Origin of the sequence: Serratia sp. MMO-28 (assembly GCF_037199905.1) — a bacterium.
Classification (GTDB): domain Bacteria; phylum Pseudomonadota; class Gammaproteobacteria; order Enterobacterales; family Enterobacteriaceae; genus Chania; species Chania oryzae.
Window position 1 is genome coordinate 57,147 of record NZ_JBBCVB010000022.1, and the last position, 47,198, is coordinate 104,344.

The following is a 47,198-nucleotide window of genomic DNA, read 5'->3' on the forward strand; positions in this document are numbered from 1 at the left end:
GTTGCCTGAGCCGATAATGGCGGTAGAAATCTGTGCGCTGTGGTTCATTGTGCGCCTCCTGCGGCCTGTGTAAAGCGAGCGCTGACCTGGCCAACACCCTCAATGCGTGCGGTAAACACCTCTCCTGCGCTGGCAGCCACCATCGGCCCCAGCGCACCGGTGAGAATAATATCGCCAGCCCGCAGGGCATCACCGCGCTGTGCCAGCGTATTCGCCAGCCATAGCGCAGCGCGCAGCGGGTTGCCCAGGCAGGCGGCACCGGCACCCACAGAAACCGGTTCACCTGCGCGCTCCAGCACCATGCCGCAACCGAGCAGGTCCACGTCTTTCAACCGCACCGGGCGGTTACCCAGCACGAACAGGCCACAGGAGGCGTTATCGGCAATGGTATCGGCCAATGAGATATCCCAATGGGCAATGCGGCTGTCGACAACTTCGATGGCAGGCAGCAGATAGGCGGTGGCGCGGATCAGATCGGCGAGGGTGTTTTTTTCGTGGGGCAGATCCTGTTCAAGCACCAGCACGATCTCGGCTTCCACCTTGGGCTGGATCAGGCGGCCAGCGGCAATTTCCTCTCCGTCACACAGCGCCATATCGGCGAACAACCGGCCAAAATCCGGTTGGTCGACACCCAGTTGCTTTTGCACCGCAGGCGAGGTGAGGCCGATTTTGCTGCCAACCAGGCGGCGGCCTTGCTTGATCTGGTGGTCGTTATTCAAGCGCTGCACCGCATAGGCAGCATCGATATCGTTGCAACCAATCAGGTTGCGCACCGGCGCACAGGGCTGGCCGCTGCTGGCCGCCTGCCTGAGCATGTTGGCGGCTTCATAATATTCAGGCTTCAGTGAGTTTGACACATGGCTCTCCTGTTTGTGTACCACGGCTCACTCCAGGTGGCCGTGGGCGATATTCCTTGCTGATTTGCAATAGCCGGGTGTTGGGCATAGTGGCAGTCTAACCAGCCTGGCAATAAGCGAAAATGAATAAAGGGGCTTTTGCTATTCCCTAAAGTTATGCCATAGTCGCCGAGTGCACTGTTTGGGTTAGACGACTTTCAGGAGTAAACAGCAATGACTGAACGCGCCCCTTTTACCGTCAGCGACATGATCCTCAACCGCCTCAAGCTGCGCCCGCTGCTGATTTTTGACCGGGTATTGCGTAATCAATCCATTGCGCGCGCGGCGCGGGAACTGAATCTGACGCAGCCCGCGGTGACCAAAGCGATCCGCGAGCTGGAACAGCAGTTGGATACGGTGCTGTTTGATCGTAACAACCGCGGCGTGACGCCCACCGACTGTGGGGTGCTGTTGGGGGAACGGGTGAAATCGGTGATTGCCGAGCTGCGTTACCTGACCGATGAGCTGAATACCTTTAAAGGCGGCGTGGTGGGCCATGTGGTGGTCGGAACCCAGATCTCCGCCAGTGCCCGTTTGCTGCCGCGCGCCATCCTGCTGTTGAAAGCGCGTGCGCCGAAAATCCTGGTAACGGTGCGGGAAGGGCCGCAGGATTATCTGTTCCCTGCGCTGGCCAGCGGTGAGTTGGATGTGGTGGTCGGGCGCTTGCCGGAGCCTGATGCGCCGCTGATCGCCAGAATGGCCTTGAGCCACCGAGCGCTGTATCGCAACAGCCTGTGTGTGGTTGCCGGTGGCCACCATCCGTTGCTCAATCAAAGCGATCTCAACCTGCATCACCTCGCCGAATGGCCGTGGATCCTGCCGCCGCTGGATTCGCCCGCCCGGCGGGTGGCCGATCATTTCTTCAAAGAGTCTGGGTTACCCGCTCCGGAAAATATCGTCGAATCCCTGTCGCTGCTGACCAACGTCAACCTGCTGGTGGATTCCTCGTTTCTTGGGCTGATGCCCACGGCGGCGGCGCGGCGTTTTATTGCCGCGGGCCTGTTGAGCCAACTGCCGTTGGGGGACGTGGGCCCACCGACTGAAGTGGGCTTTTCAATCCGCCAGGATAAACCGTTGACCCCGGCGAGTCGGCAACTGATCGAATGCCTTAAGCTGGCGGTGCAGGAAGATCCGGTGCTGCCTGGCTATAACTAAACAGAATAGCAAAGCCCGCTTTATTCATTTTCAACTTATTTCAACGGCTCCTTACACTGCGTAACGATACCTAGCCGAAGGTTCCTGCAACGGCGTTGCATTCAGACGCGAATGGAAGGTTCCTTCGTGCTGATTTGTAACTCAGGAGGAACAGTGCCATGACAAATTATCAATCCGCATCAGATTTACCCTTGTATATCGACGGGCAGTTTGTCGATGGGATTCGGCAGTTCGACAATATCAGCCCGGTTGACGGGCATCTGGTTTCACGCGTTGCCGAAGCCAGTGAGGCGCAGGTCGCCGCAGCGGTAAAGGCCGCACAGGTGGCGCTATCTGGGCCTTGGGGGCAGCTGAGCGTGCCTGCGCGTGCCGCGCTGATGCATCGGGTAGCCGATGGCATCGAAGCCCGTTTTGAGGAGTTTGTCGCGGCCGAAGTGGCCGATACCGGGCGGCCAGAAAACCTGGCGCGCACGCTGGATGTGCCACGTGCTATTGCCAACTTCCGCACCTTTGCCGATTTGGCGGCCACGTCGGTCAGCGAATGCTGCGAAACCCCGCAGGCGGACGGCGGCCTGCTGTTCAACTATACGGTGCGCAAACCCCTTGGCGTTGTCGCCGTGATTTCCCCTTGGAACCTGCCGCTGCTGTTACTGACCTGGAAACTCGGGCCAGCGCTGGCGATGGGGAACACTGTGGTGTGCAAACCCTCGGAAGAAACCCCGTCTTCGGCCACCTTGTTGGCAGAAGTGATACACGCGGTTGGCCTGCCCGCTGGGGTATTTAACCTGATCCACGGTTTTGGCCCCGGTTCGGCGGGGGAGTTTCTCACCCGTCAGCCGGAGATCGCCGCCGTCTCCTTTACCGGTGAATCCCGTACCGGTAGCGCGATCATGAAAGCGGTGGCGGACGGTGTCAAAGAGGTTTCCTTCGAGCTGGGCGGGAAAAACGCGGCGGTGGTGTTTGCCGATGCCGATTTTGACGCCGCCGTGGCAGGCGTGGCGCGCTCCTCGTTCTTTAATACCGGGCAGGTGTGCCTGTGCTCTGAGCGGGTGTATGTCGAACGGCCGATCTTCGATCGCTTTGTGGCAGCGCTGAAGGAGCGAGCCGAAGCTTTGAAGATCGGTTATCCCAATGAAGCTGGGGTGGAGCTTGGCCCGCTGGTGTCACAAAAACACCGGGATAAAGTGCTTTCCTATTTTGCGCTGGCGCGAACCGAAGGCGCTAACCTGATCACCGGCGGTGATGTACCGCTATTCGGCGATGCCCGTGATAACGGCTCTTGGGTACGTCCTACCATCTGGACCGGGTTGGGTGACGATGCGCGCTGCGTGCGGGAAGAGATCTTCGGGCCGGTGTGCCATATCGCGCCTTTCGATGATGAAGAAGAGGTGCTGGCGCGGGTTAACGACAGCCAATACGGCCTGGCCTGCGCGCTGTGGACCAGCCAGGTGGGGCGCGCTCATCGTCTGGCGCGGCGTATTCACACCGGGATTGTCTGGGTTAACAGTTGGTACGCCCGCGATCTGCGCACCCCGTTTGGCGGCAGCAAGCTGTCGGGGATGGGGCGTGAAGGTGGCCGCCATTCACTCGATTTTTACTCTGATATCAGCAATATCTGCATAAAACTATAATCGACCACCGGCCGCTGCCAAGCCGGTTAGCGGCCCGCTGAGTCTGGCCCTCGGTCCCACATAAGGCGAGCTGCAGGAACACCTGCCGCTTGACGTATGACGGGCATCGCTGACAGGAGCTTTACCTCATGGCTAACCCTACATCGCTGGATATTGAAGCTTTTATCGATCGCACCAGATTCTCTCCGTTCCAATGGTTACTGCTGTTACTGTGTTTTTTAGTGATTTTCATGGACGGCTACGACATGGCCGCCATTGCCTATGTGGCCCCTTCGCTGCTGGATGAATGGGGGGTGCAGAAGGCAGAGCTTGGCCCGGCGATGAGCGCCGCGCTGTTCGGGCTGGCTTTTGGCTCACTGCTGTCTGGGCCGCTGGCGGACCGGATTGGCCGCAAACCGGCGGTGATCTTTTCCGTGCTGCTGTTTGGCGCGTTCAGCCTGGCGACGGCCTGGTCTTCGTCGGTCGGTTCACTGACCGTGCTGCGTTTTGTCACTGGATTGGGGCTGGGAGCGGCGATGCCTAATGCCATCACGCTGCTGGCGGAATACTGCCCCAGCAAGCGCCGCACCATGATCGTCAGCGCCATGCTGTGCGGCTTCCCGCTGGGCGCTGCCGCCGGTGGTTTATTGGCAGGCTACCTGATCCCGGCGTTTGGCTGGCGTTCGGTGCTGGTGGTGGGGGGCGTGGTGCCGATCCTGCTGTGTGGCCTGTTACCCTGGGTGCTGCCGGAATCGGTGCGCTATATGGTGCTGAAGGGCTATCCCAATGCCAGCATCCGCGCCATTCTTCGGCGGGTGAAAAGCGAAGGCATGGAACAGGTAGAACACTTTGTGATCGCGGAAAAAATTGCCGATGGCCATTCCGCCATTCGTGCCATTTTAACTGCGCCGCATCGCACCATTACCGCTCTGCTCTGGTTAAGCTGTTTTATGAGTATGCTGGTGTTTTATATGATCGTCAGTTGGATGCCGCTGTTGCTGAAAGAGGCGGGGCTGACGGTGCAGCAATTCTCCCACATCAGCGCGCTATTTCCGTTGGGCGGCGGGGTCGGCTCAATCCTGCTCGGCTGGGCGATGGATCGTCGTGAACCGAACAAGGTGCTGGCTTTCACCTATCTGCTGGCCGGGTTGCTGGCTTATGGCGTGGGGCTGGCGGTGGGTAACGTCAGCCAGACTCTGATCTTGGGCTCGCTGGTGTTCTTTATGGGATTTGCTTCCGGTGGCGGGCAGTCTGCGCTGGCTTCGCTGGCGGCGTCCTACTATCCCACCCGTTGCCGAGCGACCGGGGTGGGCAGCATGTACGGCGTAGGGCGCTTTGGCGCCATTTCCGGTGTGCTGGCCGGTGCTGAACTGCTGCGCTACCAGTTCCCTGTCACCACTATTTTCAACCTGTTGCTGATCCCTGCCTGGGTGGTTTGCTTAGCGTTGCTGCTGAAATACTACAGCGGACGGCAGCGTGAACCTTTGTTGGCCCGCGTGCAGGATAAATATTGAGAGCGTCACCCGCCGTAATGGCGGGTGGCATGGCTCCCTTAAACGGGCGGCCAGCTATAGCCTTGGGCTTTGCCCTGTTCGGCAAGCACCCCGTCAGCCAGCCGAAGGGTGCGAGGGAAATGTTGTTTCACAAAAGCAGCATCATGGCTGATCGCCAGCACCGTGCAGCCTTGCGTGCGGCAAATATCCAACCAGCGGGTAAAGATGCCCAACCAGTGATCGTCAAAATCGCGGCTGGGTTCGTCCAGCAGGAGCAGCGGCGGTGCAACGGCGGCGAGGCTGGCCACGGCCACCATACGCCGCTGCCCGGCATGGAGATCCAGCGGATGGGCTTCTGCAACATCCGTTAACGCGCAAAGCGCTAGCGTCTGCGCGATACGCTGTTCCAGGTGGTTACCGCGGATCCCCTGATGACGTAATCCAAAAGCAATTTCATCGCGCACCCGATGGCGAAAGATCTGCCGTTCCGCCTCCTGAAATAGTACGCCTAACAGCGGTGCTCTCTGCGCTGCTTTCAGGGCGGCAATATTCTGCCCCTGCACGGCGATCAGCCCGCCTGTGGGCTTTAATAACCCGGCGATCAGGCGTAATAGCGTGGATTTCCCGGCTCCGTTATCCCCTGTCAAGGCAACCCACTCCCCCGTTTCCAGGGTCAGATTTAAACCGCTAATAAGCGGTTTGGCCGCGCCAGGCCACTGATAATCCAGCGACGAAATCGTTAGCATAAGGAGAGTTTACCCTGCGTGAGTTCCCAGGTTTGCTGGCAATATGCCGCAATAGGGGTAAGCGCCCGTTCGAAAAGGATAATCACGCAACGCTGTTGGTTTGCATAGGCAACCAGTTGCTGTAACAGCGTGGTGGTGGCTTCCGGCGTCAGGCGGCTAAAGGCTTCATCCAGTAATAACAGTTTGGGGCGCATTGCCAGCGCGCAGGCGATCACCACCCGTTGGGCTTCTCCGCCGGAAAGTGTTGCAGGGTGGCGGTGGCGCAAGGCGTGGCAGTGAGTGAAGGCTAGCACCTGTTCGAGCCGCTCCAGGATTTCTGCTTCACTCAGGCAAAGGTTTTCTGGCCCGAAAGCGATTTCCTCTTCCACCGTGAAGGTACAGCCAGAGAGCTGTAATTGTGGCGCCTGTTGAATGAGCTGCACCTGCTGCGCCATTTCGACCAGCGGCCGTGAGCCAATTTCATCACCAAGTACCCGCCCGGCCCCCCGTAAGCTGCCGGGCAAAAAAACGGGGAAACAGCCCGCCAGCAGCTGTGCGAGGGTGGTTTTTCCGCTGCCATTGCCCCCGCGAATGCCATACAAACCTGGTGCCGCGCAATGTAGATTGATGTTTTCCAATTGCCAGTGGGGGCAGCCTTGAGGCGTAAAGCTCAGCGCGTTCAGTGCCACAACCATAGCCAGGCTCCTATTTCCAGCGTGGCCAACAGCAGCAAGCCATAGCGCACCCTGCGTTGCTGTAGGGTGTCTTTCGGCGCCCACAGCGTGGTGCGTTTCGCGTGCAGCCGGAACGCGCGCATATCCAGCGCAGTGCTGCGTGCGGTTAACTCATTCAATGCACTGTGAGTTAAGGGGATTACCAGCGCCGGAATATAGCGTAACCGCTGATACCAGAAGCCATCCAGCGGCACGCCGCGCGCCAGCTGTGCCTGGTAAATCGCCGCAAGCTGCGTTCGCAATTGCTCGACGATCAACAGCGGGCCTGCAAACAGATAGGCCAGCCCCGGCGGTAAACGGCTGGCAAACAGGGCGCGAATCATGCGCTGCGGTGGCACATAGTGCAGCCAGATCTGCCCGCTGCACAGCAAAGCCAGCAGGCGTAACCACAGGGCAGCCGCCTGTAACAAATCGCTATCGTCACGCACTTCGCCCCGTAACCACCACGCCAGCCAACCGCTGTGTACCAGCCATAAGCCGCATGCCATAGGGAGCATGATCAACGCGACATAGCGCCAGCGATGTCGGGTGCTTTTCAGCAGGAGCAGTAGCAGAACGCTCGCCAGGCTATAGGCCAGCAGCGGATAGCCCAACGGCATCAGTAAACTGCTGGTGCCAAGCACCGCCCACATCGTCAGGGAGGTAAAAGGATGCATTAACGCACGGCCGCCATGGCCGGGAAATTGCGTAACGTACGCTGTGACATAGTGCGCACCAGTAGCCAGACGATAACCGCCGCCAGCACTTTATCGATCAGATTAACCCCCAACACGGTCATCGCCACAGATTCAATCAGATTGTTGCCGACTGAATGGATATACGCGACAAAGAAGTCTGCGCCGCTGCCGGTCACCCCGGCAAACAGGTAGGTACGGATGGGGACGGCCACCACCGTTACCGCCAGGGTAATCACCACCCCGCTGAGAAGCACCTTCGGTAGGGAACGGAACCAGCCAATGCGAGCCAATAATCCGGCGACTAAACCAATCACCATCGCGACAGGGGCAAATGCCGTCGCGATAGGGCCGGTGAGCAAGCCCCAGATCAGGTTGGTCAACAAACCGGTCAACATGCCGATGATCGGCCCGGCAAGTATGGCGCTCAGCAGGGTGCCAATAGAGTCGAGGAAAATAGGTAACTTCAACATCGACACCAACTGCCCACCCATCATGTTGATCGCAATTGAGATAACAATCAAAACCAGCGTCTGGCTCGACAATCTTTTAGCTGTCATAACAACCCTCGATGAAATTGCAGGAACATTAACGTGGCTTGACGTTTAATTCGTCATAACCTGAGAGCGTACAAGGTTGTCGGCTAAACACGGCATCATTGAGTTCCCCAATCACCAGTTCAAGCGTGGTGCGCACAGTGCAGCCTTCCATCACGTGGCCGCCGGTCATATGACCATTTTCATCTGCGACGGCCATATGCAGATGCTCCCCGCCAGCCTCTAACGTGCCAATCAGCGAGACCACTTCAAACTTTCCACTTAATAAAGCGGTGCCTTCACGCCCGGCATAACGCAAAGCCACGTCGCTCAAACTACCGACACAGCCACTTATCCAGGCGGCATGAAGCCCATTCAGCCGGATAAAGTGACGTAAAGCAGTCAGGAGTTCCTGCTGTGGCAAGAGGCGTAAAGCGTAGAAGCGCGCTGTTGAGGGGGTTGCTGTCTGCACGTTGAGGTCCTTTAACTCAGATAAAAAAGCATAGAATTAAATGGCGTCGGGAAGGCAGGGCGCTGCATGGGGACGTTGATTGTTTCCAGAAAACTCCGAACCTCGGACGTTACGCAATATCATAATAGAGCGTTAGGGCGAATGTATGTGACATGGGACAGTATGTTGGAAGATCCCCGCGAATATCAGGAGGGGGCAGGCGCGGTAGGGGGAACAACGCAGCATGTGTCCATACATATATGAAAAAACGAATGCATTGTTGACTTCGCTCACCTGCGCACTAAGATAACCTGATTATTCAGCCTTGGAGTTTTCATGATCGTCCTCACGCCGTTGCAGTTGTTTAAAAATCTGTCAGACGAAACCCGTCTGAATATCATTTTGCTGCTGCGGGAAAGCGGGGAGCTGTGCGTTTGTGAGCTTTGCAACGTGCTGGGTGAGTCTCAGCCCAAGATCTCCAGGCATTTGGCGATGTTAAGAGAATCAGGGCTGCTGCTGGATCGCCGTGCAGGCAAGTGGATCCACTATCGTTTGTCACCGCATATTCCTGCCTGGGCCGCCAGCGTGATTGAGCAGGCTTATCTCAGCCAACGTGACGAAATTGCTGCGTTGGCACGAGGGAATATGATAGCGGGCGGTAAGGCTGGCTGCCTGTGAGAGATTAAAAAATTTTACTCTTTCATATCTGATTTTTCATATTTAAATGGGCAATGAGGCAGTTTGATTCACGGGAAGAGGGCCTGAACCCTCTGACCGAGGGTATTTAACTTATACATACTTACAGGGCAAGGAGCCTTTCGGGGGCGTTATGTTGTTGGCAGGGGCAATTTTTGTTTTGACCATTGTGTTGGTGATCTGGCAACCCAAAGGGTTGGGCATTGGTTGGAGCGCCACGCTTGGCGCGATACTGGCGCTCGTGAGCGGTGTGGTTCACCTCGGCGATATTCCGGTGGTCTGGCAGATTGTCTGGAATGCCACCGCGACCTTTATTGCCGTGATCATCATCAGCCTGTTACTCGACGAGTCGGGCTTCTTTGAATGGGCCGCTCTGCATGTGGCACGCTGGGGCAATGGCCGTGGCCGTTTATTGTTTACCTACATTATTTTGCTGGGGGCGGCGGTAGCGGCGCTGTTTGCCAACGATGGTGCGGCGCTGATCCTGACGCCGATCGTGATTGCCATGCTGCTGGCGCTGGGTTTCAGCCGTGGCGCGACCTTGGCCTTTGTGATGGCGGCGGGCTTTATTGCCGATACTGCCAGCCTGCCGCTTATCGTGTCGAACCTGGTGAATATTGTCTCGGCGGATTTCTTTAACCTCGGGTTCACGGAATATGCGGCGGTGATGGTGCCGGTTAACCTGGCGGCGATTGCCGCCACGCTGGTGATGCTGCACCTGTTTTTCCGCAAAGAGATCCCGGCTGTTTACGATCTGTCCCTGCTGAAAGCGCCGAAAGAAGCCATTCGCGACCTGAATACCTTCAAAACCGGGTGGCTGGTGCTGGTTCTGCTGCTGGTTGGCTTCTTTGCCCTGGAGCCGCGCGGCGTGCCCGTTAGCCTGGTTGCTGCCGTGGGGGCGTTGATTTTGTTTGCCGTTGCCAAGCAAGGGCAGGCCATTAATACCGGCAAAGTTCTGCGCGGTGCTCCTTGGCAAATCGTGGTGTTCTCGCTGGGCATGTACCTGGTGGTGTACGGCCTGCGTAATGCCGGGCTGACTCACTATCTTTCCACTTTGCTGGATCAGTTTGCCGCGCAAGGGCTATGGGCGGCCACGCTGGGCACAGGGTTCCTGACGGCGTTTCTGTCTTCCATCATGAATAACATGCCTACCGTGCTGGTAGGGGCACTCTCTATTGATGGCAGCGCTGCCAGCGGTGTGATCAAAGAGGCGATGATTTATGCCAACGTGATCGGCAGCGATCTGGGGCCGAAAATCACGCCAATAGGCAGCTTGGCCACCTTATTGTGGCTGCATGTGTTAGCACAAAAGAATATGACCATTACCTGGGGATATTACTTCCGGGTGGGCATTGTCATGACGATCCCGGTGCTGTTCGTTACGCTGGCGGCGTTGGCCCTGCGATTATCTATTTCCCTGTAAAACCACCGCGCCAGCGGGCATAACCGGCTGGCGTTTGCATGAGAGATCACCACGATGAGTAATGTGACTATTTATCATAACCCGGCCTGCGGAACATCGCGCAACACGCTGGAATTAATCCGTAACAGTGGTACTGAACCGACGGTGATTCTGTATCTGGAAACACCCCCCAGCCGTGAGGTGCTGGTGAAGCTGATCGCGGATATGGGGATCGCGGTGCGGGCGTTATTACGCAAGAATGTTGAGCCTTACGAGCAGCTAGGATTGGCAGAGGATAACTTCAGTGATGAGCAACTGATTGATTTTATGCTGCAGTATCCGATCCTGATCAATCGGCCGATTGTGGTGACGCCGCTGGGGACAAAATTGTGCCGGCCTTCTGAAGTGGTGCTGGATATTTTGCCCGATGCGCAACGCGGTGCTTTCAGCAAGGAAGACGGTGAGCGCGTAGTGGATGCCCAGGGGAAACGGGTAGAAAAATAAACGTGGCTGCCTGCTGGGAGTATGGTCAACTCCCAGCCGTTACTCACTGTTTCGCTCCGTGCAATGCACAGTCTTGACCCATGACAAGGCGCCGCAGGCATCTGCCTCTTTATAATCAGACCTGTTTGTCTTCTCACAGGTGTGAAAGTATGGCTTATCAACTGAACCTTAACTGGCCCGAGTTTTTAGAAAAATACTGGCAAAAACAACCGGTTGTACTGAGGAATGCCTTCCCTGACTTCGTCGATCCTATCACGCCGGACGAGCTGGCGGGTTTGGCAATGGAAGCGGAGGTGGATAGCCGCTTGGTGAGCCAGGAAAATGGCCTGTGGCAGGCCAGCAACGGGCCGTTTGAGCATTTTGATAATCTGGGTGAAACCGGCTGGTCGCTGCTGGCGCAGGCGGTTAACCACTGGCATGCCCCCTCCGCCGAATTGGTAAGCCCGTTCCACGTGCTGCCGGACTGGCGTTTAGATGACCTGATGATCTCCTTTTCCGTGCCGGGTGGCGGCGTCGGGCCGCATATCGATCAGTACGATGTGTTTATCATCCAAGGAATGGGCAGCCGCCGCTGGCGCGTTGGCGATAAATTGCCTCTTAAACAGTTTTGCCCGCATCCGGCGCTGCTGCACGTAGAACCCTTCACGCCGATCATCGATGAAGATCTCGCTCCGGGGGATATTCTGTATATTCCGCCGGGCTTCCCGCACGATGGTTTCACCCACCAAACCGCGCTTAATTACTCCGTCGGCTTCCGTGGGCCTAATGGCCGGGATTTGATCAGCAGCTTCGCTGACTATGCGTTGGAAAACGATCTCGGCGGTGAGCACTACAGCGATCCCGATCTCACCTGCCGTGAACATCCAGGCAAGGTTGAAGATTACGAGCTCGATCGCCTGCGCCAGATGATGTTCGACATGATTAATCAGCCTGAGGATTTTAAACAGTGGTTCGGCCGTTTTGTGACCACGCCGCGCCACGAGCTGGATATCGCTCCCGCGCAACCGCCTTACGAACCGGATGAGATTGTCGGTGCGCTGATGGACGGTGAAAAGCTGACGCGCCTGAGTGGGTTACGGGTGCTTCGCGTGGGTGATAGCTTCTTTATCAACAGCGAACGGTTGGAAACGGTGGAGCCTAAAGCGGCGGATGCCCTGTGCCGTTATACCTTGATCGGTAAAAAAGAGCTGGGTGAGGCGCTGCGTAATCCGGCGTTCGTTGTTGAGCTAACCGGGTTGGTTAATCTAGGCTACTGGTTCTTCGACGAATAACGGTATGACTCATAACGGCTTCCAGGGGGGTATATAGTCATGCGCCTGGAGGCTGTGTTTTTGTGGCTTCCGATCCCGTTCTCTTTTAACCAGAACTCCATGTCATTTCCCGCTGGCGGCTGCATGTTTGAGACACGCGATCTGCATCTATTGATAATGCAATAATTGATTCATCAGTTCTTGCTTGTTACCGTTCATTAACAAGTCGTGTAGCGAGTGCACACCGAGCTTTTGTAATGCTGACTGTTTATGGTGGCTCACTTTTTTGTAATGAATACACAGCTTGCTGGCAACCTCATTAGACGATTTCCCCTTCAGTAGGAAACTCAGCACACTGAGCTCCTGATATGTTAAGGGGGGAACTGATGATTGAACGGGATAAGATTGACAGTCTTTCGCTAGCATTATAATTTGCGTTAAATAGAGCTGCATTTCCTGTAATGTTATCCCATTATCCAGCACTGCACAGATATTATTTAGCTGAGAGAGATAATCCTTTAAACGCCCAAGCTTGTTAAGCTGTGTCATAATAACCACTTTGGCTTCAGGATAGAATACGGGAAGTGTCTTTATGATAAAGGAAAGTATCTCGCATAAATTATTGCCATGACTTTGTAGTTCAAAAATAAAAACATCAATATTTTGATTGTTCATCAACCACTTTATGTTGGGTTGTAATCTACCTTGATCGGCAACCAGATTGATAGGCGTTATACTCTCCAACTCGGATAACAGTGATTTTATACCTTCTCGAGTGTAGTTACATGTGTGCTGCAAGAATATATTGCTTGTGTTTTCCATGAACATTTCCTCCTGAAATGTATTTATGCAGAGATAACTTCGTCTTGCATGCACGGGTGATACTATCGTCGGCAGGCAAAAATTTAACTCATTTACGCGTATTTCATCCTATGACGATGTTAAAGCGATCAATAGTAGTTAATAGTAAAGGTCACTTTCCCATCAGCACGACCGGGTGTTACCTGTTGGCTGGTCTGGATATAGCGCGCGACTAAGGGAACGCGAACGGTATTAACCCCACTATTAGGCAGTGTGTAGCGTTTCTCTTGGTTGAAGGGAACGGCTGCTGCGGTGCCGCTTTCTCCCTGCCAGAGTTGAATCCCCACACCAGTCGCTGCGCTTCCCGTGGTTGAAGAACTGACCGCCATAATGGCATTGGCTGAGTTTATTACCGTATTGTTCGGTGTCAGAATTAACCCAAACTGGTTGTTATTCGCAGCCCCTACGGAGAAAGTTGAATTGCTACGAGAATAAGCCCCTGCATTATTTGAATTATAATAGCCGTAAAAGGTTGGGCAATTGGTTAATGTAATCGATGAGTCCACCCAGGGGGTTGCGGAGTTAACGCCAGTAAAGGTGTTTGAGATATCGTAAGTACCCAAATCCACATTGACATCTGGTGTGGTACAGGTCTGTGTATTAACTGCCAGTTGCCCTGTAAATGCCCACTGCTCAGTCTGAGACGTTGAGAAAGTGGCACTCCCATCTGATGAGGTCAAATACTGGATCACCGTAGGCAGTAATGACGTGGATAAATTATAGGTGCCTGGTGTTATTGAACCTATTTTAATCAGCTGAATACGGAAGTAGTTCAAGCCGATACCGCATGAGTTTTGTGGACTCTGATTCGGGTCAAAATTACATGTTACGGTATTCCATGCATAAGGTGATGTCAGAGTGAAGGATTTCCCTAAGTGAAATTTTACGCCAACACCTGGTATGTCTGTAGTATAAACATCTGTTGCATAGTTGGATATTGGCAGAGGGGCAACGGAGAGTGCTAAAACTTCACTGTAATTATAGCTATAGGCACCAGGTTCGCTTGATGTGCAGTTAATAGAGAAGCCCGATGTTTGAATATTCGCTTCATAGATCACGGTGCCATTAGGCATATCCTGTCCCGCCGAGATATTTGCAGGTGCCAGGGGGACAACATTGTTTTTTACTGGCGATGTTATCGCACAAGTAACAACGGCATAGGACTGGCTGCTAAACAGCGCTATTAGCACAGTGCATAACAAGAGAAGCGGTTTAATAATGTCTGATATTATCAGGTGGCGTGGATTGCGCTCTTTCATGATGTTCAATCTCGTTAAATTTTGGCCTCGTGGCCTGTTCCTGAATGGCTTCTTGCTTAATCAGGCTTCAATGGGTTAACTGACTGGCTCAGCGTTATCTGTGCCTGGTTGACACACAGAGTTAAATTGTTGTATTTGAATTTGTTTTTGCTCTTTTTTCACGGGCATCAGTATATAATTGACCCGACATTGCATCTCACTGGCCTCGCCCCATTTCACCCGCAGTTGCCCCTTGTCTTGCGCTACGCGGGCATAAAGTTGCCCACCTTGCCCCACCGAGCCCACATTGTTGTCTTTGCCGTCAAACACATCGGCGCCAAACGGCAGCGGGTTTCCCTGATAGGTGGCGTTGACCAGAATGGGGGTACCCTGCTTGGTGTTGTACTTCACCTTCACCACGGCCCCGGAGTACGGCGCCACTTTCTGGCTGGTATTGTCAAGTTCTACATTGGCCGCGGTGCCTTTCGGATCGATGCTGATGTCATTCATCTGGTACGGATCCAGGTAAGGCACCAGCGCATAACCGCGTGAGTCCACTTTCACCCCGGGATAGGATGAGACGCTGGCCCCTGCCGCGCCTGCCGCTTCCACCAGCGCAAAGGTGTCGGAAGTGTAGGGGGTGAAAGTGACTCCCCCCGCGTGGGCAACCACGGTGCCGTTCACCCCGGCGGAGGCGCTCTGGTAGCCTTTGCCGGTGCTGTAGGTGCCGCTCAGCGCCGTGGCCGGCGTGCGATAGTTGCCACTCACCGAGCCGCTGGTGCCCATGCCCTGGTTGGCGTTCATCGCCGTGACGCCGTAGCTGAACTGGTTCTCTGCCCCGGCACTGCCGGAGACGGTCGCCTGCTGGCCGTAACGACCGGTGCTGTCGTGTGACAGGTCCATACGCAGTTGCGGCGTGTGGGTGTTGTCATCGCGCCCCAGGGGCAGGCTGACGCTCAGCAGATAGTTGGTTTGCGCGCTTCCCTGGCTGGAAAAACTGCGGTTGACACTCAAACCGTAAGAGAGGCTCTTGTAGCGGTTGTTGTATCCCATCTGGTACTGCTTGTCGTTGCCGTCTTTGTTCCAGTAGTTCTGCAATGAACCGCTGAGATACAACTGCCCCCAGTTGCCCGGTAACCCTTGGCTGGCGGTCGCCGTCAGGCGGTTTTTCGCCCTGGAGATGGTATCGGGCGACTCCCCCTGTGCGACGGCATGGCGGGTTTGCATCGCGGTCATAAAATCCATGTAGCCATCGGTGGAGAAGCGGTAGGCCGCCAGCGACAGGTTACTGTTGGTTTCGCTGATAAGCTTGCTGTAGCTCACCTGATAGCTCTGCCCGCTGAGGCGGGTACCCGGCTGGTGTTGGCCGTTGCTGTCGCTGCTGCGCCCCAGATGGGTGCGCGCCTGCGTCACGTCAAAGGCAATCGCCCCGATGGGCGTGCCCACGGCGGCACCCAGTTGCAGCGCATAATAGTCCGGATTGGCCTGCAGGCCGCCATAGCCGGTGAGGATGTTGGTCAGGCCACGCTGATAAGTGGCTTGGTACAGGGCCGGTTTTTCAGGCAGCGTATCGTTGCGCAATTCGCCCGCCGTGATGGAATACCGTGATGAGCCCGGGCGCAGCAGCTGCGTCACCGACGCATAAGGGACCCTGAAGGTCTGCTCGGTGCCGTCCGATTCGCGTACCGTCACATCCAGTTCACCACCGTAGCCGGTGGGGTACAGGTCGTTAATCAGAAACTCGCCCGGCGTGACCGTGGTTTCATACAGCACCTGCCCCCCCTGGCGCACGGTGACCCGGGCGTTGGTGCGGGCAATCCCGCGGATATCCGGCGCATAACCACGCAGGGATTCGGGCAACATCCGCTCGTCACTGGCCAGTTGAATACCGGAGAAGGGCAGCGTGTCAAACAGCTGGCCGGCGGTATTCGCCTGCCCGAGCAGGAGGCGGGCCTTGAGCAGGGGAATATCGCGCTGCAGATAGGTATTGAGATTGCTGTACTGGTTCGGCCCGTTATTCATCCGGGTATACGAGCCGTTATGTCGCAGGTACCAGGCCCCCACGTTCAGCCCGGCATTGACCCCGGCAAACAGGGAGTTGAAGGTGGTGCCGTGCGATTCGCTGGTGTAGCCATTGGCGTTATAGCCAAGCAACAGTGCCGGTACGCCGCTGTCCCATAACTCCGGGCTCACGGTGCCGCGGGCGGTGTTCAGCATATACGCCTGCGGGATAAGAATATCCAGGCGCTGCTCGCTGCTGTCGAAATTGACCTGTGCTTCCGGCAGCTTATGGTGCAGATCCAGGCATTGCTCTGCGCCATCGGACGCGGACAAAAAGTCTTGCGGCAATTTCTCGTAATTAAAGGCGATGTTTTTAATCAGTTCGCGGCTCAGGCAGGGGTAGACGGATTTGTCTGCCCGTGCCTTGAATTCAATATCAATATTGCTGATGGGACGGTTGTTAATATAGACGGCGGTTTTATACACCCCGGGCAGCGCCGAGGCCCCATTGGCAAAACGGCTGAGGTCAACCGACTGGCTGTGGTCAATATTCAGGAAGGAGGGATCGAACTCCACATTCTTTGCGATAACCACTGGAGAGCTAACCGCATCAACGTGGTTTTCCGCGATCGCGCTGCTGGCAAAAAATGCCGACAGCACCGCCATGGCCAGAGGAGACAAACGGCTTTGGAGAGTAGAATGTAAAGGTTTTGACATAAAGCGTCCCTTCAGGAGCATATTTCCCAAATAACGAGGGTGTTGTTAAATCGTTTTTAAATGTTGATGCCTGTTACTTAATGACGGCATCAAACTTATTGACTGCACCGTAATCATTGACGAACTCACCGGACAGGGTATTGCCCGCCTGGCCGGGTAAATCAAACGTCAGGGTGGCGCGCGGTGCGATCATCTCCCCGTCGATTTTCTTGCCGTTTAGCGTCAGGCTGGCCAGTGACACATGGTACGGCGTCGGGTTTGAGGCCAGAGTGCTGGTGCTGAGCAGGGAAACGGCGGCCAGTCCACAGGCTTGACGCAGGTGGGAGGAGAAAACTGTCATCATAGACTCCAGAAAAACGGGAGAGGAGGCGCCTCTCCCGGCATCCCATTACTTGTACTGAATGGAATAGACAACGTTGCTGACTACCGTACCGGCCGTGGTCGCGGCATCGGCGTAATACTCCACCGCATAGGGCAGGGTGGCGCTCCCGCTTTCCACGCTCACATAGCTGGTGTTCAGCACCTGATCCTGGTTGCCCACCTTGATCACGGCCTGAGAGGCGCTGCTGCCATCACGCAGTTGCAGGCTCACATTTGTTGCACCACCAGATGCCATGTTCTTCAGACGGCCGGTGGCCAGGTCAACAGAGGTACCGGCTTCAAAGAAGGCCGAGGCCGTCTTCAGCGCACCCTGGCAATTGCTCAGGATCATATTGAACCCGGTACGGCCAGCAGTTTTAGTGGGGGCGTCCAGTTGGTTGATGCTGACGGTTGGCAGCACCACGGTGGCGTCTGCGGCCTGGTCATCGACCACGACATCACAGGTATTTGCGGTCAGCTCACCGCTAAAGGTGATGGTCCCGGTGGACGCCGCCTGGGCCAGGCTAACTGAACCCAATACTGCAGTGAGAGAGGCTGCGATTGCTAACTTTTTCATATCTATTCCTACTTACCTAGTGTTATTAAACCATTCTAATATCCATTAAAATGGCATGGTTGATATCCATGAAATATGGACATATATCTGCTGTGATAAAACAGCGTAAAGCTACCCAAGAAACTGGGGGATATGCGCTGGTTAGCGACAAAATACCCAATGCCGTGAGTGTATTAAATAAGGTTTTATGAAATTCCAGCGGAAGCAGGCTTATTGCTTGCTGCTATTATTATGTAACATGATTGCAGATCAAAAGAACAGTGTTGACTTTATTCTTTTCATTGAGCAGAAATTTTCCTATATCTCTCGAGTTATCATTACTAAAAGTAAAAATTCACTTCAGCTTTGTTTGCCCCCGCAGGCGGGTCTCTGGCCAAGGGAGGTGGTGTTGGTGTTGTCCAGTTCGCTGTTTAGATAAATAATAGTGGTTTTATTGGTATATTCTTAGTGAATTAATTTTATTCACTGATTTCAGGTTGGGTGTCGCGTGTTCTCTATACTGGGTGTGCGCGGTGAGTGATAAAAACGAGGGGGCTTAACTTCCCTGAATTGTAACAAGAAGAAGCGTTAAGATATTCATGTAATGATATGTTTTTTATATGAAAATGCTCTTTTGAGTTTTTAACTTAAGAGCGGAATAAAAACACCATGGTATTTATGTATCTTTTTGAAAATTAATCATAAAGCTATGCTTAACGGCATGGCGAACTAGACTCTAAATAGTCGAGTTGCAGGAAGGAGGCAAGTGAGTCAATTCCCAGGAACATCATAGACCACTATGTGAATAGGGTTGAGCAAACGTAGCCAACGCACATGCAACTTGAAGTATGGCGAGTCTACTCAAAGTAATGCCAATTGATATCTACAGGTATTAGAAAAAGACTTTAAACATTCTTGAAGCCGTTGTTCGTTTTTTGTTATTGCTGTATCTAGGGGGTTTATCATTAGGCATCCTCAGTGAGGAAGGGTGAATGCATGGGGGAGCGTGTTGCTGCTTATTGTTTTGATCAGAACCTCTCTTTGATAAGTGAAGCAACGCGTAACACAAAAATAAGGTATTTGCTTATTAAAACCATACCTGATCATCAATGGTATCTTACTGGAACCGTGAAATACCCGGTTCCAATAGACTGACCAGCCCTATACCTAGTTACGCCATTTAGACAAAAGCGTGAATGGTTGAACACTCTACACCACCGTTAGCTGAAGCTTGGCAGCGCATAATGATTTTTTTTATCGTTAATGGGCTGTTGGTGATGTATAAAAACTCATTCGCATTACAGGAAACCTTTTTGGACTCCAAGTAACGGGCAAACCTTTCTCTGTTAACATTGGTTTCCAACTTGTTTATAAACACATCACAATTATTGATGGTAAAAATGTGCATATGTTCACCAAAAAAGCCGGTGCGGCTAGGTATGCTCAGTGTTGGGAAAATGATGTATCTGTAAGCAATAAATGAAAGTACTGTTAATGTCAGGATTAGGTTAATAACAATAACGGCTCCTCTACGATTGAATAGCGAAAAACGGGAGGGGGGGGGGACTGGTGAGTTTTCCTAAGACACTGGGGTTATTTGCCTGATTAGATAAGTGTTCGACTTTTACCTCTTCAAGATCGGCAGATGCCTCTTCCATAGGAATTTGTGTCGATAGAACAGGTTTATCATCTTCATCGCCGATCACCTGTACTGTGCCTGTAAAGCAGAGTCCGACTTTTGGTAGCGTTCTGATGACTTGATTCCTTAGCCCCGCATTACGGATCCCCTTTCTTATCAGGCTGATGTTCTGATAAAAGGTGTTGGGGGTAACGTATTGTCCGTTCTTTTCCCAGACTTCACTGAAAAACTCTTCCTGAGTAATGTTGACACCCGGGCGTTGCAGCATTAAAAGCAGGCAGCGGCTGGCTGGAACGTTCAGTGCCGTTTCTTTTCCCCTGCTTCCCAGCGGGGTTAACCGGTGTTGCTCAGGGTGATAGACAACCATATCGTTAATGACAAATTTTTCTTTCATTTTTAGCTACCTACGAGTAGTTTTTGCGCGGGTTTGCTATTTTTCTTAAGTGTAGTTAACAAGATTAGGTCTTGCTCCAAAAAAGTGTGAAACTATTTTAATGGTTTAAAATCAGCACGTTATGAAATGTTCTTAACTCTGCGCCGTTTTCAGAATCAGCATGTTAAGAGTGGGCGGGTGTGCATTGAGTCCCCTTAGGAAAGGCAAGGGCTTTATGCGCGATTTCCGCTGAATTCGATGAATAAAATTAATTCACTCAGAATAACCTCGATTTTACTCTATGATTTATCTCAACGACGAGGCACATGCTACGACAGGAAACGGTGTTTAGCCACACCGCGGTGAGGCGAGCGGGTGAGCATAACGCGCTACGGTGCCTCTGGTATAAAAGAGCAGTTACATAGCCTCTATGGCTTATGTTTATGATAAAAAACAGCAAATCAGGATGGATAGCAACTTTGTCTGAATGATGTTGATTTTCGAGATATATGACTATGAGTTGGCTTTATGTGCAAACTGTTCCTTAGATTTTTCCTATAACCAGGAATTTGGTTTTTCGCAAACTTATATGCTGGATTACCGCTGTTTTCTCGAAGCAACATGCTGACTTATCTGTGGCTGGCATCTCATAACATTAAATTTAGCTCTCTTGCTAAGAAAGTGACTAATTCTATAATGGGCGAATAAACGGAGGCTTGGTATTTTTTTTGCTTGATGCGAAACAATAGTCCGAGACACATATGGAAAGTAGACTTTTTGGGTTTTTACTTAATGATGATATCCAGCTTGATATTGCCAAAAAAAGGCTCATCCGTTATCAGCCGGAGACATCAGAAGATGCCATGTACTTTAAAGTTGTTACACTGAATGACATTCAGTTGCGGCTATTGCTGTTGTTGCTAGATAACGAGCCAGGGGCCATTGTGCCCAAGAATGACATTATGAAGAGCGTCTGGGAGGAAAGTTCGTCTTATCCTTCTAATCAGCGATTGTGGTATTTGATTAAAGTATTGAGGAATAAACTCGCCTCTATTGGTATATCAGAAAGCTTTATATCAAATGCGCACGGCGTTGGCTATTTCGTGGATGGGCATGAAGTGTCCCCTATTTTTATCGGTTAACCCCAACACGGTATAGGCCTCATTGCCTGACCCAATGGTATTTAACGTGTTATTAAAAAAATATCTTTTTGTGAATATTCTTCACGGAAGTGTTATCGGGCGCTATTGGCCGAACGGTTATTTGACCGTAATCAATAGTATTACATGGAACGATGCTTCTGCATCACATTAAATCATAAGTGCGGATTGGCCGCCCTTGAAAGGAAAGTGTTAAATGAAAAAGAATATTATCGTTGCTACTTTAGTTGCCGCTGCTGCAATGACTGCCGCTTCTGCTTTTGCTGCCGATGGCACGATTAATTTCACCGGTTCGGTGATTGACCAGGCTTGTGAAGTGAATGGTGGCAGCAATACTTTGACTGTTACCATGGGTAATGTCGCTAAGTCTGCCCTCGCTGTTCCCGGTAACACCGCAGCAGCTACGGCATTTACCCTGAATGTGAAGAACTGCCCAAGCACAACTGATGGCAATGTTCAAGTGTCGTTTGATGGGAAAAACGTTGATGGCAATACCGAAGTATTGGCTCTGACTAATGCGGGTACACCAGGCGTTGCGAAGGGCGTGGGTATCCAGTTATATGATAAGTCACAAAACAAACTGCCGTTAAACACGGCGTCAACCACATATGCTCTATCGAATGGGGACGCTACCCTTGATTTTGTTGCACGTTATATTGCAACAAATGCGACCGTAGAAGCGGGTAGCGCCGATGCGGCAGTTAACTTCACCATTATTTATAACTAAGTATTAGCCTGGTAGCCGATGAGTATTAATAACGGGGCCATGGCCCCGTTATTCTTTATATCCTGGAGAATTAAAGTATGAAGTTTCCATTTGCGCTGGTATCAGCGTTGTTATTGACCACACAAGTGGCACAGGCGGGCGTTATTGTGGGCGGTACCCGGCTGATTTATGAGGGGGATAAAAAGGAGTCTTCACTGAGCGTCAGTAACCCGGACAAAAAAGCCTATCTGGTCCAGAGCTGGGTTGAACCCAACGGTAGTGGTGTTGAGAAAGCCCCCTTTGTCGTTACGCCCCCCTTGTTCCGCCTGGACGGTGGGCAAGAGAACCTGCTGCGTATCGTGCGGGCCGGGGGAAATCTGCCTGAGGACAAAGAGTCGCTGTTCTGGATGAATATCAAGGCCATTCCGTCGATAGCGAAAGAGGGCGACCAGAATACGCTGCAGATTGCCATCAAAACACGCATCAAGCTGATTTACCGCCCGCAAGGCGTGAAGGGGATACCGGAAGAAATGGCCGACAGGCTCACCTGGCGGCGTAATGGCAACAGTCTGCAGGTCACCAACCCGACCCCGTTTTATATGAACTTTCAGAAGGTGACGGTGGCGGGCAAGAGCGTGAAAGATGTCACTTTTGTGGCGCCTGGCTCAACGGCCAATTTCGCTTTACCTGAGGGGGTCAGCGCAGGGCGCGTGAGTTGGAACATTATCAATGACTATGGTGGGGCAGGCAAAGAACATACGGGCACGTTGTAAGCGAGAGGGGGCAGAGAGTAACGCGAGAACGTGTAAAGGGCATCGGGAGAAACGGTATTCTTCTGTAGGCCGCAGGAAAAACGAATGAATAATCACAAAGGCCAATATCAGCACTATGTCTAGAAATGTGAAAAACAATCAACCTTCGTTGCGCGTCAGTCCACTGGCATATTTTATTGCTGCCCACCTGGTGCTGCTGGGGGGGATGTCTTTTGACGCGCAAGCGCGTGAGTTTTTTAACCCGGCCCTGCTGGAAACGGATAACCCGCAACAGGGGAACACCGACCTCTCTGTTTTTGAAGAGGGCTCTTTGCAGGCACCCGGCACGTACCGGGTTGATATCTACCTCAACAACGACCAGCAGGACACCCGTGACGTTGAGTTCAGGGTGGTGAAAAACGCACAGGGCCAAGAGAGCCTGCAGCCCTGCCTGAGCGTGGCTCAACTGAACGCACTGGGGGTTAAAACCGACCTGTTTCCTGAACTGGGGAAAGCGGATGCACAGTGTGCCACCCTCAGCGCCATACCGCAGGCCAGTGCCGAGTTCCGCTTCAGTGCTCAGCAACTGTTGCTAAGTATTCCTCAGGCGGCGCTGTCGCAAAAAGCCCGGGGTTATGTGCCGGAGAGCCAGTGGGACAACGGTATCTCGTCTTTTCTGCTCAACTACAGCCTGAGCGGGGCCAACACCGTTGCCCGCAACAGCGATAGCGGTGACAGTAGCAGCCAGTTTGCCAACCTGCGGCCGGGGATCAACGTTGGCCCATGGCGGTTGCGTAACTACACCACCTGGAACCGTGACAGCCAGGGGGACCACGAATGGAATACGGTCTACACCTATGCGGCACGCAGCATCGTTGCACTCAAAAGCCAGCTGGTGCTGGGCGACAGCACGTCACCGAGCGATGTGTTTGACAGCGTACCGTTCCGTGGCGCGCAGATGGCGTCGGACGATGAGATGATACCGGACAGCCTGAAAGGCTATGCCCCGGTGGTGCGCGGGATCGCGCAGACCAATGCCCAGGTGATCCTCCGCCAGAACGGTTATGTGATTTATCAGACTTTTGTGGCTCCGGGGGCGTTTGAGATCACCGACATGTTCCCGACCGGGGGCAGCGGCAACCTGTATGTGACCATCCGTGAGTCGGACGGCAGAGAGCAGCAAATGGTGGTGCCCTATGCATCATTGCCCGTGTTGCAGCGTGAAGGGCGCCTGAAATACGCCGTGACCAGCGGGCAATACCGCTCGTACGACAGCAGCGTGGAGAAGACGGCGTTCGGCCAGGCGACCGCGATTTACGGTCTGCCCCATGGGGTAACCGCCTACGGTGGTGGCCAGTTTGCCAACGAGAAGTACCATTCCCTGGCATTGGGGATGGGGAAAAACCTGGGTGACATTGGGGCGTTGTCGGCCGACGTGACCCAGGCGTGGTCAACAATGAAAGATCGGCCACAGGAGAACGGGCAGTCTTGGCGCGTGCGCTACAGCAAGAACTTTGTGCAGACCGGGACCAACTTTGCCATAGCGGGTTACCGGTATTCTACCGATGGTTATTACTCGTTGCAGGAAGTGCTGGATACCCATCGTGACCAGGCCAGCCAGCCGCTGGTTGAGCGCCGCCGCAACCGCTCTGAACTGACCCTGAACCAAAATCTGTGGGAAAGGGCTGGAAACCTGTCGCTGAGCTGGATCAGCGAGGACTACTGGAACAGCAATCGCACGCTGCGTTCAATGGGGGTGGGGTACAACAACAGTTGGAACGGTGTCAGCTACGGGGTGAACTACAGCTACAACGAAAACGCCACCGCCAGCGGCAGCAACGGCAGCGGGCGGGTGTATGACAAGGATCAGGTGTTTGCACTGAGCGTCAGCGTGCCGTTAGACCGCTGGATGAGGAACACCTACGCCAGCTATAACCTGAACAGCAGCCAGAAGGGGGGCTCAACGCACTCACTGGGCCTGAGCGGCACGGCGCTGGCGGGCAACAACCTGAGTTGGGGGATGCAGCAGGGTTACGGCACCAATGGGGTGGGTAACAGCGGCAACCTGAATGCGGACTACCGTGGCACTTATGGGCAGGTGAACGCCGGTTATGGTTATGCAATAACAATCAGCGCCTGAACTACGGGGTGCAGGGCGGCGTGGTGGTGCATGAAAATGGGGTGACCTTTGGCCAGACGCTGGGCGAAACCGTGGCGCTGGTGAAGGCACCGGGGGCCAAAGGGGTCGATGTCAGTGGCCAGACCGGGGTGAAAACCGACTGGCGAGGTTATGCCATCGTGCCATACAGCAGCCCGTACCGTAAGAACCAGGTGCAGCTGAATTCTGAAATGCTGCCGGAGAATGTCGACCTGGCGCTGTCAAGCCAGACCGTGGTGCCAACGCGCGGTGCGGTGGTGCGTGCTGAGTTTAATACCAGCGTGGGGCAGCGGGCATTGATGACGTTGCTGAAGATGGGGGGGCGCCGGTGCCGTTTGGCGCGACGGTCAGCGATCCGGCGCAGAAAACGGCTCAGGACTTTATCGTGGGAGATAATGGGCAGGTGTACCTGACGGGCCTGGCGCAGAGCGGCACCCTGAATGTGCAATGGGGCAGCGGAGCAGAGCAGCGTTGCCAGGTGAGTTACACGCTGGCGAAGCCGACGGCAGAAAATGCAGGTGTTCAGACGTTGAACGGAGAGTGCCGTTAAAGAGAAATGCGTGCAAGAGTAAAAAGATAACGATACTGCTGTTCAGAGAGCCTGAATAACTTCCCGAGGTGGAGCACAGGTTTCTGATAATGGAACAACAGCAGTTCACTGTGCAGGCCGAGAATAACACTGGGCGAGTTAAAGCAATAATCACGTTGCGTTCAGACAGAGACTGAGCGCAACAAAAGGAGATCGATAATGAAGGGGCATTCCGTATTGAAAACGGCATTATTATGCGGGCTGGTGTGGGGGGGCTCTTGCCTAAGATGGCATTGGCATTTAGCTGTACTGTACAATCGCAGACCATAGCCGTTCCTAATCTTGTGGTGCAACGTGATGCTCCAGTAGGCACTGATATAGGCACCACATTGCATGCCGGGTTGACAAATATTTATACGTGTGACGATCAGAGTGTATACGCTGGAATTATAACGGACCATGTTCCGGTCATGACAGGTTCGAATGGTGTAAAAATATTCCCTACCGGCCTGGAGGGGCTTGGTTGTTATCTTTTTATGGAAACTAACACTGGTGGTTATGGATTTATTGGTACTGCTAATGCAGTTACTGGATATACTAAGGAAAATAGTGCTAGTCTTAGTACTGTAGCTGGACGAACTTATCAGTTTGCCATTGGATTCGTAAAGACGGGCACTATTCCCTATGGTTCATCTAATCGTGTAGCAGCTCAAACCGTTGGCACTTTTGTCTATTCAAAAGATAGTGAAGCGGTGGCTGGGCCTGGTCAGGCGAATATCAGCGGTTTTAATGTCGCCGTTCTTGCATGCAGTTTGCAAACAACCTCGATCAATGTTGTTTTAGACGCGGTGAAAACCGGTGATTTGACGAGGACAGGTACAACCGCTAAACCCAAGGTATTTAATTTAGGGTTGAACTGTGATCCTGATGCCAATATCAATGTCCGCATCGACGGCACTCAGGATCCAGACACGGCAGCCACTGGGGTTTTGAAGGCCAATAGCACGGGTTCGGCAAGCGGTGTCGGTATTCAATTACTGTATAATGGTTCGCCATTTAAATTAAATAACACTACCAAACTGAAGACCTCAGCCGGTGGCGCAGAGCTTTTACCCTTTACTGCACAATATTATCAGACCAAGGAAAAGGTGACGCCCGGGCCTATAAATGCGGCAGCAACGTTAACTATTACCTATCAATAAGGCCTATGAAAGCTTTTTGATGCAGCCAGAACTACGTGGTTTTTCACAGTATTGATTTTCCTGGTCAATCGTAGCATATCGATAGCACCTGGAAACGGCGTTTAAAAAATGGAGTGAGTGTTTTTTTGAGGAGTTTAGGGCGCTGTTATGTGTTTTTTATCGGGGATGCCTACGCATTATTTAGCCCGATGGTGAGTCAATCTCTCCCCGAAACGAAAGGATATTGCCCTTATCTGACAGAAAAATATTGATACATTTTTTCAGTAGGAAAAATGTCACAGCGGTAGCGAAATCGATGAACCGTGATGTCCGAACGATCAGTACCGATAAAAGAAACGCTATGCGCAAGGCCGGGTTTAAAAACGACAGTGATATGTCATCAGTTGTACGCTATCTCAGGAGGAGACGCAGTATGGAGAGTAGAAGCTCAAATTTTAATGTGGTTATATCGACACCGGACCCGCTCACGCGGTTAGGGATGAAAAAAATAGCCTTAATGTCCGTTCCGGATTGTAAGGTCTATTCTGATATAAACAGCATAAGTACTGCACTGTTTACCGTTCTTAATGTGTCAGCAAATTTATTGGTAGCAGATATTTATGATGATTCAGGTTCGCAAGAGGAAAATGAAGCGCTATTATTGTCTTTATGCCATCATCATCCTTCACTTAAGATAATTATTTATACTCAATCTTTAACTCCAGAAGCACATACTTTATTGCAAAACTGCCCGCAGGTGAGTTTTCTGTCGCGCAAAGCGCCGCTTCAGGAAGTATACCAGGTATTTGCGATTGTCTTGGGCGGGGGGCGTTATTACAACCCGTCAGTAAGGCCTAAACGCGTGAGCACTGTTAATGGCGTTGATGTGCTGACGGTCAGTGAAAAAAGGGTATTGTCATTGCTTCTTAAAGGTTACTCTCAGGGGCAAATAGCTCGTTTGTTGACCCGGAGTATCAAAACGATAAGCGCTCAAAAGTGTAGCATGATAAAAAAGCTGGGTTGTAAAAGAGACTCTGAGATTTTTTTAATGAAAGATACTTTATTAAGTTCACTATCATAGCGCCGTCATAATCTGGCTTACACTTTTTTATCGCTGGTATTAGGAGAAGCAACGCAAAAGCCAATGCCGTTAACCCGCTATTCTCATTGATGAGTTTCTCTTTGTTTTTAGCTAACTACGAGCAACGGTTAGGCTGAGCTTCTCTTTTTCTTAAGTGGGGTTGACAAAATTGGCATCTATTCAAAAAAATCAAATGCGTAAATATTAATAAAATTATGCAGTGTTACATGGCCTCGATGATTTATGTTTATGATAAAAAACAGCAAATCAGGATGGATGAAGCTCACTATGCATTAAACAGACGTACTTTATCCAACCTCAAGCACAGCTAACCTGGATGGGCATCAAGGCCGATGACCATATTGAAGCTAATGGTACTCGTGTGAACGGTGAAGGGGATGGCAATCTCCAAGGCAGACTGGGGGTGAGAGCCATAATGGACATTCATGGTGCGGCCGGCCAGTCGATTCAACCCTTTGTCGGCGTCAATTGGCTACATAACAGCAAAGACTTTGCGACCAATATGAATGGCATCGCGGTCAAACAAGACGGTGCGGCGAATATTGCCGAGTTGAAGCTGGGTGTGGAAGGGAAGGTCAATTCACACCTAAACCTGTAGGGTAATATAGCTCAGCAAATGGGCAACAAAGGCTACAGCGATACAGCGATGATGTTGGGTGTTAAATATCATTTCTAAGTAGTCATCATCCGCGCTTCCTGCCAAGTCATTTGGCAGGGAGTTCGTCAATCCCTTCAATTATGGCAGGAATGTGTGGAATATTTCAGGAAGACATTGAATGCTGATAAAAACGTGACGCACTACAACCAACATTGGCACTTTTTGTTGCTGATAAATGGTCACATCTCATCCACTTCACAAACGAGTTGAATTTGCAGGACTGACAGTGATAACGCTGATGGCCACTTTTACCATAGACGTGTTGCTTTACAGGGGTTGTCTGTTTACCAAAGGGATATTTTATATCGAGTGTAGCCATCCGATCCTCACATCCCAAATCGGAGATCTTACACTGCAATCAACTCGTTGAGTATTAAACCTTTTTTCTTAAGTGAGGCTGACAAACTTGTCTCTATTCAAAAAGCTGAAATACGTAAATGGTAATAAAGTCATGGGGTTGTTGAAAGATCTTAACTCACTGCTTTTTACAACATTCAGATAGTTAATAGCAGGCTTGCATACGCTAAATCAGTATAGAGAGCATAAGGGGAGAGTAGGCATTTGGCCCTGAAATTAATGAATAAAATTAATTCACTAAGAATAACCTCGACTTTACTCTATGATTTTTCTCAACGACGAGGCGTCCAAAAGCAAGAGCTTCGCGATTACACTGAACAGCTGTGACGCGGGCCTGAATGTCAAAAATATACCTGAATAGGTGTATAACTGAATGCGTTATTAACAAATCGTACTGAGTTTCTGCTGGCGAAAAAGCTGGCACATATTGATATTAATTATGGGGCAGGAATGCTTGTCCCTCCATTATTTTAAAGTGTTAAATTATGCTAAACAGTAAAGAGTTAACCTCTCTCCATGGGAGTTATGACGTCATATTAGCTGAATCATGCCCGGTAACCCGATTAGGACTCCGGTTAGCGATCAGCCTAATGCCGTTACAGATAAAACGTATTGAAGAAACAGGGCAATTAACTGAAATTCCGAAGCTCATTACCCAGCACAGGCCTGACGTAATTATTACAGAGTTAGCCGGTGATGGAGATTCGGTGCTGGATGCTTTGCGTTCTATCAGCCATTGTATCCGCTATTGGCAGCCTCAAATACCGGTAGTGGTATGTACTGCAATCCAAAATGCCCCTTTATTTCAATTACTGCGTGCAATCAACGTCCGTGGTATTTGTCTGAAACAAGAGCCAATAGAAACCTTAACTCATTGTGTTGAGCGGGCATTGCAGGACTGCACAGCGTTTAGCCCTATGGCAAGCCAATATCTCCCGGAAACCCAAGGGTATTATTCTCCTCTTACAGAGAAAGAGTTGGAAGTGTTAGTACATCTTTTTAGCGGTAAAAATGTCACTGCGGTGGCGAAATTGATGAACCGTGATATCCGGACGATCAGTACCCACAAAAGGAATGCCATGCGCAAGGTCGGGTTTAAAAGCGACAGTGAAATGTTCTCTAACTCGAATTGGATGGCATTAGACTCTTGCAATACATAATCAGTTATTGGCTATATCAAGAAGGAAACCAGCATGATGAGTGAAGTCTCAAGATTTAATGTGGTTATTTCAATACAGGATCAATTAACCCGAATGGGGATGGAAGGGATTGCCCTTATGTCCGCTCCGGATTGTAAGGTCCATTCTGATAATAACAGTATAAGTACCGCATTGTTTACTGTTCTTGATGTGTCGGCGGATTTATTGATAACGGATATCTATGATGACTCAGGATCGCAAAGGGGAAGTGAGGCGTTATTATTGTCGTTATGTCAACACCACCCTTCACTTAAGATAGTGATTTATACTCAATCTTTAACTCCAGAAGCACATGCTTTATTGCAGCATTGCCCTCAGGTGAGTTTTCTGCCACGCAGTGCTTCCCTTCAGGAGGTTTACCAGGTATTTGCAATCATCTTGGGAGGAGGGCGTTATTACAATCCATCCGTAAGGCCGAAACAACAGAACATTGTTGATGGAGTTGATGTGCTGACGCTCAGCGAAAAGAGGGTGTTATCATTGCTTCTCAACGGTTACTCTCAGGACCAAATAGCCCGTTTATTGAATCGCAGTATCAAAACGATAAGTGCTCAGAAATGCAGTACGATAAGAAAACTGGGGTGTAAAAGAGATTCTGAGATTTTTTCAATGAAAGATGCGCTATTAAACTCCTTACAGTAATTCTGTCATGAGTTTAAAATAAACCCTTTAGAATTAAATGGGGAGTTACTTTTTTTTGTCTTGGGCAAAACGCTAAATACTCTGGCTATCTGGCTCGCACTTCAAGCTGCAGCCAGCCCGGCTACAGCTTGCAAGATACAGGCGCTATTTCATGGAGTGCAGGCCGATCACATTGCCTTCGCTATCTTTTGCAATGGTAATGAAGCCATTCTCGCCGATGGAAAACTTCGGCCTCAGGATCTCACCGCCGTTAGGCACAATGCGCGCCTCTTCCACCGCACAGTCTTCGCACATCAAATACACCATGGTGCCGCCAGGCCCTGGCGGAACGCAGTCCATTTTAACCAGCGCACCACCTGCCCCCTCGCTTCCTTGTTGATAAGGAAATAGCCAGTATTCCATCTCCTCATTTTCCATTTTTTCCAATTGAGTATTGAAAACAGACTCATAGAATTTTTTAGCCCGAGGCATATCAGCGACATAAATTTCAAACCAACCAACGATATTCGTTTTCATTGCACACTCCTGTCTGGTTCTAGTTGACTTGTTTCCTGGCCGAGATTGTCACTAATAATGTATGTTTATACAGTGATCTGGATCATGCAATCAGTACAAATTATGCGCGTTTTATCTGTTGCGGTTCCATTCATCTTTGGTGATCTCCCAGATCTCACTTTCCATGCGTCCACCGACGAAATCAGCCCACTGGCTGGCTATCACGCGCATACCGCTGCGTTCTGATATGCGTCTTGAAGCAAGATTGCCCTTCGCTTTGGGCACCCGCAGCACCGGTTTATCAAGCTGGTTAAACCAGAAATCGGTCACCGCCGCGCTGGCCTCGCTCATCAACCCCTGATGTTGCCACTCAGGCGTCAGCCAGAACCCGCGGTTAGCATTGGGGGTATCGCAAAGATTGATAACGCCAATTAAGTGGCGCGCATCCGCCTTGAGCCGGATGGACCAGTACCAGCCAGATCCTTCCGCCATATTTGGCAGAGCAACTTCTTGGATAAATTGCCGTGCTGCTCCTTCTGGATAGGGCCAGGGAACCTGATGGGTGATGTATTTCACAATTTCCCAGTGTGGGAACAGGCGCTGGATGTCTGCAGAATCAGATAGTTCTAAGGGTTGTAATATTAGCCTGCGGGTTTTCAATGTCGGGATTGCATGCTTTTTCTCAGTTTCCATTCATCACCTTTCTTTGGAGGCCACGCGGGCATTGTTTACCCGCCATTCTACAACTACTCATTCGGCATATAAAAATCAAGAGAATAAGTAAACGAGACGCCGAGTTATTTCTTGGGATTATTTTGGTTTGATCTGGTAGCTCAACATTAACTGATTCGTTTTTGAAATATATTAATGTGTTATGTTGGAGTTTTTATTAGGAAAACCCGGCTTATTTTTAAAGAAAGTTCCTGAAGGTGTGCCGAAAAATATACTGTCATTGACTGGAGATTTTATTTGTTTCTATAATTAGAGTGCCTTGGACTATGGTGATAATTTTTTATCATTAATAAGTTTTAGAGAATGTATAGTTCTCTTTGTTACTGATAATAATACTAAGGCGATTTCATTATTCTACAATAAGGATATTTTATGAAAAAGTTAAACGTATCAGAAGTATCAAAGATTGTCGGTGGCGCAAACAGCTGCCTGGTCTCTTATGAAAAGACAACGGTAAATGATGTAACCACTTGTCAGCAAGTGACTACCTGTAACGGCAAGTATGGCGAGACAGTCACTCGTGCTACTGTTGATTCAGCTTCTTGTATCACAGCAACACCATTGGCGTAATCAACTCATATTTTTAAATAATCTGAGATAAGCCATATTGCGGTATTTTTTCGTCGTACAGTGTCTTGAACACTGCACCTGAAAAAAGAGAAAGAATAGCGCCCACTGGTTTATCAGTGGGCTGCTGCCTTGATAAGGCTGAGTTATTTACGTGCCAGCAAGGTGGCAAAGCGCAGCTTGATGCGGTTACCTGCCGCATCCGTTTTGTGCAGCTCGCCAGGGTTTTCGTTGTATTTAATGATGTCCCAGTTTTGGTAATAATTTCGCAGTTCGTCGGGTTTAAAGGTGAAAGGAAACGGCATTGAGCACGGGTAGTCTGGCGTGTCCATGGCGGCGACGATCAGGTTATAACCGCCTTTCACCGTGCTGTCTTGCATATTACTTATGATGGCTGGGATCTGCTGCGGGTTCAGGAACATGAACACTACGGTTGAGAGAATAAAATCGTATTGCCCGCTGAAACGATGGGTATTGAGATCCTGCTCGCTGGTGGTGATATGGCTCAGCCCTTCGCTGTCGATGATGTGATTCAAACGGGCCACAGATAGCGGATTCTTATCCCATGCGGTGACCGCAAAACCTTTCAACTGGAGATAGAGTGCGTTACGCCCGCTGCCGCAGCCCAGATCCAACGCTTTGCCGGGGGCGATCTGCTTTACCGCTGTAATCACTTCAGAGTGGGTGGGGGTCAGGGAGTATTTTTGGCTGTAGTAGTCTTCTGCTAAAGCCTGGTGTGTCGCCTGGTGATTCATCGTCGTCATCCTGGGTAATATATTGCATATAAAATACATCTTTATTGCAGGGTTGACCAGACTTCTGCCTGCCAACCCTGCTCGCTACCAGATAGACGAAAACGAACCCAACGGGAATCAGGCATGACGCCGTGGGTTGTGCAGGCCAAAGTTGAAGTTGTTGCAGCGCTGGCAAAATTCTTTCATTGCCGATGGTGCGTCCATCATTGGTAATTTTACCTCAATAAAGGCCAACCGATCCTGCCTCGAAGCCTGTTCCAGCGCCATTTCCAACTGTTGGCCGGTTGCTACTGCCGCACAGAACGGCGTGGCGTGGCGATTCAGCACCGCAGGCAGTTTGGCGTAATCCCATGGGCCGATATCGTTATAAGACGATGATTCACCAAGGATATAGCGCTCGATGGTGTACCCCTCATTGTTAATCAGGAAGATGATCGGTTTCAGTTCACAGCGCAGCAGAGTAGAGACCTCCTGTGCGGTAAGCTGAAATGATCCATCGCCGATAAACAGCAGATGCCGGCGTGCAGGAGCTGCCATTAATGTGCCGAGCAGCGCGGGCAGGGTATAACCGATAGAGCCCCAAACCGGCTGATTCACCAGCGTCACACCGTCTGGCATGCGCATTCCCCCCATTGCCGCGCCGGAGGTGCCGTTTTCTACCACCAGAACATCGTTCGCCTGAATAAAATGGCTGATACGTTGCCAGAAATAGGCCTGATCGAGTGGAGCATCGTTGGGTATCGCCAACCTGTGCTGCGGCTTTGGCAGCGTTGCCTGCGCCGGAGCGTTCGTCTCCCCGGCCAACTCCAGCAGTGCTTGCAGCAAATCTGCTGCCGTTACCGCGGGATATGAGGTGTTATCCAGCCGCAGCGAGTAGGGCTGAATATCCACCACCGCCTGCGGGGAGATTTGCTGGCTGAAATAACCGGTGGTGGAATCGACCAGCCGTACGCCAAAGCTGAGCACGCAATCGGCCTGTGCCATTTTCTCGAACAGTTCGGGTGATGACAGGTTGCCGCAGTAGCCGCCTAGCCAACCCGGCGTGCTCTCGGGGATCACGCATTTTGCCGTGGGCATATTGGTCAAGGGGATAGCAAACTTTTGCGCTACCGCCAGCACCAACGGCAGTAGCTGAAAACGATCGACCATCTGATCGACCAGGATCATCGGCCGCTGTGCCTGTTCAAGGCGCTTGAACAGTGCCGCAGCCGCCAAGCTGAGATGGTTGGCATCGCTGCCCGGCAGGCGTGGTGCAGCAACCTGGGGCGCGACCTCAATCACGACATCAGCAATGTCGGAAGGTAACTGCAGGTAAACCGGCTTTTTTTGCTGCCAGGCGGTGGCGAGCACGCGGGGGATCTCGGTTGCCGCATTCTCCGGCGTGATCAGCGCCTGGGCCACGGTAAATTGCTTGAAGCAGTTCATTACGTTGTCAAAATTGCCGTCTGCCAGCGAGTGGTGCAGCAGAGCGTGATTTTTCATGGCATACAGCGGCGGAGTGCCTGCCAGGCAGATAACTGGGGCGGATTCCGCATAGGATCCGGCAATACCGGCAAGCGCTGCCAGATCGCCGACACCGTAGGTGGTGATTAACGCCCCCGCCCCGTTGAGGCGGGCATATCCGTCGGCGGCATAGGCCGCATTCAGTTCATTACAGTTGCCGATAAATTCCACGTTGGCGTCATGCTCAATCAATTCCAGCAAGGCCAGGTTGTAATCGCCGGGAACGCCATAAATATGATTCACATTCAAGTTACGAAGCTGTTGCAGGAGAAATGCACCTATCGTTATTTTCATTGCTGCTCCACATTCATATTGATTTGTTGTCATTTAACCGAACACAGCAAAGACCTGCTGGCGATGTTGTTCTGTTAAGCGTTGAACATGCGAGTCACTCAGGACAGACGAGATTTGCGAGTTAGCTCTAACAGTCAGTGAAAGTGGAAACTTGTTCAAGTTCGTCTGGCTTGGTGGCCAGCGGCTTATCGTATGTGAAGATTTACGCTCTGAAAGGCCGCAAGGCTGGGGGGGAGAAAGGCTGCGAGTATTTCTTCTGGGGAGGTTTTTGTGCATACGCTCCGTAAAAGCCGCAATTCTAGGGAGTGAGAAACTAAGTACGGTACTTTTCTTGCTAGAAACTCTCCTGATTCGCTGCGTTACCTTATGCAAGACTGCTGGAATTATCACTGATAAAAATAAGTTAACTCTTTTTATGCATTCCCGGCTACGGACGCCGGTTAATCCACTAAAAATCCTGGGAGCAAAGCCCCTTTGATTCAGCGATAGCGGCGAGTGGCAGAGCCGCTTTACATGTTGGGAGTGCTGATAACCCGTGGTGCGGTGGGCAGAGAGCACACTGCTGCGGCCAGAAGCTGTGGCATAGATCGCATTTTACCTGTGGCACACTGTCAATATTTTTTCACGTCAGGCGCTGCAGAAAATATTTATTGCCTCCTATTCTTTAAAATTATTAATGGGTTAATGATGCCCCAAATTCCCACCCCGGATGAAATGTTAAAATATTGCTATAAGATGTTGATGTAAAAGCATAATAAAAGGATTTTTCCAAAAGACAGCTCAGTGGTGAATGAGATAGATTAGCTACGCTTTCTTTTGAGAGGCAGCCTGGGGCCGTTTAAAATGAATGGAATCTCAATAAGCGGATGAAAAGCGTTGTGCAAATAAGATACGGCTTGATCTGAGCATGGCGATCGGTAAAAATCCCCGGCTTATTTTTATAGGAGCTTTATAATGTTTTTTGAAAGGACTCTTTTGGCATGTTCGTTGGCGTTGGTACTTCCTGCACTGCCTTCTTACGCTGAGGTTGGTGCAGAAAGTAGCAATACAGCGACGAAAGAGCAGAACTGGTGGGGGCGTTTCAAAAGTAACGTTGCCGACACCTGGAATGATTCACCGAATAAAGAGTTTTACCTGCCCGCCATTACCTGGCACAACCGTTGGACGTACGATCAGGAAAAGATCGATAGCTATAACGAACGTCCGTGGGGGGCCGGGTACGGCATTTCGCGCTTTGATGCAGATGGGGATTGGCACACCATCTACTTTATGGTGTTCAAGGATTCGTTCAACAAATGGGAGCCGATCGGCGGCTATGCCTATGAAAATATCTGGCGCCCGATTGATGGCGAAGATTTCCGCCTTGGCCTTGGCTTTACCGCCAGCGTGACCGCGCGCGATAACTGGAAGTATATCCCGATCCCAGCCCCGTTACCGATGGCATCAATCGGTTACCAGCAGCTCACTTTCCAGGCAACCTATATTCCCGGCACTTACAACAACGGTAACGTGTTCTTCGCCTGGCTGCGCTGGCAGTTCTGAGGCGCAGAGGGTCAGTACTCGCTGTCGCCGATCGGGTGAAAGGATCCTGCGCCTTCTCCCGCTAACCTTAAGGGTATTGCCCGCCCTGATGTTCCTCTACGGAAAGAGTGGCTGCGCGGAAACTGCAGCCGCTCTTGAGATCTTTCACCTTCATAACGTATTCACCGGCCGCATCCATTTTTACCGTGAAACTGCCTGCGGCGGGGATAAACACTTCTGTTGATTGCTTTGGCGCGAGAGTGTTCTCTAATTTGACCCGCACGGCAAACGCGTTATGCCGGTTATCCAGGGTGAATTCCCGCAGAGCCCCCCCTGCTTGCCCTGCTGGCTGCTGCAGATAACCGGCGACGGCAGGCCAGGGTTGCCCTTGATTATCGATCAGTGGCCCGCCGCAATGCTCACGGGCTTCGCGCAACGGGATTTCGCGCTGGATAAGGTAATGCTGTGCGGCGAGCGGTGCGCTGTCTTCAAGCTGTTGTGCATACCGATGGTATTTGGCGGCAAAAATGCCAACCGCAACCAACATAAAGAAGATCAGGATCGTCAGGCGATTTTTGAAGATCGGTGCGAACAGCCTGCCAGGAAGTTGAAACAGCCAACTGGCGATTCTCAATAACATCGTTCTCCCTTAGTGCCCAATGGGTGACACCATTTTCCCCAGTATAGCCAACATCCTGCCAGCCTAAATGAGTTGCGGGAGTTTTTGACAAAACAATTGTACGATTTTTTACGTTTGTGTACATTTGTGATCATTCTATCGCCACTGGGTAGTCATCATGGCCAAATTGCTGCCAAACGAACGCCATCAAGCCATTCTCAATGCTCTACAACGGCAGGGGCGGGTGTTGGCAGCCGAAATGGCTGTACAACTGAACACCACCGAAGCCACCATTCGCCGCGATTTACGTCAGTTGGCCGCGCAGAAGCTGTGCAAGCGGATTTATGGTGGAGCGCTGGTGCCCACGCCAGCCAGCGGGCAGATCGTCGATCGCCTAGCGTTGAGCAGTGATGAAAAGCAGCTGCTGGCGCAGGCCGCCCAGGCGCTGATTAGCCATGGGCAGGTGATTTTTCTCGATGCCGGCAGTACTCATCTCTATCTGGCCGATCTGTTGCCGCGCAACCAGCAACTCACCGTGGTCACCAATGCGCTGAGCATCGCCAGCCGGTTGTTGGAAAGACCGGGGCTGCGCACGATTCTGATCGGCGGTGAAATTGATGCGAATGTCGGGGGGTGCGTTGACGCCAAAGCGGTGACGGAGATCGGCACATTTCATTTCGATATCACCTTTATCGGCGTCTGTGCGTATGAGGCGGCGAGCGGTTTCTCTGCGCTGCATTACCAGGAGGCGCAGTTTAAACGGCAGGTGCTGGCGCGCAGCGGCAACGTGAGCGTGCTGTGCACCCGCGACAAACTCAATACTTATGCTCCCTATGGCTTCCTGCCCGCCAGCCGGGTCGACAACCTGGTGACGGTGCGCGGCGCACATCCAGAACTTGAACAGCAGGTGACGCTCAGCGGCGGTAACCTGCTTTCCATCCCTCAACCTCACGGAGAATGACGATGAAAATAGCTCATGTCGCCATATGGACGCAGGATATAGAGGCGCAGGTTGCCTTCTGGCAGCGCTATTTTAACGGTGTTGCGGGCGAGGAGTACGTGAGCCACAACCGCCCTGGGTTTGTTTCGCGTTTTGTTCACCTGGCTGACGGGCCAGCGCTGGAAATCATGAAGGTTCCTGGTTTGCTGCCGGGCAAGCAAGGGGAGGAGCGGATCGGCTGGGCGCACATCGCCCTGTCATTGGGCAGCGAGGCGCGGGTAGACGAACTGGCACAGCGGGCAAAACAGGACGGTATTCTGCAGGCTGCACCGCGCTGGACCGGCGACGGCTTCTATGAGGCGATTATTCGCGATCCTGATGGCAATGCCATTGAGATCACCGGCTGATACCGTCTTTTCAAGTACGGTAAACAGCTACTTGCACTGAGTTGTGCGCAATGTGCTGGGGGCGATAATGTGATTCGTTGATATTTACGCTTCTTTACCGTGTAATCGATTGAAATCTCAGCACTCCTATTACATATAATGGAGCATTCAGCCACAAGGAGGGCATATGGGAATCAGCGAAGAAGAGTCGATCCGCCGTTTAACCCACGAAAAAAATGCCGTAGGGAATGCGGCGAAATGGGTGGCGATTGTTTCAGCCGTTTACTTTATTTTGATGGTGTTTTATGGCCACCCCGCCGGGGTATTGACCATGTCCGGGGCCATTTTTGTTGTTTCAGCCGCAACCTGGTTGAAGAAACGCAAGAAGGTGAAAGCTTACCGCATGGCGCTGGCAAAAATCAGCGATAGTGAAACCCCCTAAACAGCGGCGCCACCGCCTGGCTTCACTTGGGAGATATACCCAAAATAATTCGAGTTGCAGCGGCCCCGAAGGGGGGATGGGCCGAGTAACAAAGCCAACGCACATGCAACTTGAAGTATGAAGGGTATATGAATTTGTTACCAGTTACGGCAAAGGCATTAACATGACCAGCTTCAACCCGTGGTGCTCGGCAGGGTAGAACGTGACCTGCTGATAATGCAACTCCCCCTGCTGCGGGTGGGTAAAGGTGCGTTCCCCGCCTTCGCGTGCCATCACGTCCTGCTGTTTCCACCAATGATGAAAGGCTTCGCTGTTGTGCGTCATATTGCGTACAAAGGCGCGTATTTCTTCGGTTCCCTGATGATGGCTGGTTTCGGCGCGGAACTCGGCCACCACTCGTCGCGCGCGATCTTCCCAATTGCTGACCAGTGTCCTGGCCTGCGGGTGGAAGAACATAAAATGTAACAGGTTCGGGGTTTTGGCCTGATTCAGCCAGCCGCTGAACAGCGTTTCTGCCTGCTGATTCCAGGCCATCATATTCCAGGTCAGATCGAGCAGGTAACAGGGTACTCTCATCTGATGCACGCTTTGCAGCACGGTAGCGTTAACCGTTTCCTGTAATTGTTCCAACTCCGGGTCGGCGATGCGCGCCAGCGTAAACAGGTAATGACGTTCGGCATGGCCGAGGCGCAGCGCTTTGGCAATCCGCGCCAGCGTGTAGGGCGAAATAGAAACCTCCCGCCCTTGTTCGATCCAGGTATACCAGGTTGCGCTGATGCCGCTGATTTGCGCCAGTTCCTCACGGCGTAAACCGCTGGTGCGGCGGCGCGGAGCCGTGGGCAGGCCCAGCATTTCTGGCGTTACCCGCTCCCGGTGTGCGCGCAGAAAGGCGCCGAGGGCTTTGGGGCCGGATAAAGCGTCTGATTCCATAGGGTGGTACCTGTTGATACTAGGATAAGTGCTCATATTGTACCCGTATAGCAAGTTAATTATAGTCGCTGAAAACCATCCGGCACATACCATAACGGGAGTAGAGATGAGCATTAGCGACAGCCACAAAAACGCGGTCGAACGTCAGTTCGGCGAACAGGCTCACGCCTATTTAACCAGTGCGGTACATGCACAGGGCAAAGATCTGCAACGTTTGGCGCAATTGCTGGAAGGCAGCAGTGAAGCACGGTTGCTTGATGTGGGGTGTGGGGCAGGGCATGCCAGCTTTACTGCTGCAGCACGGGTGGCGCAGGTAGTGGCTTACGATCTGTCCGCGCAGATGCTGGACGTGGTTGGCAAAGCTGCCGCAGAGAAAGGGTTGGGTAATGTACAGGTGCAACAAGGCGTAGCGGAGCGGTTGCCGTTTGATGACGCCAGCTTTGATGTGGTGATCAGCCGTTACTCGGCGCATCACTGGCACGATGTGGGCCAGGCACTGCGCGAGGTGAAACGGGTATTGAAACCCGGTGGCCGTGCCATTTTCATGGATGTCGTTTCACCGGGCCATCCTCTGTTGGATATTTATCTGCAAACCGTTGAGGTGCTGCGTGATACGTCACATGTGCGTAACTATGCTCCTGGCGAATGGTTGGGGATGTTCACTGAAGCTGGGTTGCTGGTTCGAGAGGTGACGGCGGATCGCCTGGAGTTGGAATTCAGCAGTTGGGTGGCGCGGATGCGTACCCCTGAGCATTTTGTCATTGCCATTCGCGCCCTGCAGCAAGGGGCGGCAGAAGATGTGCGCCAACATTTTGCCATTCAGGCCGACGGTTCGTTCACCAGCGATATTATGATGTTTGAGGTTACCAAGGGGTAAAGGGCCGCAGGGCAGCCCGGTGTGAGCTGCCCTGAAAAGAGCACTCCCTGCCGGTGCACGCTTGTCTGTCGCACCATGAATAACAATCAGTAAGAATGCGATCAGAACTAACTCAATGACGATAACCGCTTGCAGGGAATATCCATCTGGTGAATGTTCCCCGTAGCCATTGGCAGCAAAACCGGTTTTACCGCTGGCCACTAAATAGGGCACCGCGCCTGCTGCAATTTGTTATTGCAGGGTTCCTGACTGAGCAAATGCCTGCAAGCGGTAAATAAACACTGCCGAATAAACTTACTTGAGTAAGCGCGTCAGGCTTGTGAATGTAACCGGTATTCCTGCGACGCAAAAAGTGAAGAGCATGTACCTGAAATAATTCGAGTTGCTTGTAAGCGGTAAACATCTCAATCCCTGGGAGCATAGCGAACTATAATGACCAAGGTGAACGTGTGCAGCTAATACCCAAGTAACATGAAGTATGATGGGGATAGAGATGTATCGCCGGAGCAGCTTGATTGCTGCAGTGCCTGTCAGGGGGCAGAGGCTCAGAGAGTGGCGTCATGGCAAACACGGAAAGCAACTGTTAGAACACAACTGAGCAACTCACTGGTGGCATCAGCATGTCTTCTGGGTGAAAGTTGCCAATGTGCACTGTAAAGTGGAGTTAAAATTGCTTAAAAATGAAAGCGCTATTCTCTGGCCAATTAAATAAGTTTTTATTTCCATAAAATAAGGCATAAAATTTTACTATAAATAAAGTTTGGCGCTATCAGGAAATAATTTTTCTCCCTTCCTCCTTGTTTTACTCACAATGATTGAGTTTCTTTACATTGGATGACGTCCGTTTTCATTGGCTGGCCAATAATTAACAGCACTGAGAACGAGTTAACACGCAAAACAACGGAGTCAATCATGAAACTATTACCTTGCATCGCAGCCACACTGATCGCTACCGCTTCATTCTCAACGCTGGCAGCGGGGATGTCCGCTAAACAGGTCGACAGTGCCCAAGCCAGCACTATGCAAAGCATGGGGGTTATTTCGGTTTCTGGCATCAGCGGCTCACCCGATGATGCTGTCAACGCTTTAAAACAGAAAGCCGTGCAAGATGGTGCAACCCACTATCGGATTATTGGCCTGGATAACCCAGGGGATTCCAGCGATTGGCGCGGTAATGCAGAAATCTACCGGTAATAATACACCAGCAGTTCGGCTCGCTATATTGGCGAATATAATAGACGGCTGCGGATGATAATCTGACCAGTAATGCCAATGAGGGTTATTGGTCGATTATTATTGCAGCCTTTATACCCTTGCCGGTTCTAATCAGAGCCGTTTCTCCATCACCACCACCTGTTCGCCATGCTGATGACGTTGTTCGATGGTTTGCCAACCCCAAGCGGCATACAGCTTTTCTGAACGATCGGTAATCAAATGCAGAACGGAGTAACCACGCTGTTGCGCAATCAAGACAATGGCTTGCTCCAACTGCTGAGCGATACCCTGCCGCCGGTGGTCTGGATGCACAAAAACGCCCGCTAACCAGGGGGAAAGATCCTTTCGGTGATGATCGTCACTCGGCCACAGGCTGGCCATGCCCAAGGGGCGATCGCCGTCTATCATCATCAACGTCAGGTAGTCATCGCTGGGTTTGCTGCACAGAGTAAAACGCTGGCGGGTGCGCTCCAGCGAACCACCGCGTTGTGAGCCCCACTGGCCGAAGGCCCAGGCGGCGCATACGTCGGCCAATTGTGGGTATTCGGTTAACGGAACAATTTGTCGTGCCATTTATCCCTCCCTTATTCGCTCAATGTAGCCTGTTTTTTCTGCTGTTAGCGAACGCTTTTGTCGGCGCTCTCTCTGCACTGCGGGGGGACTCAGAGTCACAAGGGTTCCTGCTAGCGGGAAAGTCTGCTTAAATGGCGCGCTCTGGCCTTACAGGGGAACGATTGCGGGCCAGGTTGACGGTGGTTGTGGCGGGTAGCCGCTGCGCTGTAAAATTTACACCGTCGTAAAGATTGAAATACAGAGTGGGGGCGGTATGATGCAGCAGCTATCGTTCGATCTGCCTGCCAGACATCCTGCTGGCAAACCAATGCCTACAAGCTACTGCACAAGGGACAACCCGTAATGACACAAACCATTTTTATGGTAGGCGCGCGCGGAGCCGGTAAAACCACGGTGGGGAGCGCGTTAGCGCAGGCCCTGGGTTATCAGTTCATTGATACCGATTTGTTTATGCAGCAGGCTGCGCACATGAGCGTGGCGGAAATGGTGGCGCAAGAAGGGTGGTTAGGGTTCCGCCGTCGTGAATCCCTGGCTTTGCAAGAGGTGACTCAGCCGTCAACCCTGATTGCCACGGGGGGGGGTATGATCCTGGCGGAAGAGAACCGTCGGTTTATGCGCCAGCAGGGAACGGTGATTTATCTGCGCGCACCTGCCAGCGTGTTGGCACGTCGGTTGGAAGACTATCCACAAGATGCGCAGCGCCCGACATTAACAGGCCGCCCGATCGCCGAAGAAATGCTGGAAGTGCTGGCGGCGCGCGAGGCGCTGTACCAGGAAACCGCGCATTATGTGATGGATGGAACCCTTCCTCCGGCCCAGGTGGTTGAACAAATCCTCGCGGCTTTGCACTGTGAAACGGTGAGATAAACTTCCTCTGGGGCACCTTTTGGGTGGCCCCGTTTTTACCTTGGCCTATTCCCAAGCGTTATATGTTCCTCTCATTCGCCCCCATTGTTCACCTTTTGATCATTTCTGACGTAACGATCTGTATTAGCATTTTGTGCTGATATTTATATTCGCAAGCGGACATCTGCAAAGTTTAATTGGTAATCACTTTGCGTTCTGTGTCGTATTTTCTTGAGTGAAGAATTATTTACTGAGGTTGCTTGTGGCGGTGGGAAATAAATACCTTGACGCTCAGTGCTGTGGGTTTTAGTTTCTAAATATCGATTAGGAACTTAGTTCCATATAATGGAACAAGGTGCATGATGACCACATTAGAGAATGCCTCAGCGGTGTTAAAGCTATTTTCTCAGCGGCGTATGACTCACGGCCAGCCGGGAATTTCATTCAGTGATGTGGTCGAGCAACTTGGGTTACCAAAAAGCACGGTTTCGCGCCTGTTGCAAACCATGGAAGGCCAAGGGATGTTGGAGCGCGATCCCGAAAGCCGCCTGTATAAGATTGGGCATCTACTGCTTTCGGTTGCCAGCCATTATCTGTCAACGCCGCTGGTGGAAAGCGCCTCGGTGCTAATGACTCAGCTCAACCAACTGACCTTTTGCACCGGTTATATTGCGATGCTGGAAGGGCGCGAGAGCCGGGTGATGCGCACCTTCCCTGGCCGCCATTTCCTGCAGGTGGTCACACCGGTAGGCGTTTGTTCTCCAGCAGCAGAAACCTCGGTGGGGCGGGCGATGCTGGCACGCGAAAGTGATGAACAGGTGTGTGAACGTTTTGCCGCAGGCTATCAGGCCACTGCGGCCAACTCACCGCAGACGTTGGATGCGCTACTGCAAAAATTGGCCCAGGTGAGGCAGCAGGGCTGGTCATTGGCGCGTAACGAAACGCTGCCGGGGATCAGTTCTTTGGCAACGTCAGTAACCAATAAACACCGCAATGAGACGGTGGGGTTATGCTTATCCTTCCCCTCACAGAGCGAAGAACAGCCATACTTACCTCAGGTTCTTGAGGCATTGCTGGCGGTTTCCCGGCAACTGGCAGTAAGGCTTGGTGATGAGTACTGGCAACAGGTGGTATAGGTTTATAAAACAGCGTTACGGTTGAATTAATTTGTGTTTCAACACCAGGGGTATTTACAGACGATTTAATTGCCGGGTTGTAATTAAATCAGACCAAGGCAGGCAATAAATAAACCATTTCACTGTAAGTTCCAAATAATGGAACTGCAGCGGCGCTTGATACCTGAAATATTATTTTTGCCAAAAAACAGGAATATTCAGGGACAACTGTTTATGAAACCAGAGACAAGCATTAATCCGTTAAAAGATATCGGCACGCTGCTGGTGATGGTGCTGTTGTCGGTCATCGGGGCCATTATCGGGGTGCAGCTGATCACCACTCTGGGGGTGACGCCCAATACCTCGATTATTGGTGCGCTGTTCGCCATGTTGCTGGCGCGTATTCCGCTGCAGATGTTCCAGCGTTACCGCTCAATACATACCCAGAACCTGGCACAAACGGTGATTTCTTCTGCCACCTTTGGTGCCGCCAACAGTTTGCTGATGCCGATTGCCGTTCCTTATGTGATGGGGCAGCCCCAACTGATTATGCCGATGTTCTGCGGCGTGGCTGCCGCGATGTTGCTGGATGCCTACCTGCTGTATCGCCTGTTTGACACCAAAGTGTTTCCGGCGGCCAATGCCTGGCCACCGGGCGTGGCCGCCGCAGAGGCGATCAAAGCTGGCGATCGCGGTGGTAAGCAGGCCTGGCTGCTGGTGGTGGGCGTGGTGATTGGGGTCGCCGGTTCGATGCTTAAAATCCCGATGGCGGCTTTTGGTACTGCGTTTATTGGCAACATCTGGGCGCTGAGCATGTTCGGCATAGGCCTGTTGCTGCGCGCCTACGGCCAACCGCTGACGGGGGTGGATCTCAATGCGCAGTATATTCCGCACGGTGTGATGGTTGGCGCAGGCCTGGTGGCGCTGATTCAGGTGGTTCAGGTGATCCGCAACAAGAATGCGGATAACGCTTCCACCCATACGCAGCCCGACAGCGAAGTGCGTAGAGCGCTGGGGTTAGGGGCTGCGGGCTATGTGGCGATCGCCGCACTGCTGGCGCTGGCGGGGGGGCTGTACAGTGAAATGTCGTTGACCATGCTGCTGTTGTTTGTAATTTATGCCGCTTTTGCCGCCTTCGTGCATGAGCTGATCGTCGGGATCGCGGCAATGCATTCCGGTTGGTTCCCGGCCTTTGCCGTGGCGCTGATCACCTTGATTATCGGTATTCTGCTCGGCTTCCCACCGTTGGCGCTGTGTATTCTCACCGGTTTTACCGCCGCTACGGGGCCCGCATTTGCTGATATGGGGTTTGACCTGAAAGCGGGCTTTATCCTGCGTGGTTACGGCAAGGATTTGCAGCAGGAACTGCTGGGGCGCCGCATTCAGCTGATTGCCGCGATGATCGCTTTTGTGATCGCCATTCCGGTAGTTTATTTCTCTTACACCAGCTATTTCCTGCAGGATCTGGTGCCACCGGTGGCGCGTGTGTATGCCAAGACCATTGAGGCCGGAGCGCAACCGGGCATCGCCTTCAACCTGCTGATCTGGGCCATTCCAGGGGCCATCGTGCAGTTTATCGGTGGGCCAAAACGCCAGCTTGGGGTGTTGCTGGCCACCGGTTTACTGATTAACAACCCGTTGGCAGGGTGGGCGGTGGTGGTCGGCATTACGTTGCGTATCCTGATCATCAAGCGCTGGGGGGATCAAGGCCGCACCCCGATGGAGATCATGGCGGCCGGGTTTATTGCCGGTGACGCGTTGTACAACTTTTTCAATTCCATTTTTTCCAGTAAAGGGAAATAACGCTGGGGCATGAATACACCAGACAAAATTTGCGAGGTATAGGACATGAGTTTGCAACAAACGCTGCAGGTTTTTGAGTTAATCGACAACGCCTATGTGAGCGGCCAGGATGTCGTTGATTTATTCGCATCATATCCGGCGGTCAAAGCCAGTACCCAGCGCGCCACGGGTACAAAAGGATCAACCGATTTTGTCCGTATTGAGATCGCTGGCAGCGCGGGTAAAAGCGTGGGCGGCAGCGCGCCGACGTTGGGGATCATTGGCCGCCTGGGGGGCATTGGCGCACGCCCGACGCGCATCGGGCTGGTTTCTGATGGCGATGGCGCCATTGCCGCGATAGCCTGCGCCCTGAAGCTGGCAGAAATGCAGCGCAAAGGCGACGTGCTGCCGGGAGACGTGATTATTACCACCCATATTTGCCCGAACGCCCCCACGCGCCCGCACGATCCTGTGGACTTTATGGATTCGCCGATCGACGACGTTACGATGAATGATAATGAAGTGGTGCCGGAAGCGGATGCTGTTTTGTCGATTGATACCACCAAAGGTAACAGGATCATCAATCATAAGGGTTATGCGCTGTCGCCGACGGTGAAAGAAGGCTACATCCTGCGGGTAGCGGAAGATTTGCTGCGTATTATGGAGATGACCAGCGGCCGTGCGGCAGTAACATTTCCGATCACCACGCAGGACATTACCCCTTACGGCAATGGTGTGCATCACCTCAACAGTATTCTGCAACCCTCAACGGCCACCAAGGCACCGGTGGTTGGCGTGGCGATCTGCACGGAATCGGTGGTGCCGGGCTGCGGTACCGGGGCTAGCCATGAAGTGGACATTGCATTGACGGTGAAATTTGCCGTAGAAGTGGCGAAAGAGTTTGGCCGCGGCACCTGCAGTTTTTATGACGCGGCTGAATATGCCCAGTTGCTGGCGCTGTATGGCAGTATGAGCCATCTGCAGCAGCGGCAATAAGGTTAATGCTTGAGAAATATCTGTCCTCTGAACCTGTTTTTCATTGAATACTGTTAACCGTTTGGGGCCTTCTGGCCTAATGCTTGTCAGCTAAACGCAAAACTGCATAATCGTGTGAAATGCTAAAGGAGCTGCCCCCTCTCCCCGTGGGAGAGGGCCGGGGGCTTGTAGTGCGGTGTTCATCCCCTCACCCTAACCCTTGTATGTTTGTAGTTGATGTAAAAAGATAGGTTGTACCGTGTTCTTACCCGGCGTGGCAGCACGTACGCCCTCTGGGACACCAAGCCCGTGGGAG

Annotated in this window: 45 protein-coding genes and 3 pseudogenes (1 of these 48 only partly in view); 27 read left to right on the forward strand and 21 right to left on the reverse strand. The window is 52.0% G+C overall.

Annotated elements, in window-relative coordinates; genetic code table 11:
• Together WG891_RS18810 and mhpD are read right to left on the reverse strand one after the other, a co-directional pair.
• A protein-coding gene (locus tag WG891_RS18810) for an acetaldehyde dehydrogenase (acetylating) (protein ID WP_337264109.1) crosses the window boundary here: on the reverse strand, positions 1-48 show its 5' end (the start). The gene continues 900 nt to the left of window position 1, outside the view; the window shows 48 of its 948 coding nt (coding positions 1-48); the start codon lies at positions 46-48; the stop codon falls past the left edge of the window.
• Positions 45-815 (reverse strand): 2-keto-4-pentenoate hydratase, encoded by a 771-nt coding sequence (gene mhpD, locus WG891_RS18815; RefSeq protein ID WP_337264154.1) that lies wholly within the window; start codon positions 813-815, stop codon positions 45-47. Before mhpD ends, WG891_RS18810 begins: the two co-directional genes overlap by 4 nt.
• Before the next feature lie 255 nt (positions 816-1,070).
• Between mhpD and WG891_RS18820 the strand changes: the two genes are divergently transcribed.
• From WG891_RS18820 to WG891_RS18830, 3 genes are all read left to right on the forward strand, one after another.
• Positions 1,071-2,051: a LysR substrate-binding domain-containing protein gene (locus WG891_RS18820; protein WP_337264108.1), complete on the forward strand. Its 981-nt coding sequence runs from the start codon at positions 1,071-1,073 to the stop codon at positions 2,049-2,051.
• Between the two features lie 158 nt (positions 2,052-2,209).
• The gene (locus WG891_RS18825; protein ID WP_337264107.1) at positions 2,210-3,682 is read left to right on the forward strand and encodes a 2-hydroxymuconic semialdehyde dehydrogenase; all 1,473 of its coding nucleotides are present in this window, start codon (positions 2,210-2,212) and stop codon (positions 3,680-3,682) included.
• A 128-nt stretch (positions 3,683-3,810) separates the two neighbouring features.
• A complete protein-coding gene (locus WG891_RS18830; protein WP_337264106.1) occupies positions 3,811-5,175 on the forward strand; it encodes an MFS transporter in 1,365 nt (454 codons plus the stop codon).
• 38 nt (positions 5,176-5,213) lie between these two features.
• Here the strand turns inward: WG891_RS18830 and WG891_RS18835 are convergent, their stop codons facing one another.
• The 5 genes from WG891_RS18835 to WG891_RS18855 are packed head-to-tail and all read right to left on the reverse strand — an operon-like array spanning position 5,214 to position 8,295.
• Positions 5,214-5,900 carry an ABC transporter ATP-binding protein gene (locus WG891_RS18835; RefSeq protein ID WP_337264105.1) on the reverse strand — a complete coding sequence of 229 codons (687 nt, stop codon included), beginning with the start codon at positions 5,898-5,900 and terminating at the stop codon, positions 5,214-5,216.
• Complete coding sequence (locus WG891_RS18840; RefSeq protein WP_337264104.1) at positions 5,894-6,574, reverse strand: ABC transporter ATP-binding protein; 681 nt, start codon at positions 6,572-6,574, stop codon at positions 5,894-5,896. Before WG891_RS18840 ends, WG891_RS18835 begins: the two co-directional genes overlap by 7 nt.
• Positions 6,559-7,269 (reverse strand): energy-coupling factor transporter transmembrane component T, encoded by a 711-nt coding sequence (locus tag WG891_RS18845; RefSeq protein ID WP_337264103.1) that lies wholly within the window; start codon positions 7,267-7,269, stop codon positions 6,559-6,561. Before WG891_RS18845 ends, WG891_RS18840 begins: the two co-directional genes overlap by 16 nt.
• Positions 7,269-7,847: an ECF transporter S component gene (locus tag WG891_RS18850; RefSeq protein WP_337264102.1), complete on the reverse strand. Its 579-nt coding sequence runs from the start codon at positions 7,845-7,847 to the stop codon at positions 7,269-7,271. Before WG891_RS18850 ends, WG891_RS18845 begins: the two co-directional genes overlap by 1 nt.
• A gap of 28 nt (positions 7,848-7,875) precedes the next feature.
• The gene (locus WG891_RS18855; RefSeq protein ID WP_337264101.1) at positions 7,876-8,295 is read right to left on the reverse strand and encodes a PPC domain-containing DNA-binding protein; all 420 of its coding nucleotides are present in this window, start codon (positions 8,293-8,295) and stop codon (positions 7,876-7,878) included.
• A 315-nt stretch (positions 8,296-8,610) separates the two neighbouring features.
• On the opposite strand from WG891_RS18855, the gene WG891_RS18860 reads away from it, so the two are divergent.
• The 4 genes from WG891_RS18860 to WG891_RS18875 all read left to right on the forward strand — a co-directional run bounded on the left by WG891_RS18860 (position 8,611) and on the right by WG891_RS18875 (position 12,147).
• Entirely contained in the window at positions 8,611-8,952 is a 342-nt protein-coding gene (locus WG891_RS18860) for a metalloregulator ArsR/SmtB family transcription factor (RefSeq protein WP_337264100.1), read from the forward strand.
• A gap of 151 nt (positions 8,953-9,103) precedes the next feature.
• Positions 9,104-10,393, forward strand: a complete 1,290-nt coding sequence (locus WG891_RS18865; protein ID WP_337264099.1) for an arsenic transporter — start codon at positions 9,104-9,106, stop codon at positions 10,391-10,393.
• A 54-nt stretch (positions 10,394-10,447) separates the two neighbouring features.
• A complete protein-coding gene (gene arsC / locus WG891_RS18870) occupies positions 10,448-10,876 on the forward strand; it encodes a glutaredoxin-dependent arsenate reductase (RefSeq protein ID WP_337264098.1) in 429 nt (142 codons plus the stop codon).
• A 149-nt stretch (positions 10,877-11,025) separates the two neighbouring features.
• On the forward strand, positions 11,026-12,147 hold the full coding sequence (locus WG891_RS18875; RefSeq protein ID WP_337264097.1) for a ribosomal protein uL16 3-hydroxylase: 1,122 nt from the start codon (positions 11,026-11,028) through the stop codon (positions 12,145-12,147).
• Between the two features lie 147 nt (positions 12,148-12,294).
• Here the strand turns inward: WG891_RS18875 and WG891_RS18880 are convergent, their stop codons facing one another.
• From WG891_RS18880 to WG891_RS18905, 6 genes are all read right to left on the reverse strand, one after another.
• Positions 12,295-12,948 (reverse strand): helix-turn-helix domain-containing protein, encoded by a 654-nt coding sequence (locus tag WG891_RS18880; protein WP_337264096.1) that lies wholly within the window; start codon positions 12,946-12,948, stop codon positions 12,295-12,297.
• Positions 12,949-13,076: 128 nt separating this feature from the next.
• Positions 13,077-14,246: a fimbrial protein gene (locus WG891_RS18885; RefSeq protein WP_337264095.1), complete on the reverse strand. Its 1,170-nt coding sequence runs from the start codon at positions 14,244-14,246 to the stop codon at positions 13,077-13,079.
• A gap of 75 nt (positions 14,247-14,321) precedes the next feature.
• Complete coding sequence (locus WG891_RS18890) at positions 14,322-16,943, reverse strand: fimbria/pilus outer membrane usher protein (protein ID WP_337264094.1); 2,622 nt, start codon at positions 16,941-16,943, stop codon at positions 14,322-14,324.
• 73 nt (positions 16,944-17,016) lie between these two features.
• On the reverse strand, positions 17,017-17,286 hold the full coding sequence (locus tag WG891_RS18895; protein ID WP_337264093.1) for a hypothetical protein: 270 nt from the start codon (positions 17,284-17,286) through the stop codon (positions 17,017-17,019).
• A gap of 45 nt (positions 17,287-17,331) precedes the next feature.
• On the reverse strand, positions 17,332-17,880 hold the full coding sequence (locus WG891_RS18900; protein WP_337264092.1) for a fimbrial protein: 549 nt from the start codon (positions 17,878-17,880) through the stop codon (positions 17,332-17,334).
• Positions 17,881-19,388: 1,508 nt separating this feature from the next.
• Entirely contained in the window at positions 19,389-19,892 is a 504-nt protein-coding gene (locus WG891_RS18905) for a winged helix-turn-helix domain-containing protein (RefSeq protein WP_337264091.1), read from the reverse strand.
• 740 nt (positions 19,893-20,632) lie between these two features.
• Between WG891_RS18905 and WG891_RS18910 the strand changes: the two genes are divergently transcribed.
• From WG891_RS18910 to WG891_RS18950, 9 genes and pseudogenes are all read left to right on the forward strand, one after another.
• Positions 20,633-21,013 carry a winged helix-turn-helix domain-containing protein gene (locus WG891_RS18910; RefSeq protein WP_337264090.1) on the forward strand — a complete coding sequence of 127 codons (381 nt, stop codon included), beginning with the start codon at positions 20,633-20,635 and terminating at the stop codon, positions 21,011-21,013.
• A gap of 214 nt (positions 21,014-21,227) precedes the next feature.
• On the forward strand, positions 21,228-21,758 hold the full coding sequence (locus tag WG891_RS18915; protein ID WP_337264089.1) for a fimbrial protein: 531 nt from the start codon (positions 21,228-21,230) through the stop codon (positions 21,756-21,758).
• Between the two features lie 77 nt (positions 21,759-21,835).
• Positions 21,836-22,510 (forward strand): fimbrial biogenesis chaperone, encoded by a 675-nt coding sequence (locus tag WG891_RS18920; protein WP_337264088.1) that lies wholly within the window; start codon positions 21,836-21,838, stop codon positions 22,508-22,510.
• Positions 22,511-22,625: 115 nt separating this feature from the next.
• Positions 22,626-25,197 (forward strand): annotated as a pseudogene (locus tag WG891_RS18925) (fimbria/pilus outer membrane usher protein).
• A 266-nt stretch (positions 25,198-25,463) separates the two neighbouring features.
• Positions 25,464-26,378: a fimbrial protein gene (locus WG891_RS18930; RefSeq protein WP_337264087.1), complete on the forward strand. Its 915-nt coding sequence runs from the start codon at positions 25,464-25,466 to the stop codon at positions 26,376-26,378.
• A gap of 412 nt (positions 26,379-26,790) precedes the next feature.
• Positions 26,791-27,438 (forward strand): LuxR C-terminal-related transcriptional regulator, encoded by a 648-nt coding sequence (locus WG891_RS18935; protein WP_337264086.1) that lies wholly within the window; start codon positions 26,791-26,793, stop codon positions 27,436-27,438.
• A gap of 301 nt (positions 27,439-27,739) precedes the next feature.
• Positions 27,740-28,135, forward strand: a pseudogene (locus WG891_RS18940) (autotransporter outer membrane beta-barrel domain-containing protein); the annotation flags it as partial.
• 824 nt (positions 28,136-28,959) lie between these two features.
• Complete coding sequence (locus WG891_RS18945) at positions 28,960-29,634, forward strand: response regulator transcription factor (protein WP_337264085.1); 675 nt, start codon at positions 28,960-28,962, stop codon at positions 29,632-29,634.
• 33 nt (positions 29,635-29,667) lie between these two features.
• Positions 29,668-30,315: a LuxR C-terminal-related transcriptional regulator gene (locus WG891_RS18950; protein WP_337264084.1), complete on the forward strand. Its 648-nt coding sequence runs from the start codon at positions 29,668-29,670 to the stop codon at positions 30,313-30,315.
• Positions 30,316-30,459: 144 nt separating this feature from the next.
• Here the strand turns inward: WG891_RS18950 and WG891_RS18955 are convergent, their stop codons facing one another.
• Both WG891_RS18955 and WG891_RS18960 read right to left on the reverse strand, forming a co-directional pair.
• On the reverse strand, positions 30,460-30,831 hold the full coding sequence (locus WG891_RS18955; RefSeq protein ID WP_337264083.1) for a VOC family protein: 372 nt from the start codon (positions 30,829-30,831) through the stop codon (positions 30,460-30,462).
• A gap of 111 nt (positions 30,832-30,942) precedes the next feature.
• The gene (locus WG891_RS18960; RefSeq protein WP_337264082.1) at positions 30,943-31,503 is read right to left on the reverse strand and encodes a GNAT family N-acetyltransferase; all 561 of its coding nucleotides are present in this window, start codon (positions 31,501-31,503) and stop codon (positions 30,943-30,945) included.
• Positions 31,504-31,914: 411 nt separating this feature from the next.
• On the opposite strand from WG891_RS18960, the gene WG891_RS18965 reads away from it, so the two are divergent.
• Positions 31,915-32,112, forward strand: coding sequence for a DUF4762 family protein (locus tag WG891_RS18965; protein WP_337264081.1), 198 nt, complete (start codon positions 31,915-31,917; stop codon positions 32,110-32,112).
• A gap of 143 nt (positions 32,113-32,255) precedes the next feature.
• On the opposite strand, the gene tehB is transcribed toward WG891_RS18965, so the two are convergent.
• Positions 32,256-32,864, reverse strand: coding sequence for a tellurite resistance methyltransferase TehB (gene tehB, locus WG891_RS18970; protein WP_337264080.1), 609 nt, complete (start codon positions 32,862-32,864; stop codon positions 32,256-32,258).
• 117 nt (positions 32,865-32,981) lie between these two features.
• Positions 32,982-34,661 (reverse strand): alpha-keto acid decarboxylase family protein, encoded by a 1,680-nt coding sequence (locus tag WG891_RS18975; RefSeq protein WP_337264079.1) that lies wholly within the window; start codon positions 34,659-34,661, stop codon positions 32,982-32,984.
• Between the two features lie 954 nt (positions 34,662-35,615).
• On the opposite strand from WG891_RS18975, the gene pagP reads away from it, so the two are divergent.
• Positions 35,616-36,203 (forward strand): lipid IV(A) palmitoyltransferase PagP, encoded by a 588-nt coding sequence (gene pagP / locus WG891_RS18980; RefSeq protein WP_337264078.1) that lies wholly within the window; start codon positions 35,616-35,618, stop codon positions 36,201-36,203.
• A gap of 67 nt (positions 36,204-36,270) precedes the next feature.
• Here the strand turns inward: pagP and WG891_RS18985 are convergent, their stop codons facing one another.
• A complete protein-coding gene (locus WG891_RS18985; protein WP_337264077.1) occupies positions 36,271-36,822 on the reverse strand; it encodes a hypothetical protein in 552 nt (183 codons plus the stop codon).
• A 157-nt stretch (positions 36,823-36,979) separates the two neighbouring features.
• Between WG891_RS18985 and WG891_RS18990 the strand changes: the two genes are divergently transcribed.
• From WG891_RS18990 to WG891_RS19000, 3 genes are all read left to right on the forward strand, one after another.
• Positions 36,980-37,762, forward strand: coding sequence for a DeoR/GlpR family DNA-binding transcription regulator (locus tag WG891_RS18990; protein ID WP_337264076.1), 783 nt, complete (start codon positions 36,980-36,982; stop codon positions 37,760-37,762).
• A gap of 2 nt (positions 37,763-37,764) precedes the next feature.
• Positions 37,765-38,148 carry a VOC family protein gene (locus WG891_RS18995; RefSeq protein ID WP_337264075.1) on the forward strand — a complete coding sequence of 128 codons (384 nt, stop codon included), beginning with the start codon at positions 37,765-37,767 and terminating at the stop codon, positions 38,146-38,148.
• 166 nt (positions 38,149-38,314) lie between these two features.
• Positions 38,315-38,569 (forward strand): ABC transporter ATP-binding protein, encoded by a 255-nt coding sequence (locus WG891_RS19000; protein WP_337264074.1) that lies wholly within the window; start codon positions 38,315-38,317, stop codon positions 38,567-38,569.
• Positions 38,570-38,713: 144 nt separating this feature from the next.
• On the opposite strand, the gene WG891_RS19005 is transcribed toward WG891_RS19000, so the two are convergent.
• The gene (locus WG891_RS19005) at positions 38,714-39,499 is read right to left on the reverse strand and encodes a helix-turn-helix transcriptional regulator (RefSeq protein ID WP_337264073.1); all 786 of its coding nucleotides are present in this window, start codon (positions 39,497-39,499) and stop codon (positions 38,714-38,716) included.
• Positions 39,500-39,605: 106 nt separating this feature from the next.
• Here WG891_RS19005 and WG891_RS19010 point away from each other — a divergent pair, with 106 nt between their 5' ends.
• Positions 39,606-40,376 (forward strand): class I SAM-dependent methyltransferase, encoded by a 771-nt coding sequence (locus tag WG891_RS19010; RefSeq protein ID WP_337264072.1) that lies wholly within the window; start codon positions 39,606-39,608, stop codon positions 40,374-40,376.
• A 39-nt stretch (positions 40,377-40,415) separates the two neighbouring features.
• Here WG891_RS19010 and WG891_RS19015 read toward each other — a convergent pair.
• A pseudogene (locus WG891_RS19015) lies at positions 40,416-40,604 on the reverse strand (aquaporin); the annotation flags it as partial.
• A 684-nt stretch (positions 40,605-41,288) separates the two neighbouring features.
• On the opposite strand from WG891_RS19015, the gene WG891_RS19020 reads away from it, so the two are divergent.
• Positions 41,289-41,570, forward strand: coding sequence for a DUF1471 domain-containing protein (locus WG891_RS19020; RefSeq protein WP_337264071.1), 282 nt, complete (start codon positions 41,289-41,291; stop codon positions 41,568-41,570).
• 132 nt (positions 41,571-41,702) lie between these two features.
• On the opposite strand, the gene WG891_RS19025 is transcribed toward WG891_RS19020, so the two are convergent.
• Complete coding sequence (locus tag WG891_RS19025; RefSeq protein WP_337264070.1) at positions 41,703-42,164, reverse strand: GNAT family N-acetyltransferase; 462 nt, start codon at positions 42,162-42,164, stop codon at positions 41,703-41,705.
• Between the two features lie 342 nt (positions 42,165-42,506).
• Here WG891_RS19025 and aroL point away from each other — a divergent pair, with 342 nt between their 5' ends.
• The 4 genes from aroL (at position 42,507) to WG891_RS19045 (ending at position 46,903) form a co-directional block, all read left to right on the forward strand.
• Positions 42,507-43,031, forward strand: a complete 525-nt coding sequence (gene aroL, locus WG891_RS19030; RefSeq protein ID WP_337264069.1) for a shikimate kinase AroL — start codon at positions 42,507-42,509, stop codon at positions 43,029-43,031.
• 341 nt (positions 43,032-43,372) lie between these two features.
• Entirely contained in the window at positions 43,373-44,146 is a 774-nt protein-coding gene (locus tag WG891_RS19035) for an IclR family transcriptional regulator (RefSeq protein ID WP_337264153.1), read from the forward strand.
• 213 nt (positions 44,147-44,359) lie between these two features.
• On the forward strand, positions 44,360-45,928 hold the full coding sequence (locus tag WG891_RS19040; RefSeq protein WP_337264068.1) for an OPT/YSL family transporter: 1,569 nt from the start codon (positions 44,360-44,362) through the stop codon (positions 45,926-45,928).
• Positions 45,929-45,973: 45 nt separating this feature from the next.
• The gene (locus WG891_RS19045) at positions 45,974-46,903 is read left to right on the forward strand and encodes a DUF1177 domain-containing protein (protein ID WP_337264067.1); all 930 of its coding nucleotides are present in this window, start codon (positions 45,974-45,976) and stop codon (positions 46,901-46,903) included.
• Positions 46,904-47,198 lie beyond the last annotated feature (295 nt).

Excerpts from the sequence above, each read along its gene's own strand:
- WG891_RS18840 (WP_337264104.1), bottom strand. The coding sequence starts at position 6,574 with ATGGTTGTGGCACTGAACGCGCTGAGCTTTACGCCTCAAGGCTGCCCC.
- aroL (WP_337264069.1), top strand. The coding sequence starts at position 42,507 with ATGACACAAACCATTTTTATGGTAGGCGCGCGCGGAGCCGGTAAAACC.
- tehB (WP_337264080.1), bottom strand. The coding sequence starts at position 32,864 with ATGAATCACCAGGCGACACACCAGGCTTTAGCAGAAGACTACTACAGC.
- WG891_RS18885 (WP_337264095.1), bottom strand. The coding sequence starts at position 14,246 with ATGAAAGAGCGCAATCCACGCCACCTGATAATATCAGACATTATTAAA.
- WG891_RS18950 (WP_337264084.1), top strand. The coding sequence starts at position 29,668 with ATGATGAGTGAAGTCTCAAGATTTAATGTGGTTATTTCAATACAGGAT.
- WG891_RS18820 (WP_337264108.1), top strand. The coding sequence starts at position 1,071 with ATGACTGAACGCGCCCCTTTTACCGTCAGCGACATGATCCTCAACCGC.
- WG891_RS18995 (WP_337264075.1), top strand. The coding sequence starts at position 37,765 with ATGAAAATAGCTCATGTCGCCATATGGACGCAGGATATAGAGGCGCAG.
- pagP (WP_337264078.1), top strand. The coding sequence starts at position 35,616 with ATGTTTTTTGAAAGGACTCTTTTGGCATGTTCGTTGGCGTTGGTACTT.
- WG891_RS18960 (WP_337264082.1), bottom strand. The coding sequence starts at position 31,503 with ATGGAAACTGAGAAAAAGCATGCAATCCCGACATTGAAAACCCGCAGG.
- WG891_RS18930 (WP_337264087.1), top strand. The coding sequence starts at position 25,464 with ATGGCATTGGCATTTAGCTGTACTGTACAATCGCAGACCATAGCCGTT.
- WG891_RS19035 (WP_337264153.1), top strand. The coding sequence starts at position 43,373 with ATGACCACATTAGAGAATGCCTCAGCGGTGTTAAAGCTATTTTCTCAG.
- WG891_RS18825 (WP_337264107.1), top strand. The coding sequence starts at position 2,210 with ATGACAAATTATCAATCCGCATCAGATTTACCCTTGTATATCGACGGG.
- WG891_RS18845 (WP_337264103.1), bottom strand. The coding sequence starts at position 7,269 with ATGCATCCTTTTACCTCCCTGACGATGTGGGCGGTGCTTGGCACCAGC.
- WG891_RS18860 (WP_337264100.1), top strand. The coding sequence starts at position 8,611 with ATGATCGTCCTCACGCCGTTGCAGTTGTTTAAAAATCTGTCAGACGAA.
- WG891_RS18830 (WP_337264106.1), top strand. The coding sequence starts at position 3,811 with ATGGCTAACCCTACATCGCTGGATATTGAAGCTTTTATCGATCGCACC.
- WG891_RS19005 (WP_337264073.1), bottom strand. The coding sequence starts at position 39,499 with ATGGAATCAGACGCTTTATCCGGCCCCAAAGCCCTCGGCGCCTTTCTG.
- WG891_RS18900 (WP_337264092.1), bottom strand. The coding sequence starts at position 17,880 with ATGAAAAAGTTAGCAATCGCAGCCTCTCTCACTGCAGTATTGGGTTCA.
- WG891_RS18850 (WP_337264102.1), bottom strand. The coding sequence starts at position 7,847 with ATGACAGCTAAAAGATTGTCGAGCCAGACGCTGGTTTTGATTGTTATC.
- WG891_RS18975 (WP_337264079.1), bottom strand. The coding sequence starts at position 34,661 with ATGAAAATAACGATAGGTGCATTTCTCCTGCAACAGCTTCGTAACTTG.
- WG891_RS18895 (WP_337264093.1), bottom strand. The coding sequence starts at position 17,286 with ATGATGACAGTTTTCTCCTCCCACCTGCGTCAAGCCTGTGGACTGGCC.
- WG891_RS19040 (WP_337264068.1), top strand. The coding sequence starts at position 44,360 with ATGAAACCAGAGACAAGCATTAATCCGTTAAAAGATATCGGCACGCTG.
- WG891_RS18990 (WP_337264076.1), top strand. The coding sequence starts at position 36,980 with ATGGCCAAATTGCTGCCAAACGAACGCCATCAAGCCATTCTCAATGCT.
- arsC (WP_337264098.1), top strand. The coding sequence starts at position 10,448 with ATGAGTAATGTGACTATTTATCATAACCCGGCCTGCGGAACATCGCGC.
- WG891_RS18890 (WP_337264094.1), bottom strand. The coding sequence starts at position 16,943 with ATGTCAAAACCTTTACATTCTACTCTCCAAAGCCGTTTGTCTCCTCTG.
- WG891_RS18880 (WP_337264096.1), bottom strand. The coding sequence starts at position 12,948 with ATGGAAAACACAAGCAATATATTCTTGCAGCACACATGTAACTACACT.
- WG891_RS18945 (WP_337264085.1), top strand. The coding sequence starts at position 28,960 with ATGCTAAACAGTAAAGAGTTAACCTCTCTCCATGGGAGTTATGACGTC.
- WG891_RS18935 (WP_337264086.1), top strand. The coding sequence starts at position 26,791 with ATGGAGAGTAGAAGCTCAAATTTTAATGTGGTTATATCGACACCGGAC.
- WG891_RS18910 (WP_337264090.1), top strand. The coding sequence starts at position 20,633 with ATGGAAAGTAGACTTTTTGGGTTTTTACTTAATGATGATATCCAGCTT.
- WG891_RS18835 (WP_337264105.1), bottom strand. The coding sequence starts at position 5,900 with ATGCTAACGATTTCGTCGCTGGATTATCAGTGGCCTGGCGCGGCCAAA.
- WG891_RS18965 (WP_337264081.1), top strand. The coding sequence starts at position 31,915 with ATGAAAAAGTTAAACGTATCAGAAGTATCAAAGATTGTCGGTGGCGCA.
- mhpD (WP_337264154.1), bottom strand. The coding sequence starts at position 815 with ATGCTCAGGCAGGCGGCCAGCAGCGGCCAGCCCTGTGCGCCGGTGCGC.
- WG891_RS19045 (WP_337264067.1), top strand. The coding sequence starts at position 45,974 with ATGAGTTTGCAACAAACGCTGCAGGTTTTTGAGTTAATCGACAACGCC.
- WG891_RS18955 (WP_337264083.1), bottom strand. The coding sequence starts at position 30,831 with ATGAAAACGAATATCGTTGGTTGGTTTGAAATTTATGTCGCTGATATG.
- WG891_RS18875 (WP_337264097.1), top strand. The coding sequence starts at position 11,026 with ATGGCTTATCAACTGAACCTTAACTGGCCCGAGTTTTTAGAAAAATAC.
- WG891_RS19000 (WP_337264074.1), top strand. The coding sequence starts at position 38,315 with ATGGGAATCAGCGAAGAAGAGTCGATCCGCCGTTTAACCCACGAAAAA.
- WG891_RS19025 (WP_337264070.1), bottom strand. The coding sequence starts at position 42,164 with ATGGCACGACAAATTGTTCCGTTAACCGAATACCCACAATTGGCCGAC.
- WG891_RS18905 (WP_337264091.1), bottom strand. The coding sequence starts at position 19,892 with ATGAAAGAAAAATTTGTCATTAACGATATGGTTGTCTATCACCCTGAG.
- WG891_RS18920 (WP_337264088.1), top strand. The coding sequence starts at position 21,836 with ATGAAGTTTCCATTTGCGCTGGTATCAGCGTTGTTATTGACCACACAA.
- WG891_RS18865 (WP_337264099.1), top strand. The coding sequence starts at position 9,104 with ATGTTGTTGGCAGGGGCAATTTTTGTTTTGACCATTGTGTTGGTGATC.
- WG891_RS19020 (WP_337264071.1), top strand. The coding sequence starts at position 41,289 with ATGAAACTATTACCTTGCATCGCAGCCACACTGATCGCTACCGCTTCA.
- WG891_RS18915 (WP_337264089.1), top strand. The coding sequence starts at position 21,228 with ATGAAAAAGAATATTATCGTTGCTACTTTAGTTGCCGCTGCTGCAATG.
- WG891_RS18985 (WP_337264077.1), bottom strand. The coding sequence starts at position 36,822 with ATGTTATTGAGAATCGCCAGTTGGCTGTTTCAACTTCCTGGCAGGCTG.
- WG891_RS19010 (WP_337264072.1), top strand. The coding sequence starts at position 39,606 with ATGAGCATTAGCGACAGCCACAAAAACGCGGTCGAACGTCAGTTCGGC.